We start from the raw sequence: 57,671 nt of genomic DNA on the forward strand, positions 1-57,671 counted from the left end.
TCGACTTGCATCTCCACGTATCAAACTACCATCGTGTGCAGGCCCCCAGTAGGTTGGAATCTGACCAGCAATGAGCCATTGATTCCAAAGTTTACCCGCAAGATATGAGCCTTCTAGGTTAACGTCTTGCCCATTGTCTATCTGAGGGTCTTTTTCACCTCTAACTTTGAGCTTCGCATCCCAATTTTGCCCCCCAAGATTTAACTCTGCACCAAGCGCATATTGTGCTTTTTGATGATCGGCAAAAGATTGTGGGATTTTCTTTTGATCACTCTCCGCGAAAGCATCAACTTTTAATGTTTCATTTTGCTGCTTAATCGCTCTTTCGACTTCCTGAATAACCTTTTGTTGTTCGATGGAGTTAATTTTAGCGTTGGTGAGGGCACGTTGGACCTCATCACCACTTAGCGGCCATGTCGAGGTGCTTATTTGAATCACACCTTGTTGATTCAGCCAATTTAAATCATCTCTCAGGTTTTCATCGTTGAGGAGAATACCATTGGCAAACACCAGTGGACTAGAAAATAGTAAGCTCGATGATAGGATTTTTATAAGTCTATTCGGGTTCATCACAAATCAATTTAGGATTATATCTTATTGATTATTTGAATTTTTAATTTATAAATCCATTAACTTTACATTAAGTATTTAATTAGATACATTTAATAACATTGTATAAATATTTTGATAAACATACAGCTGGTTAAACAGATTAGCCTTAATGATAATTTTCTATATTTTTTTATCACCTTAATTAAATATTTTGTGATTAAAACCTCAAAATACACTCACACTAAAAAACATTTAAATTTAATTTTATGTTAAGAAAAATTAAAAAAGCCCTTCAAAGAAGGGCTTTTTTAATTTCACTATTACGCATTTTTGTGACGCATATGTGGGAATAAGATCACATCGCGAATACTTGGCGCATTGGCAAATAGCATTACCAGACGATCAATACCAATCCCTTCACCTGCTGTAGGAGGTAATCCATATTCAAGCGCCTCAACGAAGTCGGCATCATAGTGCATTGCTTCATCATCACCCGCATCTTTTTCAGCTACCTGTGCTTGGAAACGCTCAGCCTGGTCAATTGGGTCATTTAACTCTGAGAAGCCATTTGCAAGCTCACGACCACCAATGAAGAATTCAAAACGGTCAGTAATGTGCGGGTTGTCATCGTTACGACGTGCCAATGGAGAGGTTTCCGCAGGATATTCAGTAATGAAGGTCGGTTGACGAAGTTTCGTTTCAACAGTTTCCTCAAATACAATCGTTTGAAGCTTACCTAGACCAAAACCTGGCTTCACTTGCTCTTTAAGTTCATTCTTAACAAACTCAGCTAAGAACTCGCGATCATTTACATTTTCAGGTGTAAATTGTGGGTTATGTTCAAGAATTGCATCAAACATTGAGATTTTCTTGAATGGACCTTTGAAGCTATACACTTCTTCGCCATAAGGTACATCTGTCGAACCTAAGATATCAATTGCTAGTTTTTCTAGCATTTGCTCTGTCAGTTCCATCAAGTCTTTGTAGTCTGCATAAGCTTGGTAGAATTCGATCATGGTGAATTCTGGGTTGTGACGTGTAGACACACCTTCATTACGGAAGTTACGGTTAATCTCAAACACACGTTCAAAACCACCTACAACCAAACGCTTTAAGTAAAGTTCTGGTGCAATACGTAAGAATAATGGCATGTCTAAGGCATTGTGATGCGTTTCAAATGGACGCGCAGAAGCACCACCTGGAATCACATGCATCATTGGTGTTTCAACTTCCATATAACGTTTTTCAGTCAAGAAGTTACGAATACCAGCAACTACTTTTGCTCGAATTTCAAAAGTCTTACGCGTTTCTTCGTTCACGATCAAATCAAGATAACGTTTACGATATTTTACTTCTGTATCTGTTAAACCGTGGAACTTGTCTGGAAGAGGACGGAGTGATTTAGTGAGGAGTTCAAAATGTTCAATATGCACATAAAGATCACCTTTGCCTGAACGTCCAATGTAACCTTCAACGGCAATAATATCACCTAGGTCTAAACCTTTAATGGTGTCAAGTGTTTCAGCAGAAAGTTCTTTACGCGCCACATAAAGCTGAATACGGCCGGTCATGTCTTGGATCACCATGAACGAACCGCGGTTCAACATCACCCGACCCGCAACTTTGACATAAACTTTTTCACTGCCTTCAATTTCTTCTTTTGATTTATCAGCAAACTGATCCTGAAGGTCTTGTGCATAATGTTCACGCTTAAACGTGTTTGGCCAAGGGCTCGTACCCTGCTCTTGAGCCTTATCTTGAATCTGTTTTAACTTGGCATGACGCTGTGCGATTAAATCGTTTTCGGAAATGGTTTGTTCAGAAGTCGATTGAGCGTTTTGTTGCGTCATCTCTGCCTCGTAATTTTATTTAAAAAAGAAGTTGCATAGCATAGCAGAATTCAAAGTACTTGAGCATTAGAAAAAATAATCAGCCATTTGAAAAACGCTTAATTTCATCCACTAAAGTCTAGGTCTGAACATTTCTTAGACCAAAAGCTAAGTTGTACTTTGAATACAGCACTCTACAATCATCCTATAAATTGTGGAAAAGTATACTTTCAACAATCATAAAAAATAGAACGGATTTAATGATGACTTATGAACACTCAAGAGCCTAAAGTATTGTTTATGCATGGATTAGATTCTTCAAGAGAATCTACCAAGTTTCAGGCAATTCTTTCTAAAAATAAATATTGCATTAATGTTGATTATCGAAATTTAAAATACGCTGCTGTTGAACGTTTTTATATCGATATGATCGAGAAAATTAAACCAGACATTTTAGTAGGACATAGTCTAGGTGGTTACTGGGCATTAAAGATGTCAAATCGATTTCAACTTCCTGCTGTGATTGCAAATCCGAGCCTAATGCCATCTTTTGATCCTGATTATCCAGCGATTACAATTGAGGAGCTTCAATCCAAAACCTCATCTCAAATCGCTTATATCGAACTTGGTGATGAACTGATTGATATGCATAGTACCTCTGACTTATTAGAGCCATACATGTACGTTGAAAGTATTATTGGTGGTCGTCATCAACTAGAAAACCCTGATCGCCTGAATTACCTGATCGGATTAGTCAGTCACTCAAATCATCAATCACATTAAAAAAGCCTTGTGAATCACAAGGCTTTTCGACTTAAATTTGAGGTTTTGATTTATCGTCCAAAACAGACCAAATATTCATTCCTAAATCCGCGTGTAAATCTGGTAAATCAAGGAAAATACTCGCCCCTAAAACAGTGTGCTGACATTTATCCATCAATTGCTTAACTGCTTTTAATGTACCACCTGTGGCCAATACATCATCAACAATAATCACTTTTTGAGCCTGTACATCCGCAGACATTTCTAAACGGTCCATGCCATACTCAAGGCTATAACCCACACCAATCACTGGTGGTGGTAATTTTCCAGCTTTACGAACCAACAACAAACCCTTGCCAGTACGTTGCGCCAACAAACTCGCCAAAACAAACCCACGTGCTTCAACAGCAACGAAACTCTCTACTTCTGCCAATTGTTCCGCAGGAATACTTTCGATTAAGGCATCAGTTAAAGGTGCAATGCTCTGCATGAACAAAGGAGTTAAATCAAAGAAACAAATTCCTGGTTTGGGAAAATCTTGGACCGTACGAATGTGTGACCACAATGATGTAGACAAAGAATTAGACATAGGAGATAAAAATTAGACAAAAGAATGCGTAAATTTTAACGAATTATTGACAAAAAATATAGCAAACATGAGCTAAGAAAAAATACCAACCAATATAACTTATTGATTTTTAATAAACCATTTTTTAATTAAATGACAAGTATAAAACACAAACAGTATAAATTTTATATGAATAGCTGGTAAATCAATACGCGACAAAAGTCTGACAATTTTTTTTAAATCATAATACATATAATTTTGTCAAATATTTCAAAGATTTAATGCTCAGTCCTATCATGCATTAGCATAATTAGCATGCGTTTTGTCCTAATCTGCCATTCAGCTTCGCTTTTAGTCAGCTAAACTCCGTTATTTACTTTACTTTCCACCTCGAACTGCGTAAAAATTTGCTTGAATATGAACGATAAAAATTCATATCACTTGAGTCTAGGTGTGAGAAAGATTTTGGCTGACACCAATAAATGGAATTGTCAGTATTTTTGGAGAATCAAATGAAAAAATATCAATGCATCGTTTGTGGATGGATTTATGACGAAGCAGAAGGCTGGCCACAAGATGGCATTGCTGCAGGCACTAAATGGGAAGATATTCCAGATGATTGGACTTGCCCAGATTGCGGCGTATCAAAAGCAGATTTTGAAATGATTGAAATCTAATTCAGATTTCCTTTAAAGACCATTTTGATATGGTCTTTTTTCTTATTACTAAAAAAATTATCAGTATTGGAGAGTACTATGCAACCGATCATCATTGTTGGCTCTGGCATGGCAGGTTACACATTAGCGCGAGAGTTTCGCAAACTGAATGCTGAACAAGCACTTGTTATGATTTGCTCAGATGATGCGGTGAACTATGCAAAACCAACTTTATCTAATGCACTTGTCGGTAAAAAAGCGCCAGAGCAAATTGCCTTAGGTGACGCTGAGAAAATGTCTGCGCAATTGAATATGCAAATTATTCACCATGCGACTGTAACTTCAATTTCTGCAGATCATCATCAATTGACCTACACAAAAAATGGACAAGTTGAAAACCTTATATACAGCAAATTAATATTAGCTGTAGGTGCTAACCCTATTCGATTAGCCATTTCAGGTGATGGCGCTGATGATATTCATGTAGTTAACTCACTGATTGATTATCGTGAATTTCGCTCTAAGCTCGACCTTAAACAAGACAAGCGTGTTGTCATTTTAGGTGCAGGCCTCATTGGGTGTGAGTTTGCCAACGATTTACAGAACACTGGTCATCAAGCGACTGTGATTGATCTTGCCCCACAACCTTTGGGTCGCCTTCTACCAGAACACGTTGCACATGATTTCCAGCAAAATCTTGAAGAAACAGGTATTCAGTTTGCATTAAGCACCACTGTAGATCGTGTAAGTAAAAATTCAGACGAAAGCTATATCGTAACGCTTGCAAATGGACAGAGCTTTACAGCTGACGTTGTTCTTTCCGCTGTTGGCCTGCAACCCAATACATCAGTTGCACAAGAAGCAGGAATCCATACCAGCCGTGGAATTGTGACTAACACTTTAATGGAAACCAATAAGACCGATATTTATGCATTAGGTGATTGTGCAGAAGTAAATGGTTTACTGCTTCCGTATGTCATGCCAATTATGCAACAAGCACGTGCTTTAGCTAAAACATTGTCTGGTGAGAATACACAAGTTCATTATCCAGCGATGCCAGTCGCAGTGAAAACCCCTGCTGCACCACTGACTGTATTACCTGTACCTCAAGGTGTAGAGGCAACTTGGGAAACTGAAGAACTCGATGACGGAATGATTGCTAAAGCACTTGACCAAGAATCAACGCTTCGTGGATTTGTGCTACTTGGACCAACAGCAGCGAAGCAACGTTTAACATTGACCAAACTGGTTCCAGATTTAATTCCAGCTGCCGTTTAATTATTCGAAGATTTAGGGTATTTTCAAATGAAAGTACCCTTTTAGTTTGGACACAATAACAATGAATAACGCACTAGAATATCAAGTTTCACCTTATGCTCCATTCATGCAAGAAAGTAAAGTGAGTCTAGGCAATGGGATCGACCTTCATATTGAAGTTGGGGGCAAGGCTGAACATCCTACGATTATTCTCATCATGGGACTGGGTGCGCAGATGCTTTTTTGGCCAGATTTTTTTTGCAAATCTTTAATAGACCAAGGTTTCAGAGTCATTCGTTTCGATAACCGAGATATTGGCCTCTCAACAAAAATTAAGCACAAGGGACCTCGCCTCAATACATTTAAACTTATGGGTAGATTTGCTTTTGGTCTAGGAAATCAAGGCTCTCCTTACAATTTATATGATATGGCTGAAGATGTAGCATTACTCATTGAGCGATTAGGTCTTGAAAAAGCGCATATTATTGGTGCATCAATGGGGGGAATGATCGCTCAGATATTGGCAGCAAAATATCCAGAAAAAGTAGATAAACTAGGATTATTATTTACCAGTAATAATCAGCCATTTCTTCCGCCACCATTTCCAAAACAATTATTTAGTCTTATTGGTCGCCCTGCATCGAATGATGAAGATGGCATTGTGAATCATAGTATTAAAGTCATTCAGACGATTGGTTCACCTGGTTACGTCAATCAATTGGAAGTTATTCAAAACGCGCGTAAATTATATAAGCGTAGTTATCATCCAGCGGGTGTACTTCAACAGTTTTTAGCAATATTATGTACAGGCTCATTAGTTTCTATCGATAAGCAAATTCAAAAGCCAACACTGGTTGTACATGGCTCAAAGGATCGTCTACTCCCTTTTAGCCACGGCAAGGCAGTATCAAAAGCAATATCAGGTGCAAAGTTTGAATTAATCGAAGGAATGGGGCATGATATTCCTGCGCATTTCATCCCACAACTGAGTGGTTTGTTTGCAAAACATTTTAAATGATAAACACTAGGACACTATGGCTGCATTACCATCCCTAAGACAGCTGTCATATCTCGTGACTCTGTCTGAGACGTTGCATTTTACAGAAGCAGCACGTCGCTCATTCGTTACTCAGTCTACGCTTTCTGGCGGGATTATGGAGCTCGAGCGTTTATTGGGTGGCGTTCTCGTTGAACGTGATCGCCAAAATGTACGTTTAACCCCTCTCGGTGAGCAAGTGGTTGCACGAGCACGTGTCCTTCTTGCTGATGCTCAAGATCTCATGCGACTGAGCCGTGAGATGAGCGAACCACTTACTGGTGATCTTCATTTAGGAATTATTCCAACGATTGCACCATTTATTTTGTCGCAATTGTTAGAAGAAGTTCATAAAGAGCTGCCTAAAATTCAACTACATCTTCATGAAGCACAGAGTGAGCATTTGGTTGAAAAGCTAGAACATGGCAATTTAGACATGATCATGTTAGCGCTCCCATTCGACACACGTGGCTTAAAAGTCGCTGAAGTTGCGAAAGAGAGTTTGTACTTAGTTGCAAATAAAGCTGACCACAAAACGTCGCAAGCTAAATCTCTAGAAGATCTTGATTTGACACACCTCATGTTACTTGAAGAAGGTCATTGCTTAAGAGACCATACTTTAAGTGTATGCCCTATCGGTGAACGCAAAAATGATCATCGTCTTAAAGCGAGCTCATTACCAACCTTGGTTGAAATGGTGAGTTCTAATCTGGGCTTTACATTACTACCTCAGATTGCGGTAAATACACATATGCTGAAAAATAATGATCAATTGGTGATCCGACCAATTGAGAATGCCCCTTCACGCATTCTGTCATTAGTGACACGTAAAAGTACGCCATTGCAAAGCGAATTTGATGTCCTTTTACAAATTCTACAGCGCATTACTGCTGATATTTGCTAATAAGTCATCTCAAAAAAGGAGCCATTTGGCTCCTTTTTTTATAAAAATCATTTAAGATTTAAAGAGTTCAAGCAATTTATGTTGCGCATTATGAGGAGTCTCACCTTCATCGCATTGCGCACGTGACCAAGTTCCATCACCATTTAACAACCAAGCTTGTTGATTATCTTTCATATAATTCAATAAACCATGTTGATAAATGTGCTTTCTCAAAGTTGGATCCTCAACAGGGAAACAAACTTCAACACGATTAAATAAATTACGATCCATCCAGTCTGCGCTTGAACAATACAGTCGTGGTTGCCCTGCATTTCCAAAATAATACACACGTGTGTGCTCTAAGAATCGTCCAACAATAGAGCGCACACGGATATTCTCAGAAAGACCTGGTAAACCCGGTCTTAAGCAACAAATTGAACGTATGATTAAATCAATCTGCACACCAGCTTGTGATGCTTCATAAAGTTTATTAATCAGTTGCACTTCAGTCAGCGCATTCACTTTCACAATAATCTGAGCTGGCTTACCCGCTTTGGCGTGAGCAATCTCTTCATCAATATAACTAATTAACTGTGTATGCAACGTAAATGGCGCATGAAGTAATTTCTTCAATTTTGCCATTTTGCCCATTCCAGTCAACTCTTGGAATATACGATGCACATCTTCACAAAGCTCTTTGTCCGTTGTCATCAATCCGTAATCGGTATAGATCCGGGCATTGGTTGCATGATAATTCCCTGTACCTAAGTGCACATAACGAACCAATTTATTATTTTCACGGCGCACAACGAGAATCATTTTTGCATGTGTTTTATAGCCTACGATGCCATAAACCACCACAGCACCAGCCTCTTGCAAAACATTTGCTACCGCAATATTTGACTCTTCATCGAATCGCGCTCGAAGCTCAATGACAGCTGTGACTTCTTTACCATTGCGTGCAGCTTCAGCCAAAACTTGAACAATCTCAGAATCAGGCCCACTTCGATATAATGTTTGCTTAATCGCTAAAACTTGTGGATCTCGTGCTGCCTCACGTAATAAATTAATAACTGGGGCAAATGATTCGAATGGATGATGTAAAAGGATGTCTTGTTTCTTCATTGCAGAAAAAACATTTTCAGACTTCTTTAATACTTTAGGAATGACCGGCGTATGGGAGTCATATCTCAAATGCGGACGTTTAAAATTAGACACTAAACGTGCCAAGTTCACAGGTCCATCGACTTTATATAATTGTTCTTCATGTAAGTCGAATTCGTTGAGAAGATAATCATAAATATGTTTTGGACAATTTTCTGTCACTTCTAAACGGACAGCACGTCCGAATCGACGAGAGTTTAACTCCCCTTTTAATGCTTTTGCCAAATCTTCGACATCTTCATTAAGGGCTAAATCCGCATTTCGCGTCACACGGAATTGATAACATCCTGTCGCAGTCATTCCTGGGAATAAATCAGAGACATGCTCATGAATAATCGCTGACAGCATCACGTGGTGTTCTTTACCATCGGTTAACTCGTCAGGTAAACGAACCACACGTGGTAAAGAACGTGGCGCAGGGACAACGGCTAAATCAATCTGTCGTCCAAAAGCATCTTTACCTTCTAGCGTGACGATAAAGTTGAGTGATTTGTTGACTAAACGCGGGAATGGATGTGCTGGATCTAAACTAATTGGAGTAAGTACTGGCGCAACTTGTTCCTGAAAATATTTTTTAATCCATTGGGATTGAGCAGGTGTCAACTCTCCACGACGTAAGAAGCAGATATCTTCTTCACGTAATTTTGGAAAAATTTCATCATTCAAAATACGATATTGACGCTCTATTGCAGCATGCGCAGTCTGAGAAATTTTCTCAAGAACTTGCTTTGGTGTTAACCCATCTGGACTACGGCTTTCATTACCGAGCTCCAATTGCTCCATGACACCCGCAACACGAATTTCAAAGAATTCGTCCATATTTCTTGAAAAAATCAATAAGAAATTCATTCGCTCAAGCAATGGATGCAATGGATCAACCGCTTGTTCTAAAACACGAAGATGAAAATCTAAAATCGAAAGTTCACGATTGATATATCGTTCATTATAAGTATATTCAGTTGGAGTATTTGTCATCGCGGTATTCATACCACAAAACCTGCATGCTAAAGATCTGTCTTAAGTATGCTTCAAATTTATGACATTTTCATAAAAAATGCACATGATCACTGTGCATTTTTGATCTCACGAAAGTTTTTTAGACAATTACATCTCACGGAATTCTTGAAGCATTCATGTAACGCAAAATAATTCGCTGTTTATTTTTGAGTTTACGATCTTGACGGTGGTGTTGATAATAACGCGGATTCGGCAAGATCGCTGCCAAAAATGCGGCTTGCTCACGTGTTAGACTGCTTGCCGATTTTCCAAAATAATGACGTGCTGCAGCTTCCACACCAAAAATATGATCTCCAAATTCAATGGAGTTCATGTATATCTCAAGAATGCGTTGTTTTGACCACATACGCTCCATCATGACAGTAGCGACAGCCTCTTGTCCTTTACGTAAAAAAGAACGCTTATTAAATAAAAATAGATTTTTGGATAATTGTTGGGAAATGGTAGATCCACCCGCAACCACTTGTTCTTTTTCTTTATTTCTTTCCAAAGCATGTTTTATGCCGTCAAAATCAAAACCATGATGTTGCATAAATTTAGCATCTTCAGCTGCAATAATCGCACGTTTCAGATGATCACTGATATTCTCATAATCACGCCATTGATGCTGAATAGGCTTCGAACTGTCGGTCCAATATGTCCAACGCATGAGCATCGTTGTATCAACAGCATTGGTTCTCCACCATGCAAGACTTGAAAAAATCCATAGTTGAATTACAAGGATGATACTGACAATGACCAATAAAGTTCGAACAATAAATGCTTTCATGTCAGTGTGTTGCTCCTTTTGTTAGCTTAGTGCATGCTTGACCTTAATCCATATCATTATCACAGAATACAATGACATGACTGAAATGCAACCACCCCAATTTCAAAGCCAATCACGTCTACCCTTAAGTCAGATTACGTTTTTACTCATTACACTGAATGTTGGACTTTTTATCTGGCAAATCTTTAGCGGAGTGGATGTATCAAACCCAGCAACAATAGATGCTTTACGCTGGGGTGCTGATTATGCACCGCTGACTTATTTAGAGGAACCCCTTCGGATCTTCAGCAGTACATTTTTTCATTTTGGTCTTATTCATTTAATGCTCAATATGTGGGCATTGTATATCTTTGGCAATGTCGCTGAGAAAACATTTGGGCATGTTTATTTTCTAGGTTTGTATCTATTAGCAGGCATTATGGGAAGCTTGGTCAGTGGACTGATTGATATTCGGAATAGTTACGAGCTATTGGAGCATGTCAACCATGATTTATTTCCACGTGTATCCGCAGGTGCATCAGGTGCCGTTATGGGTTTAGGTGGTGCTTTAACGCTCTTATCTCTTTTTCCCCCTTTACCACAACAACAATTTCTCTTTGATCGTAAATCGCTGCTGATCATCTTGGCATTAAATATTGGTATGGGATTCATGATCCCTGGAATAAATAATGCAGCGCATATTGGTGGAATGTTGATGGGTGCAGTCATGGCTTTATGTTGGTACATCGGTCAACGATTTAGACTAGGCTTCACCACCACCATCGTGGTACTTCCTCTAGGCATCTTCTTATGTTGGCTCATGTATCAATATAACTTAGGCTTAGTGAGCGGAATACAACCCATTTGGGCTAAAATGTTGCAGCAAATGAAAATGCAATTGGCATATTAATTCCAATTGCATTTTTTAGACCTCATAAATTTTATGATTGATTGAGTTCGCGCAAGCTTTTTAATGGAGGAATCTCAGTTAAGTAGCTTAAACGATAACGACCAATCAGCGCACATAAGATCATCATGCTCATAGGTAGAATCACCCAGATTTCCCAATGCGGTTGTATTGCGAGATCCATTTTATAACTGGCGATCGCACTGATGACCTCAGCAAAAAAACACGATACTAAGCCAGCCATAAAGCCGATAAATCCAATTTCTAAACTCAGCATATTTTTCAAATTGGATTTTGAGCTGCCAAATGATCTTAAAATCGCGACTTCTCGCTTTCGCTCATCCATCAATAAATTAATGCAAGCAATCAACACCAAAAAACCTGAAACACTGACGAGAAGCGCAAGAATGGTAATAATCTGAACCAGAACAGATACTAAGTTTTTAATTTCCTCTAAAATTAAGGAAACATCGATAAATACAGTATTTGAGAACTGCTGAATCAGATTGACCAACTTGGATTTTTCATCTTGAGGTACAAAAAAACTTCCTAAATAACTTCCAGCATTTTCATCCATCGTATTCGGTGCAAAAATGAAGAAAAAATTTGGACTGAAGCTTTCCCACTCGACTGTTCTTAAATTTACAACATTGGCTTGAAGTTCGCCTTCTGGCAAGCTAAAACTGAGTTGATCACCCACTTTTATTCCTAACTCTTCAGCAAGATTTGCCTCAACAGAAACATCTCCCACCTGCTGCAATTGCGGCTGTCCACTGACAATGACATTATCTTCTGGATAGCCTTGAACTTGAGTCAAATTCAACTCTCGTCTGAGTGAGTTATTTTGCGCTCTTAATGATTCCGAAAATGGCTGACCATTATGTTTAATTAGGCGTCCGCGGATATTCGGATACAAGGGTGTACTTGGCCAACCTTCTTTTTCGATCTGAGCTTTAAATTGCTCAACTTCAAATGGAGGAAGACCATAAATAAATTGATTTGGCGTACCTTCAGGTAACTGTTGCTGCCAACGCTCTAATAGATCCGTCCTTAATACTACAAGAACTGTAATCAGGCTCAGACCTAATGCAAGTGCAGTAATTTGAAGTGCTGTTTGATTAGGTACACGTACATAGGCTGACCAACTATTTTTCAAAGATTTGATCATCTTTAATAGCAACCAAACTATGCTGAACATACTTGCACACAATGCGAGGATCGTACCGATAACGAGCAATGAGAGCTGTATATTTTGAGTGAGCAAAATACAAAATAAAATAAGACTTACAGCTCCCGCTCCCAATAAGGTCAAGAGAGAACGCGTAGATTTAACATCCTCACGGATAACACGAATTGGAGGCGTATTTAAGAGCTGCATCAAACTTGGGACAATAAATCCAAACATCACAATGACACTGGTGAATATTGCAATCGGCAAAGGACCCAAAACCAAATCAAACAAGCTAAATTGGATGTCTAAATGCGGAATTAGTTGCAACATAAACTGCAATAAAATATAGCCTAGACCAATCCCCAATCCAGTACCGATGAACATCGAAATTGCGACGACAATCATAAGCAATGCAATATAGTTCTTAAGAATTTGGAACTTTGCAGCCCCCATACATCTCATTAAAGCAACATGATCTTGATTTTGTTGAACGTACCGTTGACTGGTCAATGCAATTGCAATACCGCACAGTAAAATTGTAAGAATGTTTGCAAGCTGTAAAAAAGTATCTAGATTTTCAATTGGACGCATCAACCGGGTATTCGCCTCATCCGCAGTTCTCAAGCGAATTGAGCTTTGGGTTTCCATTGCTTGCTGATCATCTGCATTTGGTTCAATCATTTTTTTAGGATAGAGCTGATCAAAATAAGCCGTAAACTCATTAAGTCTATTCGGCTCACCAGACATAAGCAGACGATATTCGATACGACTTCCAGGCTGAATCGCATTGGTTGCCGCAACATCAGATTGTGAAATGATCACTGTAGGTGAAAAGGCTGAAAATCCGAGTTCTTGGTTAGAATCCTTTTCAGTGACTCCTGTGACTGTAAAACTCGCATCTGCGATTTGAACCCTCTCCCCTATTTTGACATTTAATAAATCTAAAGCACGTTGACTCAGCCATACCTCTTCTGACCGAATAGCAGTTTGATCAGGTTGAATAATGAGTTCACCACGTAGCGGAAAATTGGACTCAATCGCTTTGACATTCACCATGACAAATTGTTCATCAGTATGTGCCATTGAACCAAAAACCGTCACTTGGGACTGTTGTAGATTGAGTTGGTTCGCCTTCTGTTTAAATTTTTCATTGAGCGGATATTGATCACTCAACACTAGATCTGCAGCTTGAAGCTTAGCAGCCTGCAATGAAACAGCTTGTTGAATCTGATCATTACTGAACTTTAAAGCGGTTGTCGCACTAATCGCGAGACTCAATGCAAAAATGAGCAAATAAATCCCTGTGCTAGCAAAACTTTGCTTCAACAAAGGTTTGAATAGCGCACTCATACACGCTCTCCAGAAGCTGAAGCGCCTTGCACTTTTTCTAATTGACCATCGATCAATTCATAATGCGTCTCACATTTTTGTGCTAGCTTTTGATCATGGGTGACTAAAACCAATGTAGTGCCCAGCTCCCGATTCAAATCAAATAAAAGCTGTTCAATCTCCTGGGCTGTCGTCCCATCTAAATTTCCCGTTGGTTCATCCGCAAATACAATTTTGGGCTCAGCAATTAAAGCGCGTGCAATTGCTACGCGTTGTTGTTCTCCCCCAGACAGTACTTTAGGTGTTTGAGTACTTTGACGATCTAAACCCACTTTGTTCAACCAATAAAGGGCTTGTTGTTCTGCTTTGGCATAATCAAAATTCTTTTGAATTCTCAGCGGTAACATGACATTTTCAAGCGCAGATAAAGAAGGTAAAAGCTGAAAGGATTGAAATACAAAACCAATATTTTCAAGTCTAATTTGAGCGCGTTGCTCTTCGCTTAATTGCTCAACTGCTATACCATTAATCGACAATGTTCCTGAACTTGGCTGATCTAATGTCGCCAGAATTCCCAAGAGTGTAGATTTTCCAGAACCCGATCTGCCTGTGATTGCGACTTGCTCGCCAGGATAAATTTGTAGATTTAGATTCTCAAAAATCGTCAACTTTTTTTGTTGGATCTGTATCGTTTGTGTCAATTGCTGTGCAGAAATTAACGCTTGTGGCATGATTGAAGAAGTTGAGTCATTACGAACCATAGAAAGCCTTTATGCAAATCAGTCAAAGTTTAAATATTGTTACGTTGAGAAAAACTGCCTTTTTATTTATCTGCAGTTGTCTGTTTCTTTTACCGATCAATAGCTTTGCAAAAACTATCCTTATTCTTGGTGATAGTTTAAGTGCTGGTTACGGCGTACCCACCGAGAAAGGTTGGGTCAATCTTTTGCAAAAACGTCTTGATCAACAGTATCCGAAACAACATCGAGTGGTCAATGCAAGTGTCAGTGGTGAAACAAGCAGTGGTGCATTAGCACGTTTGCCTAAATTGCTACAAACACACAAACCAGATATTGTCGTAATTGAATTGGGAGGTAATGACGGTTTACGAGGTCAACCTCCAAAAATGATTCAACAAAACCTAACTCGATTAGTTCAATTGAGCCAAAAATCTAATGCCAAAGTACTCATATTTGGCATGAAGATTCCTCCAAACTATGGCTCAGCGTATAGCAAAGCCTTTGAAAATAATTATAAAGTTGTGAGCCAGCAATTTAATGTGAAGTTGCTCCCTTTTTTTCTAGAAGGTGTTGCTGGAAATAATAAACTCATGCAAAAAGATCTGATTCATCCTAATGAACAAGCTCAACCTAAACTCTTAAATAATGCATATCCTTATATTAAAGGCGCTCTATAAAGTTATAGACATATAGATCCATAAATCCCAATCAATAAAAAAGCCAGCTTAAGCTGGCTTTTTTAAAATGCTGATATTAGAAGTCAAAGAATGTCACTTCACCTGTTTCAAGTGAGTATTCTGCACCTACAACTTTTAATTTACCTTGTGCAATCAAGTTTTCCAACACCGCAGAACCATGGCGCAACTGGTTAACTGAAGCAAAAACATTTGAGCGAACCGCGTGTACTGAAAGCTTTTTCAAATCATCTTTTAACTCAGTTTGCATTAAAATTTCGACTGATGGACGTACGCGATTGACAATAGACATCAAATTAACAGATGGCGGTTGTTGAGGATTACGTAATGCTTCAATCGTTGAGTCGATTGCGCCGCAATGTGTATGACCTAATACAATCACTAAAGGACAATTAAAACTTTCGGCTGCAAACTCCACACTTCCAACTTGAGATGGAGCTACGATATTGCCTGCTACACGAATAACAAATAAATCACCTAAGCCCTGATCAAAAACCATTTCAGCTGGAACACGTGAATCAGAACATCCTAATACAATCGCAAATGGCTCTTGAGTTTCAGCCATCTGAGCACGCTCATGATGCGTCAATAATCGTTGATGCTTGGTTTGACCTTCAACAAAACGTTGATTACCAATTTTTAAACGTTCTAAAGCTTCTTGTGCAGTTAGCATCTTGTATCCATGGTTTATCAAGGTTTGAGGTAATTTTAATACTGTGCTTTTTGATTGTCACTGACAAAATTTAAACTCTGTTACAATTTTTGTTAATTGCTAAAAATATCTTCAATTTCTTCAAATCTGATGATTATGATCATTCCTTACTGAAACACTTATGCACCTAACTCAATGCTCAAATTTATGTTTATGAAGCAAAACTTATTTAAATCGAGAACCAATTATCACAAAAATAGGATTTATTTTTTTACTTTTAACTACTACTTTATAAAAGTCACTTGATTATAATGTCGCCCTGTTTTAAGGGATTTCACCTGCATGTTTGTTCATTTTCCTTTACCCATATTAAAGCATCAACATTTATTTTGCATTTTACTCGCGTTAATGCTCAGCCTCGGTATCTCATCTACCCAAGCAAATACTGTTGAATTTATCGACTATCAAAAAGTTTTAAATGAAGAACGTGCTTGGGCAGGACTATCCAATAAAACGATTCGCGTCGGAGATGTTGTGTGGTCTTATAGCGAAGGTGGTCCTGCTGATCGACCTGCCTTGTTGCTCATTCATGGTATAGGCATGAATCGAGACAGTTGGAATCATGTCGCTCGGAATCTCACACAGCAATATCGTGTCATTATTGTTGACTTGCCTGGAAGTGGACAAACGCTAACACCAAAAGGATTTGACTTATCACTTCCTCATCTGACTGAACAGTTACGTCGTTTTGCAGAAGCATTACGCATTGAAAACCAGCTTAATCTCGCGGGTCACTCTGTCGGTGGATCAATCGGACTGATGTATGCTGCTAAATATCCTCAAGAAATGAAAAGTTTATTTCTGATCAGTGCCGGTGGATTATTCAGAAGCAACAAAACATTCTTCCTCAATAACCCAATTTATTTAAAGCAGCTTTTAATCTCACAACCTGGTGACTTGAATTATGTTTCTAGGAGAGTCATGCATAAAGCTCCCTTCGTACCCAGTTTAATCAAGAAACAACAAGAGCAAGCACTTATTCAACGCGCGGCGGATACATCTGAGTTGATTCATCAGCTTGTTAAACTCAATCAACAGTACACCGTTGAATCATTTGCTCAATTGTTAAAAAATATTGAGGTTGAAACATTGATTTTGTGGGGAAAACAAGATCAGATAGTAAATGTTGAAGTTGCACATGAATTAGGGACCGCCTTAAAAAAAGCACATCCCCCTATTCTATTAGATCAAATTGGTCATACACCTATCGTAGAAAGACCTGATCTTGTGGCGCAACATTACTTAAGTTTTTTAAATAAGATGAATACCGTTAAAACGTCATCATCAAATTAAGGATATTGAGAATTTTCATGGAAAAAAATCCTAAAATCGAACAGTTGATTGAGGCACATTTGGCATTTCTTGATCATGAATTTTCTCAAGATGACACCATTGAAAATGAATTTTTATATTTTTATCAATGGTTTAGAAAACAACCTTTAAAGCAAATTTGGTCTTTCGAGGCAATTAATGCACTGCTTCAAAAACAAATTCTAAATACACCTGCAACTGATTCTCTCATTCAACAGATTGCGGAGCATATTCGATTTGCGTTGGTTCACCCGCTTAATGAAACGACTCAAATCGAAGATATTATCTCGGTTCACACCATTGATCGAATTGCACTTTATATTTCATCTAAAAGTGCTCACCGCCAAGCTCTAATTAAACGTATTGTGAACAATCCCGCATTTTCGAGTATGCTCACCGAGTTAATCCATCATTCTATTCAGGATTATATTGATAATTCAGTGATGAATAAAAAAGTACCTGGTGTCGGTCGCTTTATGAAAATGGGGAAATCAGTTCTTGAAAGTGTCACTGATTCAAATCTTGATGATACGGTCAAACATTATCTTCAAAAAAATATTATCAAGATCAGTCAAATTAGCGAACAAGTGATTAACCAACACTTTGATGATAATAAGCTATACCACTTTCAAGCCAATCTTTGGCACAAAATAAAGCAAGTCCCACTCTCTGCTGTTAAAAACTATGTTGAGATCAATGATCTACCAAATACTGTGGCAATGGGACATGATATTTGGGACAACCTCCGTCAAACTGAATATCTAAAGCAACAAGTACACGATGGTATTTACACGTGGTATTGCCATAATCAAGACCGCTCTTTTGATCTGATCATGCAAGATATCAATATCAACGAAAGCCTTGTTCAAAATGAATTAAGTGCTCTACTCTGCCCCGTAATTAAGCATATGATTTCTAGTGAACACCTTAAACAACGTGCACGTGTATATCTTGAAAAATTCTACTATTCTGAATCTGCACTAAGTATTCTCACATCTTAATTATAAAACCGCTCCTTAGAGCGGTTTATTAGAAATATGTCGTCGGTATTTGAATCTGAATTTGATGCTCACTCAGCCATGAATTGAGACGTTCTATTTTACGTAGGTCCTTTGATTTTCTATGCTCGCTTATAGGGTAGATATAATGGCAATTCATCAATAAAAATATACTCTCAACAAGTAGTTTTAAATTTTGCTGAAAACAAGGAAGGTGATGTAACTGTTGAAAAGTTTTAGAACCTGTTCTTAAACTTTCAATAATTGCACTGATCACCTCCTTCGGAGCTTGAATTGGGCCAATTGATGTTTTTAAATTAATATTATCCAATCGCTCATTGTTAAGAATAAGATCTAATCTAATCTTATGTAAAATTCCTAAATGGTCTTCAAAACGGTAATTCACTGATTTTTTTTGAAACAAATCCATACGCTGCTTTGAATCCCGAGCAATATCTTTTAGATACTCTTTTGTATTCGAAATATTCACATCTGATATCAACTGTTGCAAGTCGACTGGAATGCTAAGAGAATCTAAGTTTTCAGTTGGAACTGCACTCCCAATATATGATAGATCAGCTTCGATCTTTAAAATCTCATGTACATCTACACTATAAAGGGGTTGCCAATAATTAGTTAAAAGTTCGTGAGCGAGATAATTGGTATCATTTTTTAATGTATTCACAATTCCTTGTATTTTGTCATATCCAATAAAAGCGCCTCTCCGATTTAATTCACTCACTAGTGCTGTAGACAATTCAATACTTTGAGCAGATTGCTGAGACGTATTTTTATCAACCAAGTTAAAGATTTTTTGAATAGGCTGTAAAGTAGCGGATCCAGGAAAGCACATATAGTGTAAATAGAATAGCCCTTGGTCCTTTAAAGATTTATCTAGAATCTGCCTAATAAAATATTGATTGTGTTCAGAAACCCAAGAATACACTCCATGACAGACAATGAAATCAAACACTTCATTATTATTTTTGTTAAATTTTTCAAAGTCTATATTTAAGAATCTTATATTGCTTAACTGTAAGGATTGAGCAAGCTCTGTAGCTCGTTGTATGTGTTTGTCATTAAAATCCACTCCGACAAACTCAGCGTGCGGATTTGCAATTGCTGCCACAATCAAGTTAAGACCACAACCACAACCTAACTCTAAATATCGAAAATTTTGAGATATATCTGGCGCTATATAACCTTGAAATTGGCTGATTGTACTCAGCCAAATTGGCTGCATCTCTGGATAAAAAAACATAGGATAGATGGTGTCAACCACATAGCCATCGACGCGCTTCATTATTTTCCTTCTAAACTCGACTATTCAAAGCTTGGAGTGAGATTCTCTCTCACTCCAAGCACAAGACATTAAAACTTATAATTCAAGGCAAAGCTGTAACGTCGACCATCAAGCACCCAATCATTTCCATCTTTCAGTACATTTTTGTTTGCAACATTATATACACCAGTAGATAGCTGGAATTGGTCACTATACTTATATACAGCTCCAACATCTACAAATGTATAAGCTGGTGTTTTATCTCCATCGGTATCACCCACTGTTTTGCCACGATAATTCAATTGAGTCCATAAATACAATTGATCATTAAAGTCCCAATCCAAGCCTGCATTAAACATATGTTTAGGCAAATTATTCAATGGTTTACCTTCATACTGTCCAGATTTTTGCTCACTATCTGTGAATGTATAAGAGTGTCTATATTTTAAGTAATCTGTGATGTTGTAATCTGTGGTCAGTTCAAGCCCTCTAATTTCGGCCTTATCAATGTTATAGTTGAGTGTATAACCATTTGCGTTATATGGCAGATTAGGGTTGGACTGATAAAAAGCACTACTATCAACGAAATCATTAATTTCAGATTGAGTGTAAGGCGGCTCACCGTCATTTTTTGGGGGAAGTCGACTACCATCTAAACGACCAGATCGAGTAATTTTATCGTTAAAGTCAGTTTGATAGACCATAAGACTTGCAGATAAACCCAATTCAGGATGAGTGAATGCAAAACCTGTTTCATACGTTAAACTGGTTTCTGGCTTTAAATTTGGGTTTGGCATAATTGCCCCGCCCATTGAGTTCAGCATGTAATCTGGAGAAGAATTACGTAAGCTCGGCGCTTTATAACCTGAGATTACCCCTCCTTTTAAAGTCACGTTGTCTGTAGCTTTATAAACTGCATATGCCTTTGGACTGAAATTATCACCAAAAAACTCATTTTCATCGAAACGACCGCTTAAGGTTAGTGCTAACTTATCACTGACATTCCAAGTATCTTCTGCAAAAATAGACCATTGATATCGATCCATTTTAGTGACTTTACCAGCCATCGCTGCATTTTGGTTACTTGTACCATCTTCAAGATTTTCTTTTAAATATCGCCCGCCAATGGTCAGGCTATGATCTTCGAAAAAGTACGTTCCTTGTGTATTGGCTGTGATAGTCTCAAATAAAATCCCCCCTGGATTTTGAACTTTACCCACAGTACGCCCTGTAATTGCATTATTTTTATCTTTATCATATTGCAAGTAAGAAGTAAGTTTTAGATTGTCGTAATCACCATCATGAGTAAGACTAAAATTATTTTTTTCTAATTCGGAGTAAGTCCCTGTATTCGGTACGACATCTGAACGATAGATTAGCTCACCATCATCATTACGATTATTCGTATTATATGCTGGATAATAATTTCCATTAGATAGAACGAAATCTTTACCATCAATATCAACTTTAGGACCCGTTACTGAAACATACTGGGTATAACTTTTACCTGGATTGTGTGTACGCTCTTGTTGAGTTCTTACATATTCAGCAGTGAGTGTGTTTTTTTCATCTGGTGTAAAAACAAACTTTGTACCTAGATTTGTTTTTTGAAAATCTGGTTCACTCTCACCTGTTTCGGCTGTATTTTTTTGTAATGAGCTTTCTTCAATTGTTTGAAGACCAGCCGTAACTTGGACTGAAAGAAGCTTATCAATTAATGGCGCATTTACATACAAGCTGGTATTGGTTGCGTCGTTGTTAACGTCATTCGATTTACCAGCTTTGATATATTCTGTTCGAATACTTGCAGTCAAACGATCTTGATGCTTTTTAGTAATGATATTAATTACACCACCCATTGCATCAGAACCATATAGAGAGGATGACGGGCCTCGAATCACTTCAATACGTTCAATCGATTCTATTGGCGGTAAGAAGTTTACTGATGCTCCTTGAACCCCCCCATTTGTTGTTAAAAGACTACCATCATTCATTGGACGTCCATCTACTAAAAATAGGGTATAAGCTGATCCCATACCCCGAATGGAGATCGTCTGGTTCGTTCCACCGCCTTGTACAAATACACCTGGAACATTTTTCAATGCATCAGTTACATCACTATAAGATTTTTTTTCTAATTCTTCGGCAGTAATCACTGAAATCGTAGCAGCAGCATCCGCTATATTTTGCTCATAACCACTCGCTGAAGTTACAACAATTGTTTTTAACTTAGTTGTATCTTGTTTTGCATTAGTATCTTGACCAATTTGCTCTTGTGCAAAACTTGAAACCGACATGGTGGTTAAGACAGCAAACGCTAACTTAGATTTTAAAAATGTCTTTTGCATTGTGTAATTACCAAAGAATGTGTGGAGAGATCTTGTTCGAATTGTGTCGCATTGTAACAAATGATAATCACTTTGCAATAGATTATGATAACTATTCTCATTTATAGTTTTGTTTTTACATTTCAATTTTATTGATATTACTCATTTTATTCAGTTTTCAAAAAAAAAAGCCCCCTTTTAATGGGAGCTTTTCAAATCTGCTTTTGTAAATTTAAAGGCGACTTATTTCATATAAGCGCCTTCAGATTGACTGTGGTCTGTTTGATCCACGACACGTTGTAACTCTGGAATATGCTGTTTTAGCGTAACTTCAACACCTTGTTTAAGTGTCACATCAATCGCTGAACACCCTTGACAGCCACCACCAAATTTCAAGACCGCTGTTAAACCATGCTCAGCATCTTCAACCACTTCAACCAATGCACAGTTTCCACCATGCCCTGCTAAACCAGGGTTAATTTCTGACTGTAATACATAGGTTATACGTTCTTCAATGGATGCATCTGGACCTACACGTGGCACTTTCGAGTTAGGTGCACGGAAAGTCAACTGACCACCAAAGCGATCTTTGTTGTAATCAATCACTGCATCCAATAAGTATGGGATTGATGGTGTATCAATATATGCAGCAAATTTTGGATATTCTTGTTTATAGTCGGTTGGAACGACTTCATCTGGTGCACTATATGCCATGCAGCATTCAGCACGTGGTGTACCCGGATGTTCTACGAAAACACGTACCGCGATACCAGGAGTATTTTGCTTCTCTAAAAGTTCAAACAAATACTCTTGCGCAGTTGGTGTAATTAATAAATTTGGAATTTCTTCAGCAACTGCAGTGCTGGTGTTCTCAGTCGACATAACAATTTTTCCTCAAGCTGAAGACTCTATTTTAACTGAAGATCGGGGGTAATATTTAAAATTCAACTAAATTTGTCAGAATTATTATATTAATAACAATTAAATTTAAAAAAATGGCATGATGAACAGAATTAAAGCAATTTATTCAATCTTATCCATATGCTTGATTTACCTTTTAATCATACTGTCACCATCGTTTTAATTACGGTTGCCGTTTCACTGGTTGCATTTTCCAATCAAAATATTATGAATCGTTTGATTTTTTGGCCTCCAGCCATGCAGAAAGGTCAATACGATCGATTTATCACGCATGGTTTTATACATGCAGATGGAACACATCTACTGTTCAATATGATCACACTCTTTTTCTTTGGAAGTGTACTTGAGAGTTTTTATCGACAATACTTATATGAACTCGGATTTGTTCTGTTCTATTTAGGCGGTTTAATCGCGGCAATTATTCCAAGCTATTTAAAACATAAAAATGATCACCGCTGGGCAAGTCTAGGGGCTTCTGGAGCAGTGTCAGCAGTCTTGTTTGCTTATATTTTATTTCAGCCATGGAAACTGATATTTGTCTTCTTTATTCCAGTTCCAGCCATTATTTTTGCCGTGCTTTATGTTGCTTATAGTATTTGGTCAGGTAAACGTGGAAACAGTAACATCAACCACAGCGCACATTTATGGGGTGCAGCCTACGGTGTCGTGGTTACAATATTGATTGAACCTCAAATTATTCCACATTTCTTCAGCAAGTTGCTTCAACTACCTTTTTAATTCTTAATCCTTGCGGAGGATTAAAACACTCCGCATAAATACCCTTCAATTCAAAGTAGATACTAGTAAGAAGATAAAAACACAAATTCAACAATGATAATGATTATCATTTATATATTCATGGTAAGCTTTTATCAAACCTCGAGGTATTGATATGACTTACATTAAACTTCCATTGGCACTCATTCTTTCATTCAGTGCCGTTGTTTCATATGCTCAACCTGTTCAATTCACTTATCAAGATCAAACTATTCAGCTGCAAAATACACCACAGAAGCTGGCTGTGTACGAATTATCCGCGTTGGATACACTGAATGCTTTAGGTATTCAGGCGTCGATCGTACCTGAAACTACTTTTGCTGGTGCTTTGAAAAAATTTAATGACAAACAATATTTAAAAGCTGGATCTTTATTTGAACCCAACCAAACCTTATTAAGAGAACAAAAGCCAGATCTCATCATTGTCGGCGGGCGTTCTGCCGCGAAATTAGATGAGGTCAAAAAAATTGCACCTGCAATCAACCTCTGGCCTGATACTCAAAACTTCAATCAAGACCTGAAAAATCGCACACTTTTTTTAGCAAAAATGTTTAATAAGGAACAACTCGCACAATCTAAATTAGATCATGTCTATGCCCTTCAAGCACAACTTAAACAACTCACTAAAGGCAAATCCGGCCTGATGCTTTTTGCCATGGGTGATAATTTTATACCGCATGCAAAGAATGAAAGATTTGGATTTACCTATGATATTTCTGGCTTAAAGTCAGTGGTGCCGACTGCAGCACCTCAAGCCTCAAGTGCTCGACCTGCTCCAAACTCACCAGAAGCTCTTGCTGCCGCGCAACGCAATTTAGAGCGTCTAGTACAAGCAATAAAACAAAATCCTGATTTCATCATTGTGTTAGACCGTGGTGCTGTAAACACGCAAAACTATGCTGCGAAACAACATATTCAATCACATCCATTACTCAAGAATAGTCAAGCAGTCAAAGAGAATCGTGTCATCTTTGTTGATGCCGATGCCTGGTATTTAACGGGCGCTGGCTTAGATAACACTGCATTTATGTTAGAAGAATTGATCAATGGTATAAAAAATACTAAATAATTGATTTTGTTTATAAAGGAAGTCTTCGGCTTCCTTTTTTTAGAAATATCTCGTAATAATTCAATCAATATCTGGTAATTAATGCCACCTAAATCATTAATTTTGTCAGGATAATGTAGGCATCCGCGAATTTATTCATTTTTTTTTGAGATTTTTTGCATGTCTAATCAACCTGATGGTTTACAATTTTCCTCTAACACGTCCTCTAAACCCAGCAGTTCAAAATCAGGCCAACGCATCATCAGTGCGGCATTACAACAGATTCAGCCAGAATACGCTGATGCAGTTATCAATGAAAAGAATTGGCGAAAATCCTATCCGATTCATTTTAAACGGTTGGTAGAATGTGGGCTCTCATCACCTGAAGCTGCGCTGCGCATCGCTCAAGATGGACTTCAACAAGCTTATGAAGAGTTTAGTTTTCAACGTGATCAACATACACAAGCATTGAATGAAGTGATGAAACTTAAATCAAAAGATTTAAATACCTACACACTTCAAGGAAACTCTACTGCTGAGCCGCAATGGTTTGTACCTTATCAGGGTAAAAATTTAGAAGGTCAAGCCCTACTCGACCAAATTCAACTTTGGTTAGACCGAGGTATTATAGAAGCATCACATGCTCAGGCACTACAAGCATGTGTGCAGCATCCAGAGTGGTTTGACCTTTCGGATCGAACAATGGTGCTGTTTGGTGCAGCTTCTGAAGCAGGGCCTTTACCTTGGCTGGCGAAATGGAAAGCCAATATCGTGGCGCTTGATTTAAATCATGAGCGAGTATGGACAAAGATTTTGAATACTGTTCTGCAAGGCAATGCGACCTTATACGCTCCAAGTGTCGAATCAATAGATTCATCTGCATCTATACGTGAAGCTGCAGAGCGTTTAGGCGTTAACTTATTAACAGATACCCCTGAGATTGCACATTGGCTCACCCAGTTTGATCAAGACTTAGATCTTGCCGCGATTGCGTATTTAGATGGCGAAAAGCACGTTCGTGTTTCTATGGCGATGGACGCCATTATGCAACATGTCAGCCAACAAAAATCCAATACCAGTTTGATGTATATGTGTACGCCCACTGACGTCTACGCTGTACCACAGGAAGTTATTCAAGGTGGATTAGATAAGTTTAAATCACGCTCTAAACTTGAAAATATTCTGTCCAAGAGTATTTCGACTGTCTCTCGTGATTATTTTTTCAAACAAAACGAAGAACGCTTATTCCAATGTCATGATAAACAGTATGGGATATGCGACTGTCTTGTGGTTGAACAAGGTCCAAATTATGCGTTGGCGAAAAGGATTCAACAATGGCGCGCTACGTTAGCACGGTCACAAGGTCAACGTGTCAGTATTAATATTGCTCCATCGACCACTACACATTCGGTAACCAAAAACCCATTATTAAAAGCTGCTTTCAATGGTGCCAATTTGTTTGATGTTGAAGCATTTGAACCCGCGACGACCAATGCGATTATGGCTGCGTTGTGGATTCATGATTTGAGAAACCCACAGTCGGTTGCCAATCCTGACATCGCCCTCAATCATCCATTAGACTTAATCATGCATGGTGCTAATCATGGTGGATTATGGCGTGTAGCATATCTCGCACGCACCGCCCTACCATTTGCCGCATTATATGGTTTTGCTGAAGAAAAACTCCCCTTCAAAAAACTTTTGTCTAAATTCCAAAAATAAGCGACATAAACAATTGATCATAAAAAAAGCGCTGATTGTTCAGCGCTTTTTTAGTCTTTAAGTATTGATTTCAATCAGGTGAACTGAAGGAACAACCAGAATAAACCACCTGACAAACAGATTGTTGCTGGCAGTGTGAAAATCCACGCTGATAAAATTGTGCGAACCATTTGGAAGTTTAAGCCCGACTTATTCGCAACCATCGTACCTGCTACAGCAGAGTTTAAAACGTGTGTTGTTGACACTGGCATACCAAAGCCATCAGCAGCAGCAATCGTTGACATTGCAACTAACTCTGCAGACATCCCCTGACCATAAGTCATGTGTTGTTTACCAATACGCTCACCAACGGTAACAACAATACGTTTCCAGCCTACCATCGTCCCTAGACCTAATGCCAATGCAGTCGCAACTTTCACCCATGTTGGAATGTATTGAAGGAATGAATCTAAGTTATCACGGTAGTTGTCCACTGTTTTTTCTTGCGCTTCAGTCATGGCAGGTAAAGCTTCTGCTTTATCTAAACGCTTGAATGCAGTCGTGCTGAGGTACATATCATTACGGAATTCAGCCACTTGATCTTCAGGAACATCTTTAATGGATGTGTAGCTTCCTACTTTTTCACCTAAATGATCCGTCAAGCTTGCCAAAGCTGGCACAACTTCAGGTGTGATTTCTTTGGTTTGGATATATGACGTGATAATTTGACGCGCTTTTTCATCTGGAATATCTTGGTGATTTGGATAAATCAAATCAGCAGTTTGAGCAGATAACTGACCAAACGTTTGGATATGTTGTTGATCTAGACTCTTGTTTAAAGAGTATGCCAATGGCACGATCCCGATCAGAATCAACATAATCAGCCCCATACCTTTTTGACCATCATTTGAGCCGTGTGCAAAACTTACACCGGTACACGTGAAAATCAAAATGGCACGAATAAGTGGCGGCGGCGGTTTATTCCCTTCTGGTGGTTGGAATAATTCCACTTGTTTCTTAAAGATTTTTTTAACCAATAAGAACAATACAGCCGCAAATGCAAAACCGATTAATGGTGAGAATAAAAGTGCTTTACCCACTTTCATCACCTGTTCCATGTCTACACCTGACGCACCATTACCTGCGTTTAAGATGTAGTTCATGATGCCCACACCTAAAATCGAACCGATCAGTGTATGAGAGCTAGAAGCAGGGATACCGAGGAACCAAGTTCCTAAGTTCCATACGATTGCGGCAATCAACATGGCAAAGACCATGGCAAAACCAGCACCTGAACCGACGTTCATAATCAATTCAACAGGCAATAGCGCGATAATACCGTAGGCAACTGCACCACTTGCGACCATTACGCCAAGGAAGTTACAGAAGCCTGCCCACATTACAGCGACAGGTGCAGATAAAGCATTGGTATAAATAACTGTTGCCACAGCATTGGCCGTGTCATGGAAACCGTTAACGAACTCGAAACCCAATGCGATAAACAATGCCGTGGCCAACATGATCACAGCATAAAGATTTAAAGCAGGCACATGAGATAAATCAGCAGCCAACTGAAAACCAATGTAAATCAAGGTTGAAACAATCAGTGTAAGGAACACTGGCATAAAGAATTTCGGCGTTGGCACGTGAACATTCGTCGACTGCATAGGCGTTGACGATTGTGCTGAATCTGAAACTGGAGTTTGATTAGAATTCATGCAAGCAGAGAAAGAGGATAAATATCCCCTCTATTGTTCAATTTAATTATTACAATTATATGACAAAGAGCTGTCATATAAGTCATCCAAATGACACTTATTTAAGAAAATTAAACTTTAAAAACTAATAATATTCAAAATTTAACAATAATAATCAGATAGTTAATACAAAACCCTCGTCTTTAATCTTTATTTCAATCGGTAATTAAATAGATGAAATAAAGATGACATCACTGTCACATTTGTTACAACGGCAATTATTATTACATTAGATTATGACAACATGATGAAATATAGACAGTTTCAGTTTTGATAGGTTGATCATCGTAGTCGATGGATGAAATTCATCCTTAATTTTTTGGGAATAGGTTCATAAATTTTTATTTATCAGAAAAGTGGACGTAACTCTGCTAAAATATTGCACCATTATTTGTGCAGATTTTTGTGAGAGTCATTTGATGTCTACCCTCGCCACCTTAAAAGCGCTTCTTGCCAAACGTATCCTGATTATTGATGGTGCAATGGGTACCATGATCCAACGCCACAAATTGGAAGAAGCTGATTACCGTGGTGAACGTTTTGAGGATTGGGCCTACGACCTTAAGGGTAATAACGACTTATTGGTTCTAACTCAGCCACAGATTATTCAAGGCATTCATGAAGCTTATCTTGAAGCTGGTGCAGATATTATTGAAACCAACTCGTTCAATGGAACGCGTGTTTCAATGTCTGACTACCATATGGAAGATTTGGTTCCTGAGATTAACCGTGAAGCAGCTCGAATTGCCAAAGAAGCATGTAAAAAATACTCAACACCTGAAAAGCCACGTTTTGTCGCAGGCGTATTAGGACCAACGTCACGTACCACTTCAATTTCACCAAATGTAAATGATCCGGCATTCCGTAACATCACCTTTGATGAGTTAAAAGTTAACTACATTGAAGCGACTAAGGCATTGATTGAAGGTGGTGCAGACATCATCTTGATTGAAACGGTCTTCGATACCCTAAATGCCAAAGCTGCGATCTTTGCAGTGAAAGAAGTGTTTAAAGAAATTGGTTACGAACTGCCAATTATGATTTCGGGCACCATTACCGATGCATCTGGCCGTACACTCACAGGTCAAACCGCAGAAGCATTCTGGAACTCAATGCGCCATGCAGAGCCTTTATCGATTGGCTTTAACTGTGCACTTGGTGCAGATGCGATGCGTCCACACGTCAAAACCGTGTCTGACGTTGCGGATACTTTTGTTTCAGCGCATCCTAACGCAGGCTTACCAAATGCCTTCGGTGGTTATGATGAAACTCCTGAAGAAACTGCAGCATTTATTAAAGAATTTGCTGAAAGTGGCTTAATTAACATTACGGGTGGTTGTTGTGGTACGACGCCGGATCATATTCGTGCGATTGCGCAAGCGGTTGAAGGTATTGCACCGCGTCAAATCCCTGAAATTGAACCTGCATGTCGTTTAAGTGGTTTAGAGCCATTCAACATCACCAAAGATTCATTATTCGTCAACGTCGGTGAACGTACCAACGTGACAGGTTCTAAAAAATTCCTTCGTTTAATTAAAGAAGGTAACTTCACCGAAGCTTTAGATGTGGCACGTCAACAAGTTGAAGCCGGTGCGCAAATCATCGACATCAACATGGATGAAGGGATGCTGGATTCGCAAGAAGCGATGGTGCATTTCCTGAATCTGATCGCGTCTGAGCCTGATATTTCACGTGTGCCAATCATGCTTGACTCTTCTAAATGGGAGATCATTGAAGCAGGTTTGAAATGCGTCCAAGGTAAAGCAGTTGTCAACTCAATCTCCTTAAAAGAAGGTTATGACGAGTTTGTCGAACGTGCTCGCCTCTGCCGTCAGTACGGTGCGGCAGTCATTGTCATGGCGTTTGATGAAAATGGTCAGGCGGATACTGCTGAACGTAAAAAAGAAATCTGTAAGCGTTCTTATGATGTCTTAGTCAACGAAGTGGGCTTCCCATCTGAAGATATTATTTTTGACCCGAACGTGTTTGCGGTCGCAACAGGTATTGAAGAACACAACAATTATGGTGTGGACTTCATTGAAGCAACCGGTTGGATTAAACAAAACCTTCCAAATGCGATGGTGTCAGGCGGGATCTCAAACGTATCGTTCTCATTCCGTGGTAATGAGCCTGTTCGTGAAGCGATCCATGCGGTGTTCTTGTATCACGGCATTCAACAAGGCTTAACCATGGGGATCGTCAACGCAGGTCAGCTTGCAATTTATGATGATATCGATGCTGAGCTAAAAAAAGCTGTTGAAGATGTGGTACTGAACCGTAACCAAGGCGTAAGCGGTCAAGAAGCGACTGAAAAATTGCTAGCTGTTGCGGAAAAATATCGTGGTCAAGCGGGTGCGCAAAAGGCTGAAGAAAACCTTGAATGGCGCAATGAACCTGTAGAAAAACGTCTTGAATACGCGTTAGTTAAAGGTATTACGACTTATATCGATGAAGATACTGAAGAAGCACGTTTAAAATCAGCTCGTCCACTTGATGTGATCGAAGGTCCACTCATGGCAGGGATGAACGTGGTGGGTGACCTGTTCGGTGCCGGCAAAATGTTCTTACCACAAGTGGTGAAATCTGCACGTGTGATGAAACAAGCCGTGGCTTGGTTGAACCCATTTATTGAAGCAGAAAAAACCCAAGGCGAAGCCAAAGGTAAAATCTTGCTTGCTACTGTTAAAGGCGACGTACACGACATCGGTAAAAACATCGTGGGTGTGGTACTTGGCTGTAACGGTTATGACATCGTTGACCTTGGCGTGATGGTACCGTGTGAGAAAATCTTACAAACAGCGATTGATGAAAAAGTTGACATCATCGGTTTATCAGGGTTGATTACACCGTCATTGGATGAAATGGTTTTTGTTGCCAAAGAAATGCAACGTAAAGGCTTTAACATTCCACTCATGATTGGTGGTGCGACCACGTCTAAAGCACATACCGCTGTGAAGATTGCACCGCAATATCACAATGATGGTGTGTACTACACTGCCGATGCATCTCGTGCAGTCGGTGTTGCAACCCAATTGCTTTCACCTGAAATGAAGCCTCAATTGGCAGCTGACTATGCTGCGGATTATGAAAAAATCCGTACGCGTCTTGCCAACAAACAACCGAAAGCAGCAAAACTTTCTTATGCTGAATCGGTTGAAAATGGTTTCAAGATTGACTTTGAAAAGCATGCACCTGTAAAACCAAACTTCATTGGTTCGCAAACATTCACCAACTATCCACTCGAAACTTTAGTTGAATACTTCGACTGGACACCGTTCTTTATTTCTTGGAGCTTGGCGGGTAAATACCCGAAAATCCTTGAAGATGAAGTCGTTGGCGAAGCTGCACGTGATTTGTTTGAACAAGCACAAGCGATGCTCAAAGACATCATCGAAAATAAACGTTTCGATGCGCGCGCTACTTTTAGTCTTTACCCTGCCAATCGTGTTGCAGCGGATACTGTTGCGGTAACGGATGAAAATGGCAATGTGACGCATACCTTTGAGCATATTCGTCAGCAGTCTGACAAAGTGACAGGCAAAGCGAATTTCTCACTAGCTGACTTTGTTGCACCGAAAGACGTGGCGCAAGATTATTTGGGTGGTTTCACTGTATCGATCTTTGGTGCGGAAGAACTTTCACAGGAATACAAAACTAAAGGTGATGACTATAACGCGATTATGGTTCAAGCCTTGGGTGACCGTTTTGCAGAAGCATTTGCAGAACACTTGCACCAACGTATTCGTAAAGAGTTCTGGGGCTACCAAGCGGATGAACAGTTAACGAATGAAGAGTTGATCAAAGAGAAGTATGTGGGTATTCGTCCTGCACCGGGCTACCCTGCTTGTCCTGAACATTCTGAAAAAGCGCCTTTGTTTGATTGGTTAGGTACGACTGATAAGATCGGTACTTATCTAACTTCTAGCTTTGCAATGTGGCCACCTTCATCAGTCAGCGGTTTCTACTATGCAAACCCTGAAACCGAATACTTTAACGTGGGCAAAATCTCTGGCGATCAGTTGGAAGATTATGCGAAGCGTAAAGGTTGGACCTTGGATGAGGCGAAACGTTGGTTAGCACCGAATTTGGATGACTCGGTGATCTAAACATGTTAAAAAAGTCCTTCTCTTGAAGGACTTTTTATTCCTTAAATTAACCCGAGTTCTGCTCAAATAATAAGATTATTCATTATTTGAATCATATAAAGAATATACTGTGATCTGATTACTCTAAAAATTTATAATGAAATTATATTCATCTTATTATTTTAACGAAAAATTTTTATTCGCAATTCAGGTTAAATTAGGTCTAATTAGTTATTCTTAATTTACAAATTAATTTATATAAATTACTTATGAAAAGTTATATTGTAATAATTCGTTAAGCTAATTTTTTTAATTATATTTTCTCTGTAAAATTTCATGATATTTAAAATATTTCAATAAAATTAATAAAAGAGACAGGTCGTATGTTGCATTGTGGTGGTGAAGGTCATCCTATTCACTATATTTCTGATTATAAAATGACAGTTCTCGCTCGTTATGATCAAGATGAACTTGGACGTACCGTAATTGAGACCTTTTGGGCAGGAGATCCTAACTTTAACGCTGGTCCAGTCGCTTTCCCATCTGCTTTAGATGCTGAAATTATCCGTCAAATCGAAAATAAGAATTTGAAACCTCATCAGAATAAGTGGGAGCGTTGGAATCTCTCCGCAATTGATCTCCCCCAAATGATGTCTGCTTTAGGTGGGACAGTCACAATAAACGTATTTAATGCGTATATCGCCTCTCAAGAAAATACTTTGGTCACTTCTGATGTCAGTTGTCCTCGTATGAGTTTAATTCCTACAAGTTTTAGTAATGTTGATACTTCTGAACCCAACCAACATATAACGATTCAATTTGGTGATTATATTTTTAAGGCTTTAAGAGAATATTGGAATGAAATTACATCAGATGAGTTTCTACGTTCTATTGAAGTCATCAACAATAAATCGGATAAAGAACTAGCAACCTTAGCGAAGCAAGCAATTAAAGCTATTTCGGTTGTTCCAATAGATCAAATCAAGTTTGGCATAAATGATCAACTTGCTTTGTTTTCTCCACCAAGTCGAATGTGGAAGTTTGCTGAACAAGGTGATTTTAACCAAGAGAAATTAAACTGATTGAATAAAAATAAAGGAAAATAAATGAAAGGTTTTGCGATTCATAATGCACCAACTGACCATGGTGGTCGGATTCCATCAACGCAGATGAGAAGTTCTCAAGAAGGAAATCTTTTTGTTCGTGCTGATGATGGTCATTTCTGCCCTAAATGTAAAGTTTGGTCAACCGTACAACCAAGCCATAATCATATAATTTTTGATGGTAAGCCTGTCGCTTATGTAGATGATATTTTAAGTTGTGGAGCGAGAATTTTACCTCAACAGTCTCATGTTGTTGGGGAAAGCGGTGGAGCTAATTTACGTTCTTCTAACACAATTTTTCAGCTAATTAACTCTTAACAAAACTTAAATAATAACTTAGTTCAAGAACAGAAAGAGAAAATAGAATGTTTCTGTAATAAAGATATAAGTATGGAGCTTTTTAAATTAATTTTACCATCAGATATTTTTAGTAAAGGACTTTTTTATAGATCTACATATCCCAAAATTAAAAATTTAGACATTCAAAAATTCTTAGACTTATTGAATGAAGCCATGAAAAAATTTGAAATTAATACCTGTTTGAGAAAGGCTCATTTCTTAGCTCAAATCTCATGTGAAGGAGATTTTTTTAGAACAACAGAAGAATATAAAAATAAAAATGGCTCTGTTCCATCACATTGGAATAACTATGAAGGTGGACATGAATATCATGGTCGTGGACTTATACAACTAACTCATAAAGCCAATTACATAAAGTATGGTAAAACAGTTGGAGTAACCTTTAATTTAAATAACATTCATTTAGTTGCTTCTGAGCCAGAACACGTAGTTAATTCTGCAGTTTGGTATTGGCTAAAAGGTTCTGCTTGGGGGAATGGAAATACGTATGCAGATAAAGATGACGTTCATTATGTTACTATGCTCGTTAATGGCGGTTTTAACCATTACTGTGATAGAAAGCGTAACCTGCTAAATTTAATAGAAAAAATACAGATAAAAGAACTCTGTGAGAAATCTAAACAGAGCGGTAAAACTATTGGTAATTATAGCTTTTCAACCAGTGCTTTAAGTAAAAGTAAAATTGGTCCTAAAATGTGGTCTAACTATCAAAAAAACCCAAGCTTAAAAAAATATATATCTTGTGAGTTATAAGGAAGTTCAAATGAAAAAAAACATTATAATTTCAACTATCTCTATACTTGCTTCTTGCGTCAGTCACGCAGATACAGCAATATCTTTACAAAGATTATCTAACTCAAATGAATGTCAAATTATAGATAAACTCGTAGTTTCTGATAACTTTGAAAAATTTGAAAGCTTTAGTATTCCAAATGAAGATTATTTAACAATTAAATTATCTGATAGCAGGAAGAATGCTTGTTATTCTTTTAAATATTTTCCTAATATCTCTCCACACTTAAATCTATCAGTTAAAAATAAGAAATTATTCGTTAATGAAATTGCTGGATCTACACTAAACGGAAATCAGGTTAAGACTACATATTCTATAAATTTTAAACAGAAAAAGTTAATTAAGCTTAAGTCTGAAATGATCACTTTTGACGTAGATGAAAAAGGAAATGTAATAAAGAGTATAAGTAGCTTACTAGAATAGAATTACTCACTTCTTGGAAAGAAGAATGAAATTTAAAACATTAATCCCAATATTTATTAGTTGTTCCGTTATAACTATAGGGTATGCTAAAACAAATAATTATTTGATTAGCAAAGACATTAAACCAAAATATAATCTTCAATTAAGTGGTTCATACCCACTAATAGCAGGAAACCAATTTAAAGAAGTTAATAGTTCTATTGTAAAATTTATTACAACTAATTTTGATAACGAAGATGATAACTATCCTACTGAAGTTAGTTTTGAAAAATTATATCAAAATAAAGATATATTGAGCTTGAACCGTACCGGGTTTATCGGAGAGATTTTTATTTAAGTTAGGCCACCTGACCTAACGGATTAACCTTATCATAGTACATTGCTTCAAACTCAAATGGCGATACATAACCTAGAGCACTATGTACACGCTTTTTATTGAACCAATCCACCCAGTTTAATGTCGCAAGTTGTACATCTACTAAACCTTGCCAATCTGCTTTTAGATATTCAATCACTTCTGTTTTGTATAAGCCATTCACCGTTTCAGCCAAAGCATTATCGTATGAATCACCAGTCGTACCAACTGATGCTCGTAAATTTGCTGCTTCTAAACGATTGGTATAGCGAATGGAAAGATATTGCACACCTCTATCGGAATGATGAATCACGTGCTTTGGCATGCCTCGATCATGTAATGCTTGCTCCAATGCATCGAGCACCATATCTGTATTCATTCGTGTAGATACTTTCCATCCAACAATGGCTCGTGAGAACACATCAATAATAAAGGCGGTATACACCCAGCCTGAATTGGTTCGAACATACGTGAAGTCAGCGACCCACAGTTGGTCAGGATGATCAGCAGTAAAATTGCGTTTCACCAAGTCAGGTGCACGCTTTTGATCATCTCGGCTACGAGTAGTTTGTTTATTCTTACCGCGCCAAACACCTTGTATGCCTAGATTTTGCATCAATCGAGCAACCGTACAGCGTGCAACAATATAGCCTTCACGTTTTAATTGTTGCCAGACTTTACGTACACCATATCGACCCGAACTTTCTTTCCAAATTCGTTTCACTTGTTCAGCATGATGCACGTCATGTAAATCGCGTTTTGAGCGCTTTTCTGGGTTCTCGGTCAGATCCAACTGTCGGTAATAGGTCGATGGTGAAATCGGTAAAATTTTACAGATTGCCTCAACACCATATAGGTCTTTATTGTTATGGATGAAATCCACCATTATTTGTGTGGGCGGTCGAGCTCCGCCTGGGCGAAAAAAGCAGCTGCTTTACGTAGAATTTCGTTAGCGCGTTGCAGTTCTTTATTTTCACGTTCCAGTTGTTTTATGCGTTCTTGATCTGAAAGATGCTGTACTTTAACTGGATTTTGTTGATCCAAATATTTTTGATGCCAAACACGCAGTGTTTCAGGGGTACAACCTATCTTGGGAGCAATAGCAGTGATTGCAGCCCAATTTGATGGTTAATCTTTTTCGGATTCAATAACAAGTTGAACCGCTCTTTCCTTGATTTCAGGGGTATAGTTTAATTTTTTCATCGGAGTAGTTTCTCAGAATGTTGAGTCTCCGACAAACCCGGTACGGTTCAGCTTTTCAATTAACTATAACATCAGTAATTCAACAGAAAGATACTTTAATAAATACTATGCGCTGAGTCTATCCAGTAACAAAGAATTAAATCTTTCTCAGTATCTTAAAGATAAAAAAATATCTAAATACAATATATTGAAAAATATAAATAGCTTTATTGCTCCATGTCTTACAACACAGAAATCTCTCCCTGATTACTGTTCAGATATGGCATTACAAAATTTAATTGAGAACAATAAAAAGGTGAACTTTTCAGATATCTCTAGTTTTTTTATTAAAAGTAATGATGATATAGGAATAGGTATTGATTCCAATAAGTTCACGACTACTTTTATCTACAATACAAAAACTAAAAAAGTTAATTTAAATTAGTAATTTACACCCCAAAATCCATACCCCAATCTTGCTTAGGTTGGGGCTTCTCTATTTCCTTCTTCCGTTCCATCATCTTGACGATATTCGCTTCAATATCTCGGAAGTTTCGAGCAAGTTCTGCTGTGACCGTAGCACTTCTTGAGAGATTTCTTTTTGCGTCTCTGAAAGATGTTGTAGGTAATACTCGTTCGTTGGAAGTCATGATTTACTCCATTTTCTGCACTTTGCTCCCGATCTGTTCGGTATATTGTGCTGTACCTTGCTGTCGTTGTTGAAATAGTCTCTGCATTGCTACTAATGACTTTTGTGTTTGCTGTAAGTTATAAAGTTTCGTAAGGTTCATTAGGATTAGCCAATTTAAACGATAAAGGTTTAGCCGATGGGGTAGATAATTCTCTAAAAATATTGTCGTCCACATGATCCCATTTCTATAATAATAGATACTTTCAAATTCTCCCCGATAAATACACAGGCTTTATTAAATGAAAAAACTCATCAACAACCCAGAACAACTGGTTGTCGAAATGTGCAAAGGCTTTGTCCTTGCACACCCAGAACTCGCATTTACTGAGTCTCACAAAATTATTTCAAGAAAAGAAAAACATAATAATGTTGCACTGATCAGTGGTGGTGGTAGCGGCCACGAACCTGCCCATGCGGGCTTTGTCGGTAAAGGTATGTTAGACGCAGCCGTATGCGGGGACGTATTTGCATCTCCATCGCAAATTCAGGTCTATAAAGCATTACAACATGTCGCAACCGACAAGGGCGTGTTAATGATCATCAAAAACTATTCTGGCGATATGATGAATTTCCAGAATGGTGCAGCCTTAGCCGCTGAAGACGGAATTCAAGTCGACTTTGTGAAAGTTGCAGATGACATTGCGGTTAAAGATAGTTTATATACAGTCGGTCGTCGTGGTGTCGCAGGCACAATCTTTGTTCATAAGATTGCAGGCGCAGCAGCATCTAAAGGCTTAGAATTAGGTGAAGTTAAAACAGTCGCTCAAAAAGCGGCTGACAATGTCATCAGTTTAGGTTTTGCCTATAGCTCATGTACTGTTCCTGCTAAAGGCACACCAACCTTCACCCTTGCCGATGATGAAATGGAATACGGCGTGGGTATTCATGGTGAACCGGGCATCCGTCGTGAAAAAATCTTGCCAGCAAAAGAACTGGCACAACGTATGGTCGATGACCTGTTTTTAGATCGTCCAGACATGAAAGAAGTTGCAGTATTGATCAATGGCTTTGGTTCTACCCCAATGCAAGAACTGTATCTGTTTAACCATGATGTATGCGCACACCTTGCACATAAGGGCATCAAAATTTACCGTACCTTTGTCGGCAACTACATGACCAGTATCGACATGAATGGCGCATCCATTTCATTACTTGAATTGGATGATGAACTCAAAACATACTTAGATACCGAAGCCAACACCCCTGCCTTTAAACTTGATGGTTCACCTGCTTTAGCCATTGAGTTTGCGATAAAAGATACGGCTACCCAACATCAAGGCAATAGCGAAGTTGAAACTGCAGCAGAACATGCTGAAATTCAAAATGAGCAATTCAGCATTGAAAACATGCGCTATGTGGTCGATGTCATGGCTGCCTGTATTATTAAAAATGAAGTGCCATTTTGTGAGTTAGACGCACACGCAGGCGATGGTGACTTCGGCATGAGTGTGGCTAAAGGCTTTAAACAACTCAAGAAAGAATGGCAAAGCTTGATCCAAGCACAGCAGATGGATGAATTCTTGCTCAATAGCTCCATGATCATTATGGAACATTGTGGCGGTGCTTCGGGTCCCATCTGGGGTTCAGCATTCCGTGCCGCAAGTAAAGCCATTCAAGGTAAAACCACGTTAAGCGTGGCAGATTTTGCCGATATGCTGCAAGCCGCAGTAAAAGGTATTCAAACCACAGGCGAACGTTCATTTGGACGTGGCGCGGTAGTGGGAGATAAAACGTTGATCGATGCTTTAGTGCCATGTGCTGACTCTTGGTCAAACAACACCGACAAAAGCTTTAAGGAAAACTTTATCTTAGGTGCTCAAGCTGCTGTTCAAGGCGCAGAATCGACCAAAGAGATTGTTGCACGTATGGGTCGTGCAGGTACTGTCGGTGATCGTAGCTTAGGCTATCCTGATGCTGGTGCATATGGTTTAGGTGTGATTTTTACCGATATTGCCGATCATCTAAAATAACATTTTAAACATGATATAAATGATTGATCAGTTATATAAAAAAAGCCCTGATGATTCAGGGCTTTTCTACATTTTATTTTTTAAAACTTGACAATAATGCGCTGGTAATCGACTGATTATGTGATGCCACACGAGACTTCTTCGCTTTCGCTGACTGGTCAGCTACACGTTGAATTTTGACTGCTTTTAACTTACCTTGATTTTCAACTACCTGAAATTTGACTCGGTCATTGCGTTTTGGCTCACCTTCATCTGCAGGAAAGTCAGAAATGTGGAAAAAAATATCCTCACCTGCACCACCAATAAAACCAAAACCTTTATCGGCATGATAAATTTTAATTTTGCCTTGCTGGACTTCAGACTTCATAACATTCCCAAAAAACGGTATACAATTTTCAATATTATACACGCATCTTAAAGCGCATCATCTTTGCTGATTACTTTAAATAATCATGCAAGTGCTGTTGGACAATGACGCGTTTGTGTCCTTTACTTTGTTGTTCCGATAACAATGATTCCGCATCTAAGACCACCACTCTGTGACCATCATCCTGTAGACGTTTCACACCTTCAAATAACATTCGAGCACCGACATCATGGATTAAAGTCAGATGTGTAAGATCAAGCACTACTTTATTTTTACCTACAGGCTCATTCTGTAACTCACGCAAGAACATTTCAGTCTCTGTAAATTGTAAGACACCACGTAGCTCATATACCACCATGCCATCATCATACTCACGGCGACTTTGGATAATGGTTTGTGCTGAAGGGGTTCCCTCCATCAAATGTAATCCCATATCACTTGATAGACGTTCAAAGATTTCCACACCTCGAACACTGTTGCCATGGCTGTCTAATTTAGGCGAAAAAACCGCAATTCCAACCTGACCTGGTAAGACACCAATGATCCCCCCTGCCACACCACTTTTGGCAGGAATACCAACGGTGGTCAACCAATCTCCAGCTGCATCGTACATACCACACGTCATCATGACGCTAAGTACCTGACGACATACCTGACGATCTAAAATACATTTTCCCGTAACAGGGTCTTTTCCGCCATTCGCCAACACACTGCCCATTCGCGCTAAATCTTTCACGGAGACTTTAATCGCACACTGTTGAATATAACCATGAACAATCTGTTCTGGGTCTTCTTCTAGCACGCCGACGGTACGCAACATATATCCAATCGAAAGATTACGAAATGCTGTTTTGAGTTCAGATTGATAGACTTGCTCATCAAAGGTTAACTCACGCCCACACAGTTCACTCAAGAAACGTCGTAAATGTTCTGCACGAGAAACAGTCTTTTTATGAGGTAATAAAGAATGTGTCGTAATCGCACCCGAGTTAATCATTGGGTTCTTAGGAATCGATCGTTCTTTTTCTAATGAGATTTGATTAAATGCTTCCCCCGAAGGTTCAACACCAACTTTTTCTAATACCTGAGCCAAACCATGTTCTTGAATCGCTAATGCATAAGCAAATGGTTTAGACATTGATTGAATCGTGAACTCAACCTCATCATCCCCTGAAGAATAAATCGTACCATCAATGGTTGAAAGTGCTAAAGCGATACGATTTGGATTGGCAGCTGCCAGTTCTGGAATATAGTCAGCCAATGCTCCTTCGGTATTCGCATGACATTGGTCCAATACATGGGCAAGATAATCAGGTACAGGTGTCTTCATTTTTATTCTCTTGGTGATCAATGGAGACCCAAAATAAGATCTCAAATGTTAAATTCAGTTGTCGATATCGTGTCACATCTGACTTGATTACGGCCATTCTGCTTTGCAAGATATAGTGCTCTATCCGCCGCACTATAAATCCTTTGCTTTACTTCGTCTGTGTGTAGATGTGGTAAATTTTGTGACATCGCCACGCCAAAGCTTGCGGTCACTTGAATAAAAGTCGCTGGGCTAATCTCAATTTTTTCACTTTCGATCGTTCGACGGCAGCGTTCTGCGATGATTAATGCTTCGTCGATATCACCATCTGTCAGTACTAGAACAAACTCTTCACCACCGAGCCGTCCTACTATATCCTCTTCTCGTGTTTGCTGTTTTAAAATGAGAGCAATACGTTTAAGTACAAGATCACCAACATCATGACCATAATTGTCATTAATCTGCTTGAAGAAATCGAGATCTAAGATGATGAAAGCATAGCTGCGTTTTTGTTGAATTAACTTACTAATAAACTGATTGATGTAACGACGGTTATAGAGGTTGGTTAACGCATCTTTCTGACTTAGTACTTCAATCTTACGCTCACGTCGTCTCCACTGCGACAAGATCAACTCAAAAAATACTGCTGAGCACAACAGTATGGGTAAATATAGTACCGCCATACTTTTCAGCCAAAAAGGATTGGCATACAAATTAGATTGATTCAGTGCATCACTAAATAATGGTGCATAAGTCAGTTGACCATTGGCCGTCAGTACTGCCAACCACACGATAATACAAGCAATAATAAAAGAGACGCTATAGATGATGCGCTGTTCATATAACACAAAACCAATTAATACAATATTGACCGTTCCCGCCATCACCGCAGGACTATAAATCCCAACCGTGTATCCTGAAAAAATGACAATCAATCCATAAAATAAGGGGATTAAATAGCCCAAGATTCGGCGAGCAGTAGCATTTTTTCGAAGCACTAAAGCGATCGTCAGAAAACACGTAGTCAAAATCACTTGTAAACATGTGGTCAATGTCCGATGAGGATAATATTCTGGATCTAACCAAATTTGATATTCTGAATGGAAAGTTAGGTAGTACCACAACCAATGACCGATGAGCATCAACAGCCCAAATATGAGTAACAGAATCCCTTTATTAAAGTTGGACCAGTTAATAATAGAACGTTCAGATTCTAACAAGACATATTTGATAGCTTGCAATAAACTACGCTGTTGTTGTACTTCATTCTCTCGAGTCATCATCTAATTGTATTATCGAATATTCATATTTATTTTTATTAAAATTTGGATGTATTCAGCGATCATGTCAATGCGCTTTAAGCATTAAAAAGACTGCTTTATCGTTCAGATCAATTTATGGTATGAATTTGATGATCACTGACCAAAACAAAAGCATTGCTATAAAAAAACCTAAGCGTATATTTCTCTATAGTTAGTAGTGCCAAAACCGAAATTTAATCATTGAATTAAGCTGACTGATATAACTGTACCTGATTTCGTCCGCTTTCTTTGGCAATATATAAAGCGTGATCTGCACAATGCGTAATGACGTCTTGATCAGATAACTCATGGGATAATGCAATACCAAAGCTTGCCGTCACATTTAACGAAGTTCCATCATCCAGCACAATTGGCTGCTGTGCAATTGCGTTACGGCAACGTTCTGCAATATCAACCGCTTGATCACGACTGAGATTGTCCAAAATCAAAATAAATTCTTCACCGCCATATCGCCCAACCGTATCACCAATACGAACATGATATTCCAAACGCGTCGCCACCTGTTTCAGGACTTCATCTCCTGCTGCATGACCATATTGATCATTAATTTGTTTGAAATGATCCAAATCCAATAAGATCACAGCATAATCAGCACGATCCTGCTGAAAATGTGATAACACTTCATTGATTTGACGACGGTTATAAACGTTCGTCAGGGCATCAAATTTACTGCTGGTTTCGAATTGTTTTTCACGACTGCGCCATTGGGTGAGTAAAATCTCAAAGAATAAAACACTCATAAGTAAAATGGGCACGTAGAGCTGTACCATGCTCATGACCCAAAAATCATTTTGGTAAACGATACTTTTATTCAACTCATCACTAAACATGGGCGCATAACGAATTCGATCGATATGCGTCAAGTAACACGTTAATAACGTGTATATCGTAATTGGAATTGCAATCCCATAAATAATTTTACGGCTATAAAATACCAACCCGACCAATACAATACTGATGAACCCTGCCATCGTTGCAGGGCTATAAATTCCAATCGAATACCCTGAATAAATCATGGTCATTCCAAAGAAACTAGGAGCAAAGTAAGCAATGAAGGTTTGAAACTTAGCGATATGCTGAAACTTAAAACAACTCCAAAACAGGACAAGATAAATCACGGAGGTCACCAACAATTGGGTAACACGTAATTCAAAATAGTCGGGATTTAACCACTGTGCTTTTTCAGGGGTATAAAAAGCCACAATTAACCAGCGAGCGACTTCAAGTTGGCTTAGAATTCCAAAAAAAGGATAAGCCGTCCCTTTTTAAAATCACTCCAATTGATCAGCATATTTTGAGGATCAAGGATGTACGTATTGGCCATACGATACAATCGCTTAATCATATGTTGAATCTTCCTGATTAACTTCATTCTGTCCTTTTATCTTTTATATTGTCTTTTTAAGCAGCGTGAACTCGCTCTACAAACAAGATCCCATCAAGATGGTCAATTTCGTGTTGAAAGATTCGTGCAGGGAATCCTGAAAAAGTCTCAGTAATTTCCTGTCCTTGCATATTACGATAACGGACACGGATTGATGAAGCTCGAGCCACCTCCGCACGTCGATTCTCTACACTTAAACATCCCTCTTCTCCTAAAACAACATGATCAGAACGCTCCAATATTTCAGGATTAATCATGTAAATAGGCTCCATCTCAGGCGCATCGGGATACCGTATATTGGGCTTTGAAGCGACGATAATAATCCTTTTAGAGACATAAACTTGTGGCGCAGCAATACCGACACCATTGCGCTGTTGCATCGTAAAATGCATTGCTTCAACCAGATGCGTTAACCAGGTACTACTAAACTCAAGCTCACTTACCGGCGATGCAACCAACTCAAGGATCACTTCACCTTTTTGAGCAACGGGTAGTATCGTCATAATACGTTCATCTCAATTATGATAAGAATTTGATCTTCATAATTTTTTTAAATTTTAAATCAAATATTTGATTAATAGTCAAACAATCTTAAAGCATTTCAAGATGAAGTAAAACTGATTTAAATGACGAATTTGTGACCTGATAATTTTACGGCTCAAGTTTCACTTTTTTGTATGACATCAGCATCCTGAAGTTCGTAGTAGTGTCTAACCTGATTACGACCACGTTTTTTTGCCAGATATAATGCTTGATCTGCATGACGAATCACTGCTTCTTTATTTAAATTAAATTCAGAAATGGCTATACCAAAGCTTGCTGTCACTCTGATCGTCGTACGTTCATCGATATAAAAGAGTTCATTTTCAATTTCTTTGCGACACCGCTCTGCGACCTCCATCGCAGCTCTGAGGTTTTTATTCTGCAACAGCATCACAAACTCTTCACCACCAAATCGCCCGACAATATCTGTATCACGTATATTTTGACGTAGTACATTGGCAACACGCTTTAAGACGTTATCTCCGATATCATGACCATAGTTATCATTAATACTCTTAAAATGATCAAGATCTAACAGAATGAGAGCAAATTTTCGTTCTTGTAATTGAATTTCATTGAGTTCTAAACCTATTTTTCGACGGTTATAAATCCCCGTAAGCGGGTCCATTTGACTCATTAAATTAATTTGTTTTTCTCGATTTCTCCATTGCGTCAACAAAATTTCAAACAATACAAAAGTCGCAAAAAAAATAGGCACGTAAAAATAAAGTTGTGAATAAACCCAGAATTCATTAAATACCATGACTGAATAATTGAGCTGATCACTAAAGACCGGTGCGTAGGTCATATAACCCAATGCACTACTGACAATTGCAATGAGCATATATACAGTGACTGGTAAAAAAAGCAGATACACAATCTTGCGTTCAAATAAAACCAGACCAACTGTTAAAATACTGATAAATCCCGCAACGGTAGCAGGGCTACTGATACCAACTGAATAGCCACCATAAATAAAGCTCACGGAAAATACTAAAATAATAAAGTAAGGTAAATATTGTCTCACCCACTCTTTATGACGCCATATGACACAAGGAATAATCAGTAAGAACTGTAATACACAGCACAGCAGCATCCGTGATAAGTGAAAATAATAATAATCAGGATTGAGCCAATGATGTAATGCAGGATGATGAAATGAAAATAAATACCATGCAATCCAGGTGATATGTGCAAGTCCGCCCAATACCATAACCAGAATACATTTATTTAAGTTACTCCAATTCATCAACACACTTTGATTCATAAATGAATGAAGTGTATAGGGGCGAAAAATCCGATTGAATAGTCTTAACATAATGAACTAACTCAATAGAAACAGCTCATCAAAATAAACTATATTTTCATTTAACTCTGTAATCATTAAATCTATTTCACCCCTACAAAATATAGTGAATAAAATCACATATTTTTTATTATAATTGCACTTATTATCACAATCTAACCTTAAGATTAGGATTTATCAAGGTTTTTTTACCATTTATTCTATTTTTTTTTAAAGCTTTTTTTGCTTAAATCCAGCTAGCGATACGCTCAAGCATTTTGATTTGACTCAGCTAAAAATTGCTAAGTACACTCCTAACTCTTAGAACTCTTAGAGATCGAGTTCTCGATAAATAACTTTAATTTCTTGTGCAATGTGAATACTGACTCGATGATGCAAATATTGAATCAAAATATCAAACTGCTCTGCACCATCGTCTAATCCAGTACAAAAATATTCAGTATGTGGAGGAAGCGTTTTTAACCACTGACATTGATAAAAATCGGCAACGGATTCAAAATTAAGATAACGGTGAGGATGCTGTTGTAATGATTTTACAAATTGCAGAAATCGAGCTTCCCAAAAGTGGATAATCATACATTTAAAGTCTACTGGTTAAATTCAATTTTATTGTTACGTCGATCTTCTTTATTTTGCAGATCGAATCATTCAAATCAATGTCCATGGATGCAAATGCTTTAGATTGAGTAGACGGTTTGCTGTTGAACTTGATATTTTTTCTTCCACTGAAGATAACCTAAGAATGCTAAAACAGTAAATGCGCCATAAAGACCAGCCGTCAAATATAGATCTTTATACATAAACATCATGACATAGATGATATCCACCGCGATCCAAGCAGGCCAAATTTCCAAATATCGTTTTGACGTCCAATATGTAATGAGCAGACTTAAACTTGCCAATTGAGCATCTAAATAAGGAATGGAAGCATCCGTAAAATAATCCAGACCTAAACCAAAAATAAATCCTGCCAACATTGTAAAAAACACATGTTTGATAATTCTCAACCCTTGAATACGATTGATGGCAAGTTGCTCTTGTTGTTTAAACTGAGCTTTCCATATCCACCACCCATACACACCTAAACCGATAAACACGCATTGCAATATCGTTTCACCATAGAGTTGATAATCATAAAATAACTTTGCATATAAGCCATAAGCCACGAGATTCACAGGCCAACACCAAATATTACGGCGAATAGTGAGGGTTACACCCAATACACTCATCAATACTGAAATAATTTCTAAAAGGCTCATACACTACTTAAAATGATCGTGGTTTATTTGATGCGCCTATCCTAACGCATATTGAATGGCACCATACATGATTCTTAACGAACACGACTTAGCGCTGTTCAATTTGAACTGCACAGTTTTGACCTAACCATTAAACTCCTCTAAAAATAGAATATCCTCAATGGAAAATAATAATGATGAATACAACTCAAACGACCAGAATAACCATTGAAATTCGCAATCATCTGATGTTGATTGGTTTAAACCGTGCTGCGAAGCGCAATGCATTCGACAGTCATATGATTGATGAACTTTCACAAGCACTTACCACCTATGAAGACCAGTCTGATTTACGCTGTGCTGTGATTTATGCACATGGAGAGCACTTTACGGCAGGATTAGATCTGGTTGAGCTTCAGCCGCGTATGTCAGATGGTATATTTTCGGAAGATATGAACTTGATTAACCCATGGGGCACGACTGGTCGTAAACGAAAAAAACCAGTCGTTGTCGCTGTGAAGGGGTATTGTTTTACTGCTGGAATAGAATTGATGTTGAATGCCGATATCTGTATTGCCCATCAAAATACCCAATTTACTCAACTTGAAGTGCAACGTGGCATCCTTCCCTTTGGCGGAGCAACTTCACGCTTCGTTAAAACTGCAGGTTGGTCTAATGCAATGCGCTACTTATTGACGGGGGATTTTTTTGATGCTGCAACTGCATTTCGACTTCATTTGATTACTGAAGTAACAGAACAAGATCCGCTTGACCGTGCCATTGAACTTGCCGAATCCATCGCTTCAGCTGCTCCACTCGCTGTTCAAGCCACCTTGACGGCTGCTCACGAAGCGATTTCACATGATGAGCAGTACGCTTTTAATCAGTTAAAGACTCATCTTCTTCCACTAATACAATCTGAAGATGCAGTCGAAGGTATGCGAGCAATGAGCGAAAAACGTCAACCTCGCTTTAAAGGTCAATAGTTCAATATCGGGAAATATAGACATGCAAGCTATTCCAAATGTGAACCAGATGCCAAGAAGCATCAATAAAACTCAAGTTCAGTTTCCTGCCTTAGATAACTATATGCTCACCGGCACTCGCTACCTATCATCTGGTGTGAAGACTGTTGCACGTATTATTGTGGCTTCAGCGACAGCGGTTCCCCAACCTTTTTATCGCAGATTTGCAGAGTATGCTGCAGAACGTGGTTTTGAAGTGCTAACCTTTGATTATCGTGGTGTGGGGGCATCATCTCCAGCACAACTCAAAGGTTTTAAAATGAGTTATTTGGATTGGGGGAAACTTGATCTCGCTGGTGCCATTGAATACTTTTCTAGCGATACTTTCCCCTTATTTGTGACTGCACACTCTTATGGTGGTCAAGCCTTGGGACTTACCCCTAATCATCATCAAGTCAGTGCCATGTGTTGCTACGGTACAGGTGCAGGTTGGGCAGGATATATGCCGTTCAAAGAAAGATTCAAAGTATCCGTGATGTGGAGTATTGTGTTTCCACCCATTGTCGCAGTCACAGGTTATTTACCTTGGAGTAAATTCAATATGGGCTCTGATCTGCCTTTAGGGGTATATCAACAGTGGCGTCGTTGGTGCAAAAATCCGTTATATTTTTTCGCTGACCCCGAGCAACAAGATTTAAAAGCACAATATGCAAGTGTTAAAACCAAAATTTATGCTGTTTCAGCATTAGATGATGATTGGGCTCTCCCAAATTCGAGGCAAGCCTTTATGCAACATTATCGTTCTGCTGATATGCGCTACATTGATATCACAGCCAAACAGTATCAAATGCCTGCAATTAGACACATGGGATATTTCAAAAAAGGCGCAGAAAAAATTTGGGATGACATGCTCCAAAATTATCTCAATTTAGTTGATGATTAAATTCTAAATTACTGAATAAAGTCAGATTGATGCTCTACTCCTTGTGCGTCAGTATGTCGATACATGATGCCATATTGACTCACATAGTATTCAAGGGATTGATTACGATATTCCCATAAAATCGACCACTCACCTAAATCAAATTGATTGATCTGACATAAAGTTCGTGATGGCATCTTGTTCAAAAACTCATATTGAATTTGCTGAGCAAACTTGATATCACGATGATTTACACGTTTCTCAAACAGTAATTTAGCAACCTCATCAAACATACGAATATCTTCGACAGAATCCGTATCATACACCAAGCGCGCCGGCTGGCTGAGATCAGTAGGCTTGAGGAGTTTTGTTAAATCAAAGTGCCTCTGCGTATTCCCCATAATCAATTTAGGTTGTAATAATAGTCGCCATACGGCATAGCAACTGACCAAAGCAAAACACACCACGATTAGCATCATATTTTTTACTCATTCCGATGATTATTCATTGAATCGTTCATTACAGAAATGATTATTTCTTTATTTTTATTGTTAATTTTCTTGGTGTTATTAAGTTTTAACTTTTAAAATATTAACTTAAAAACCAGTATAGGGATGGCACGAAACGTAACAACTCATTTCAAAATCTACATGTTATGTAAACCGTGTAAATCTAGGTAATTTTACTCAATCAATATCAATTAAAAGGATATTGAAAGGTCTCATTAAAATTGAGTTTAAAATCTTAGTGTTCTAAATCATTACGACATGTTTTGTCGTTTAAATTTATCCGCATCTACACTATTCATTTCTCAAATTTTATAATTTAACCATGAACTATTCCCATAAACGCAAACCCATTACCAGTACATGGCCAGTTGAGCATGACTGCTTCCTCATTGAAAACAGTCATCTTGAACTCGAAGCATTGCAACAGACGCTGCCATATTCTGCTCAAGAAATTCAAGATCGCCAAGAAATCTTGGGGCTCACGAGACGTCGTCGTCAAATGAAAAAATTAGATTAATGAAAAAGTCTATCACGCACGCTATGACTATGACTTTAAAGACACTTCATTGAAAGGTCTAAAGTTTATGACTCGCTATAGTAAAGGCGATGATATTGAAATTCGTAACACCGACAATCAAACGTTTGAACAAGATGCTCTAGATTTTGAACTCAGCTATCGTGTTCCAACGGGTAAACTCGAAGGTTTAAATATTCGTACACGTTATAGTCGCTACCGTAACGATATCCCACCAGTAGGTATGGCATTTAAGTCGGATGACGAAATGCGTGTCAACATTGATTACACTTGGAAATTTAAATAAAATAAAGTTAAAGGGAGTTCAACGGAACTCCCTTTAACACAAATATCTTTCATCGAACACAGCTCATATTTTAATTTCACATCCATTTCACAAGATTGCCAGTAGATTAAAAAATAAGAATAAATTAGTGGATTGAGATCATGAAACACGTCAAAAAAATTGTGGCTGCGACATTGAGCCTTCCTCTACTCTTTTTATCAGGCTGTGCAAGTATTCCAAGTTACTCTGATGATTATGCTCAAGCAAGATCGACAGTTCAAGGCATCACCATGACGCCTGCCAAAGCTCAAGATATAGGGGTTCGTTTTACCAGTGCATTCAATACTTTAGGTACACCTGAATTCACTAACCGAGCAAGCAATCTGTATGCTGACAGTTTATATATCAATGACACACTTTCACAATTTAGTAAGCGTGAAAATCTAGTCGAACATTTCAAAGGTATGAATAACCGTGTCAGTAATGTTTCAGTCAAATTGCTCAACACATCACATTTTGACGACTCAGCCTATGTGCATTGGCGTATGGCATATGATTTTAAAATCTTCGGCACGACTCGAAGCATGGAATCACATGGAATTAGTGAAATAAAACTCAATGAGCAAGACAAAATTGTGTTCCAGCAAGACTTTTGGGACCCAGCTGATGGCTTATTTCGCTCACTACCATATGCTGGAGGGTTATACGCATGGTTATTACCTTTCAAAAAATCGCAATAATCACCCTCTCTGCTTTGAGTCTATTCTTATTACCACTCGCGCATGCACAAAGTGTGCGTGAGTGTGGTCAAGGAGACCTCAAAGTCGGACAAAAAAATGTCGGTAAAGCAACTTATTTCGCTCAAAATTGTCAAAGCACTTGGAAGAATCAAGATATTCGCATGGACTTTGCTTATACTCAACATATTCCAGAATGGGCTTTTAAAAAGGCTGCAACGCACTTTCTCAAACGAAATGTCAAACAAGCCAATACGTTGAAACAGCTTGACCAGATCACACAATTGTATCAACCGGTTCGATCTGGTGATATTTACAGTCTAAGCTATACCCATACGACCCAGACTTTAACTTTGAGTCTAAATCAAAAAATTTTGGGTAAAATTCAATACATGAATGCCAATGATTATTTTAAAATTTGGCTGGGTTCGTCTCCATTTAGTGATACTTTAAAAAAGCAATTATTGGACTAATCGTGTCGACATGACTAAACATTTTATTTTAATGGTCGAAGATCATTACGAACTTGCTTCAACATTATGTGAATTTTTAGAAGAGCATAATTTTGTGGTTGATCATGCGCGTAATTTGGATGTGGCACGTCAACTGCTTAAACAACATCCTTATCATATTCTACTGTTAGATATTAATTTACCTGACGGTACAGGTTATGACCTGTGTGAATGGCTTCGCAACGAACAAGGACTCGACCTCCCGGTACTGATGCTGACTGCTCGTGATACTTTGGATGATAAATTAAAAGGTTTCCGAGCAGGTACAGATGATTATTTAGTCAAACCATTTGATTTTAATGAATTGGTTTATCGTGTTCGTGCACTGATCAAACGCTCATTAGGAGAAGTATCTAACAGCCAAATCAAAATTCACGATCTCACATTAGACCCTGCTTTACAGCAAATCACTCGTGCAGGTCAAATGATCGAACTGCCACCTATTCAATTCAAACTTTTAAAATTACTTATGCGAAACTCACCTAAAGTGCTCACTAAACAGGAGATCATGCTTGAGTTATGGGGGGATGAAGAACCAGAAAGCGATGCACTCAGAAGCCATATCTATAATTTAAGAAAAATGGTCGATAAGCCGTTTGAACAAAAATTAATACACACCGTTTCAGGGGTAGGTCTAAAGATCGCAGTTGAATAAAACTAGTTACTACTGAAAAAACTAGTTACTACTGAATTCGCACTTCAGATCAAATTCCTCCAAATACACTATTTTGGAGGCTGATCATTCAAGTAAACGACCACAATCAGTCCTGAACTGAGTGACAAGTCAACTTTTGGATGAGTCATCAAATAGTATTCACGATCAAATAACTCTACTCTCCAGCCAAGTTGTTTACATAATTTTTGAACCAGTTGTAGCCCGATACCATGACCTTTGATATCGAGTTGCAGCTGCTGATTCGTTAGTTCTTGCACCTTAGAGTTATTCGGTAAATCAATCCCGATACCATTATCTGCGACCAACACTTTGTTTTTTTCGAGAATGACATTAATGCTTGTACCTTGAGAGTAATTCAATGCATTTCTTAAAATATTGCTAAACACCATTTTTGTCATCGATGGATATAAATGACGTTTGACCTCATTAACTTCGATGTTTAAATCGATACTCATTCCTTTTGCCAAACTGACACTATTCAAGTCACTTACAACATCTTGAAGCAGTTCTGATAAGCGTGTTTTTTCACTTTGTAAATTGCTTGTGGTATTTCGAGCAATCGCCAAAAGTGTATCGACCAATAACTGCATATCTTCGATTGTGTTTTGCAATCGAGTAAAAGATTTGTTATCACCATAACGGGCCTGACAAAGTTGTACATTTCCCTTCAATATTGTGAGCGGTGTTCGAAGTTCATGACTAACATCGCCAGTAAACTCTCTTTCACGCTGAATGAATTCGCTTAAAACTTGATGATATTTTTCAAGTGCTTGCTTGAGATATTCAGCCTCCAAATTAGAATCTGTTTTAATTTCTTTAAATGGTGATGCTCGATTATTCTGATGTTCCCAATCGATATGTTCGAGTGCATTGGCTAAGCGTGTGATGGGCGAAAAATAGCGGCGTGCACGGCGATTCCACCACCACAGCACACTGTATAGCAAAAATAAGCTGACCATGAGTGGCGCTAAACCAAACAGCCAAATAAGCTTATTAACATTACTTTCACCAAACACTAAAAAAACGTGTTCACCATTGCGTGTCCCATAAACCGTCATCCGGTCTTTACCATCGATATAGTGTCGATGTACACCCGATTGGAGTTTTAAATTACGAAATTCAGAGGGGGCTAACTCGTCATCGGACCAACGATATCCATATAAATTTTTAGTGTCGGGTAAAGCAGCTTCTGGATTACGCTCCATACGCTGCCAGTAATGCTCCATCTCCTGTTCGAGCGCTGTGGTCAGCAATGTTCCTTTAATGACCCAAGCACTGCAACCAATCCCAATCACAATAGACAAGGCAATAAGACCAATTTGTAGCCAATAATAGCGGTTAAACACCTCACCCAAAGGATGATCGCGTTTATCCCTAAATAGCCTCATCATGGACATGTACCCTCTTCACCTTATCGCTAAGCTTAGTTTGAACTTCAAACAGCTCGCTTCTTAAACAAATAATGGCCAATCACCCACTCACGACCTTTGTCATAACCAAACAGTTCTGCACAAGCCATGAAAAAGATTCTCCAACGTTGCCACCAGATTTCCGCATCTTGACCATAAGTTTGCTTAAATAGTGGTTTAAGTAAGTCCTTTTTTTGGTCCATATTATTTAACCATGCATTGGCTGTATGTTCATACTGTTGTCCAGACCATTGCCATTGGTTTTCTAACTGTAAATGATCCTGAAAGTGCAGGAAAGTCGAAACAGCAGGCATTAACCCCCCTGTAAAAAAATATTTAGACATCCAGTCATAATCATTTTTAACTTCAAATGGATAGTGAATAAATCGATGGCAGAAAATATGACACCACAATAAACCATCTGCTTTGAGCCATTGGCTAATATTGGCAAATAATCGCTGATAGTTTCGAACATGCTCAAACATTTCAACGGATACAACACGATCAAAAGAGTTTTGCTCCAACTCGAGTTGATTTACATCACAGGTGATAACTGTCAAATTGTTAAATTGCTTTTCTTTGGCTTGTTGTTGAATGTGAAGACGTTGAGTATTGGAGTTTGATACTACCGTAATGTTGGCATTTGGATAATGCTCTGCCATATACAAACTGAGTGATCCCCAACCACAGCCTATTTCTAAGATGTCCTGACCATCTTGTAATTGCGCACGTTCACAGTAGACCTGCAGGGCATTTTCCTCAGCTTGATCTAAACTGGTTTTAGCATCATGGAATAAACTGGCACTGTATTTTAAACGCTTGCCCAACACGGCCTGAAAGAATGCTGTAGGCAATTCATAATGTTGTTCATTTGCCTTGTCTGTATCAATCGCGATTTCACTTTTTTTCAAGTCTCTTAATACATCCATATAACGCTGTGAAGCGAATACAGCGTCAAAACGACCTTCTTGCTCAAGACGTTTTTTGCAAAGTGCTTGGATACCAAGACGAATCACTTGATCTGGAACTTTGCCACTTTCAATGAGTTTTAACGATTGTTGAACGATTGAATCCATGTAATTACCTACTTTTTCGGTGACCAAGGAAGAAACATTGATGTTTTTTGTTGGTACATCTTGTAGTTTGCACCACGATTTTTGAGCGCTTGCTGTTCACTAAATGGAATACCCGTGATGTAGTACAAAAAGAGCCACATCAACACCGGATAGATCCACAACCAAGGCGTTCCCGCCGCTATACCTAAGATTGGATAAGCAAACCAATGTATCCATTCAAAAAAGTAATTCGGATGGCGTGAATATTTCCATAACCCTTGATCCATCGTTTTGCCACGATTATTCGGGTTCAATTTAAATTGATACAACTGATGATCTGCGAGTGCCTCACCAATAAATGCAACCAGCATGATTAATCCTGAAATCAGCAGCAGTTCTGTCGAGTTACTCCACTGCATCGCAGGTATACTGAACAATTTGATCATTGGATATGAGAATAAGGAGATCAACCCAGCCTGAAATAGAAAAAAGAGAAGAAAACCTAAATGTTGAAAGTCTCCCATCGCACGGCGCATATTGGCATAACGCGTGTCCTCAGAATCTTCTCGGATATATCTTCTGAATAAATGCCATGCTAAACGGAGAAACCAAAGACCACTCGCGATCGCTAGAAAAATGCGAACAGATGTAGGGGCTTCATTCATTACATTTGCTGCGATGAGGACATTTAAAGCTATTCCAAAGCTCCAAATGACATCGACCAAACCTGCACGATGATTAAATGTCACCCAAATCCATGCACAAAGCATCAGGAAAACATTCATCACAAATAAATTGAGCAACATCGAGATGTCCTCTCACTGATTTAGTATGGACTTGCTTCAAACAATAAATGCACATCACTAATGACGCCTTCGAGAAAACCTCCTTCGCAATAACATAAATAAAAATCCCACATGCGAATAAAGTTTTCATCAAAGCCCAGTGCTAAAACTTGCTCACGCTGTTGTAGAAAACGTTCACGCCAGCAGTGAATCGTTTGTGCATAACTTAAACCAATATCTTCAAGATGCTTTAGACGTAATTTTTGTTCTGATGCAACGTTGGTCATCACGCTGATACAAGGAATAAAACTACCTGGGAAAATGTATCTTTTGATGTAATCGACCGTACTCAATGCCTTTTCATATCGCGCATCTTCAATGGTGATGGCTTGAATAAGCGCCAAACCATTAGGTTTTAACAGCTGTCTACACTTTTCAAAATATGTCGATAGATATTGAGCACCAACGGCTTCAATCATTTCAATTGAAACCAATTTATCGAATTTACCTTCAAGTAAACGATAATCTTTTAATTTAACTTCAACACGATGAGACAGACCCGCAGCGTCAATTCTAGCTTTAGCTTCGTCATATTGAGCTTGAGAAATGGTAATAGTAGTCACTTTACAACCATAGTTTTGCGCAGCATAGATCGCAAAACCACCCCATCCACTGCCAATTTCAACCAAATGATCCATCGGTTGAAGTTTCAATTTTTGGCATATGATTTCTTTTTTATAATCGGATGCTTGTTCCAAAGTCATAGATTGATCTTTGAATACCGCGCTGGAGTACATCATGCTCGGATCAAGAAATAACTTAAAAAAGTCATTACTTAAATCATAATGCTCAGCAATATTTTTGCGACTACCTTCCAATGAGTTTTTACGCGATGCATACCAAGTTTTGAGCAAGAGTTGACTCGCCTTTGCTAAGGCACTTTGGTTCATACGATCTAAAATATCGCGATTTCTCGCAAGAATTCGCACAATCTTCACTAAATCTGGTGTCGTCCAATATCCTTGAATGAAACCTTCAGCTGCACCAAGAACCCCCTGACGAAAAAGTAGATCCATCAACTTTGCATCATGGACCTCAATCACTGCGTCTAGATCACTCACCTCACCGACTGAACCCTCCCAAATCCCTTTAAAATGAATTTGGCCGTGTTTTAATTTCAGTAAATGACGTAATACCAGCGGTAGTGAAGATTGCTCTCCCATTAACAATGATTTCATATCACAGCTTATCCTTCGTTTTATTGGGATGCCGATAAAATGGAACTCTATTTATCCAAAGCTTAAAGGCATGATAATAAATACCTGCAACCATCTTGATCGGCTCAAATAGTTTAAAAACAGCATAGCGATGAAGTTGTGAAGGAAGTGTGATGGGGGTTAACTCAAAACGCATTGATGCATCGAATTGTAATTTTTCCTCTTTAAACAATTGCATAAGCACATAATTTTGTTTTTCAGCCAAACTAAACGTCCATTGATACTTCAGATCCATTGGCATGAAGGGTGACACGTGAAAAGCTTTGTCAAACTGGAAGTGGAAGCTCGTATATTCGGAATGCTGCTCCCCCCCGGTGCGACAATCGTGAACATATACCTGTCTTTCTAACCAGGGTGTATTGGTGATTTCACTGAGAATGAACTGTAATTTTTGCTGGGCATTAAATAGAAAATAAAAAACCACCGAATTAAATCTGAAGCCAAGCGTGCGCGGCAAAGCCAACACCCGAATTTCAGCGAGCTCCGTCGGCTCTTCTAAAGTATGCTCTTCCAACACATGCAGAACCTTCTCTCGAATCGTGCCTTGATAGTTTGCCAAGAAGTCATCAGAATCTAGGCTCAGAAAGTTCCATTTTTTCGTTGACCAAAGTATCGAAGTTTGCGCGAAGTGTTCGAGCTGTTCTGGATCAAACCACAAATACGTCAGCTGACTCTGAAAAGCATAAGGCTTAGGCAAGTAACGGCGATGACGAATGTCAGCAACTGCAATTGCAAGTGGATACAGCTGCATAAGTACTCCTAAGCGGCTTGATTCGATGAATTTAATAAGGCTTCAACCACCCATGACGCACTTCTTGCACCATCTTCATGGAAGCCCCATCCCCAATAAGCACCACAAAAATAGGTCCGATTTAAACCGTTTATTTCAGACCATCTTGACTGAGCTGCAATAGCTTCCGCATTAAATACAGGATGACGATAGTGACGCTGAACCCAGACTTTGTTTGGATCTAAATCAAAATTAGGATTTAATGTCGCAAAAATCTGAGTTTCACATTTCAGATTTTGTAGCTGATTCATCCAATAACTAAATCCATAATGGACACTATTTTGCTGAAATGGAGTGACTTGACCCGCTCTATTCGGTGTGACATGCACATGCCAACTTGCCCACTGACGTCTTGATTTTGGCATAATGCTGGTATCTGAATGCAACACCATATGATTGTCTTGATACTGAAACTTTTCTAATATTTCTGATTCTTTAACCGTTGGTTCAGCGAGCAACTTCAATGTGTCATCTGCATGACTTGCAAATACCACCCAATCAAACCGTTCAATCCCCTGTCCCGTTTCAATACTCACGTCATTTGCTGAGCGCTTAACTGACTTCACCTCTACTTTTTTAAAATGAATGTGCTTTGCTTGAGTTTGAATTGCACGAATATATTTAGAAGACCCACCTCTTACAGTTAACCATTGTG

54 protein-coding genes, 2 pseudogenes and 1 other annotated feature (2 of these 57 only partly in view) are annotated in these 57,671 nt (G+C 38.5%); of the genes and pseudogenes, 26 read left to right on the top strand and 30 right to left on the bottom strand.

Features of this window, described 5'->3' with window-relative positions; all coding sequences use genetic code 11:
• Together AC1M84_RS03130 and lysS are read right to left on the bottom strand one after the other, a co-directional pair.
• On the bottom strand, positions 1-570 hold the beginning of the coding sequence (locus AC1M84_RS03130) for a capsule assembly Wzi family protein (RefSeq protein WP_481594405.1). Its footprint begins 879 nt before the window's first position; the window shows 570 of its 1,449 coding nt (coding positions 1-570); the start codon lies at positions 568-570; its stop codon lies off the left edge, out of view.
• A gap of 302 nt (positions 571-872) precedes the next feature.
• Positions 873-2,402, bottom strand: coding sequence for a lysine--tRNA ligase (lysS, locus tag AC1M84_RS03135; protein WP_481594406.1), 1,530 nt, complete (start codon positions 2,400-2,402; stop codon positions 873-875).
• Between the two features lie 249 nt (positions 2,403-2,651).
• Here lysS and AC1M84_RS03140 point away from each other — a divergent pair, with 249 nt between their 5' ends.
• Positions 2,652-3,164, top strand: coding sequence for a YqiA/YcfP family alpha/beta fold hydrolase (locus tag AC1M84_RS03140; RefSeq protein WP_179997703.1), 513 nt, complete (start codon positions 2,652-2,654; stop codon positions 3,162-3,164).
• A gap of 31 nt (positions 3,165-3,195) precedes the next feature.
• Here the strand turns inward: AC1M84_RS03140 and AC1M84_RS03145 are convergent, their stop codons facing one another.
• Positions 3,196-3,732: an adenine phosphoribosyltransferase gene (locus AC1M84_RS03145; protein ID WP_481594407.1), complete on the bottom strand. Its 537-nt coding sequence runs from the start codon at positions 3,730-3,732 to the stop codon at positions 3,196-3,198.
• Between the two features lie 491 nt (positions 3,733-4,223).
• Between AC1M84_RS03145 and rubA the strand changes: the two genes are divergently transcribed.
• The 4 genes from rubA (at position 4,224) to oxyR (ending at position 7,564) form a co-directional block, all read left to right on the top strand.
• On the top strand, positions 4,224-4,388 hold the full coding sequence (gene rubA, locus AC1M84_RS03150; protein WP_000760495.1) for a rubredoxin RubA: 165 nt from the start codon (positions 4,224-4,226) through the stop codon (positions 4,386-4,388).
• Positions 4,389-4,466: 78 nt separating this feature from the next.
• Positions 4,467-5,645: an NAD(P)/FAD-dependent oxidoreductase gene (locus AC1M84_RS03155; protein WP_481594408.1), complete on the top strand. Its 1,179-nt coding sequence runs from the start codon at positions 4,467-4,469 to the stop codon at positions 5,643-5,645.
• Positions 5,646-5,706: 61 nt separating this feature from the next.
• A complete protein-coding gene (locus tag AC1M84_RS03160; protein ID WP_092766881.1) occupies positions 5,707-6,642 on the top strand; it encodes an alpha/beta fold hydrolase in 936 nt (311 codons plus the stop codon).
• A 16-nt stretch (positions 6,643-6,658) separates the two neighbouring features.
• Positions 6,659-7,564 (top strand): LysR family transcriptional regulator OxyR, encoded by a 906-nt coding sequence (gene oxyR, locus AC1M84_RS03165; RefSeq protein ID WP_179997701.1) that lies wholly within the window; start codon positions 6,659-6,661, stop codon positions 7,562-7,564.
• A gap of 51 nt (positions 7,565-7,615) precedes the next feature.
• Here the strand turns inward: oxyR and ppk1 are convergent, their stop codons facing one another.
• The gene (gene ppk1 / locus AC1M84_RS03170; RefSeq protein WP_035266707.1) at positions 7,616-9,694 is read right to left on the bottom strand and encodes a polyphosphate kinase 1; all 2,079 of its coding nucleotides are present in this window, start codon (positions 9,692-9,694) and stop codon (positions 7,616-7,618) included.
• A 124-nt stretch (positions 9,695-9,818) separates the two neighbouring features.
• Complete coding sequence (gene mtgA / locus AC1M84_RS03175) at positions 9,819-10,493, bottom strand: monofunctional biosynthetic peptidoglycan transglycosylase (RefSeq protein ID WP_481594409.1); 675 nt, start codon at positions 10,491-10,493, stop codon at positions 9,819-9,821.
• 76 nt (positions 10,494-10,569) lie between these two features.
• Here mtgA and AC1M84_RS03180 point away from each other — a divergent pair, with 76 nt between their 5' ends.
• Positions 10,570-11,382, top strand: coding sequence for a rhomboid family intramembrane serine protease (locus tag AC1M84_RS03180; RefSeq protein ID WP_481594410.1), 813 nt, complete (start codon positions 10,570-10,572; stop codon positions 11,380-11,382).
• 31 nt (positions 11,383-11,413) lie between these two features.
• Here the strand turns inward: AC1M84_RS03180 and AC1M84_RS03185 are convergent, their stop codons facing one another.
• Positions 11,414-13,900, bottom strand: coding sequence for an ABC transporter permease (locus AC1M84_RS03185; RefSeq protein WP_481594411.1), 2,487 nt, complete (start codon positions 13,898-13,900; stop codon positions 11,414-11,416).
• Complete coding sequence (locus AC1M84_RS03190; RefSeq protein WP_373683294.1) at positions 13,897-14,610, bottom strand: ABC transporter ATP-binding protein; 714 nt, start codon at positions 14,608-14,610, stop codon at positions 13,897-13,899. Before AC1M84_RS03190 ends, AC1M84_RS03185 begins: the two co-directional genes overlap by 4 nt.
• Before the next feature lie 41 nt (positions 14,611-14,651).
• Here AC1M84_RS03190 and AC1M84_RS03195 point away from each other — a divergent pair, with 41 nt between their 5' ends.
• On the top strand, positions 14,652-15,296 hold the full coding sequence (locus AC1M84_RS03195) for an arylesterase (protein WP_481586523.1): 645 nt from the start codon (positions 14,652-14,654) through the stop codon (positions 15,294-15,296).
• A 76-nt stretch (positions 15,297-15,372) separates the two neighbouring features.
• Here the strand turns inward: AC1M84_RS03195 and AC1M84_RS03200 are convergent, their stop codons facing one another.
• Positions 15,373-15,987 carry a carbonic anhydrase gene (locus AC1M84_RS03200; RefSeq protein WP_035266649.1) on the bottom strand — a complete coding sequence of 205 codons (615 nt, stop codon included), beginning with the start codon at positions 15,985-15,987 and terminating at the stop codon, positions 15,373-15,375.
• A 321-nt stretch (positions 15,988-16,308) separates the two neighbouring features.
• On the opposite strand from AC1M84_RS03200, the gene AC1M84_RS03205 reads away from it, so the two are divergent.
• Together AC1M84_RS03205 and AC1M84_RS03210 are read left to right on the top strand one after the other, a co-directional pair.
• Positions 16,309-17,319, top strand: a complete 1,011-nt coding sequence (locus AC1M84_RS03205) for an alpha/beta fold hydrolase (protein ID WP_481594412.1) — start codon at positions 16,309-16,311, stop codon at positions 17,317-17,319.
• Between the two features lie 17 nt (positions 17,320-17,336).
• The gene (locus tag AC1M84_RS03210; RefSeq protein ID WP_481594413.1) at positions 17,337-18,338 is read left to right on the top strand and encodes a hypothetical protein; all 1,002 of its coding nucleotides are present in this window, start codon (positions 17,337-17,339) and stop codon (positions 18,336-18,338) included.
• A 28-nt stretch (positions 18,339-18,366) separates the two neighbouring features.
• On the opposite strand, the gene AC1M84_RS03215 is transcribed toward AC1M84_RS03210, so the two are convergent.
• The 3 genes from AC1M84_RS03215 to nfuA all read right to left on the bottom strand — a co-directional run bounded on the left by AC1M84_RS03215 (position 18,367) and on the right by nfuA (position 22,826).
• Complete coding sequence (locus AC1M84_RS03215; protein ID WP_481594414.1) at positions 18,367-19,638, bottom strand: class I SAM-dependent methyltransferase; 1,272 nt, start codon at positions 19,636-19,638, stop codon at positions 18,367-18,369.
• A 68-nt stretch (positions 19,639-19,706) separates the two neighbouring features.
• Entirely contained in the window at positions 19,707-21,965 is a 2,259-nt protein-coding gene (locus AC1M84_RS03220) for a TonB-dependent receptor domain-containing protein (protein ID WP_481593914.1), read from the bottom strand.
• 222 nt (positions 21,966-22,187) lie between these two features.
• Positions 22,188-22,826 (bottom strand): Fe-S biogenesis protein NfuA, encoded by a 639-nt coding sequence (nfuA, locus tag AC1M84_RS03225; protein WP_035269609.1) that lies wholly within the window; start codon positions 22,824-22,826, stop codon positions 22,188-22,190.
• A gap of 159 nt (positions 22,827-22,985) precedes the next feature.
• On the opposite strand from nfuA, the gene AC1M84_RS03230 reads away from it, so the two are divergent.
• From AC1M84_RS03230 to AC1M84_RS03240, 3 genes are all read left to right on the top strand, one after another.
• Positions 22,986-23,603 carry a rhomboid family intramembrane serine protease gene (locus tag AC1M84_RS03230; RefSeq protein ID WP_481594415.1) on the top strand — a complete coding sequence of 206 codons (618 nt, stop codon included), beginning with the start codon at positions 22,986-22,988 and terminating at the stop codon, positions 23,601-23,603.
• Positions 23,604-23,757: 154 nt separating this feature from the next.
• Complete coding sequence (locus AC1M84_RS03235) at positions 23,758-24,711, top strand: ABC transporter substrate-binding protein (protein WP_481594416.1); 954 nt, start codon at positions 23,758-23,760, stop codon at positions 24,709-24,711.
• A 159-nt stretch (positions 24,712-24,870) separates the two neighbouring features.
• Positions 24,871-26,412: a hypothetical protein gene (locus tag AC1M84_RS03240; RefSeq protein WP_481594417.1), complete on the top strand. Its 1,542-nt coding sequence runs from the start codon at positions 24,871-24,873 to the stop codon at positions 26,410-26,412.
• Positions 26,413-26,486: 74 nt separating this feature from the next.
• Here AC1M84_RS03240 and AC1M84_RS03245 read toward each other — a convergent pair whose 3' ends face one another.
• Positions 26,487-28,109, bottom strand: a complete 1,623-nt coding sequence (locus tag AC1M84_RS03245; protein WP_180027990.1) for an inorganic phosphate transporter — start codon at positions 28,107-28,109, stop codon at positions 26,487-26,489.
• Positions 28,110-28,567: 458 nt separating this feature from the next.
• On the opposite strand from AC1M84_RS03245, the gene metH reads away from it, so the two are divergent.
• From metH to AC1M84_RS03275, 6 genes and pseudogenes are all read left to right on the top strand, one after another.
• Entirely contained in the window at positions 28,568-32,254 is a 3,687-nt protein-coding gene (metH, locus tag AC1M84_RS03250) for a methionine synthase (protein WP_481594418.1), read from the top strand.
• A 362-nt stretch (positions 32,255-32,616) separates the two neighbouring features.
• The gene (locus tag AC1M84_RS03255) at positions 32,617-33,315 is read left to right on the top strand and encodes a hypothetical protein (protein WP_481594419.1); all 699 of its coding nucleotides are present in this window, start codon (positions 32,617-32,619) and stop codon (positions 33,313-33,315) included.
• A gap of 24 nt (positions 33,316-33,339) precedes the next feature.
• Positions 33,340-33,627, top strand: a pseudogene (locus AC1M84_RS03260) (PAAR domain-containing protein); the annotation flags it as partial.
• Positions 33,628-33,726: 99 nt separating this feature from the next.
• Complete coding sequence (locus tag AC1M84_RS03265) at positions 33,727-34,449, top strand: glycoside hydrolase family 19 protein (protein WP_481594420.1); 723 nt, start codon at positions 33,727-33,729, stop codon at positions 34,447-34,449.
• A 10-nt stretch (positions 34,450-34,459) separates the two neighbouring features.
• Positions 34,460-34,912: a hypothetical protein gene (locus AC1M84_RS03270; protein WP_481594421.1), complete on the top strand. Its 453-nt coding sequence runs from the start codon at positions 34,460-34,462 to the stop codon at positions 34,910-34,912.
• A gap of 25 nt (positions 34,913-34,937) precedes the next feature.
• Positions 34,938-35,249 (top strand): hypothetical protein, encoded by a 312-nt coding sequence (locus AC1M84_RS03275; RefSeq protein ID WP_481594422.1) that lies wholly within the window; start codon positions 34,938-34,940, stop codon positions 35,247-35,249.
• 1 nt (position 35,250) lies between these two features.
• Here AC1M84_RS03275 and AC1M84_RS03280 read toward each other — a convergent pair.
• The 3 genes and pseudogenes from AC1M84_RS03280 to AC1M84_RS03290 form a co-directional block, all read right to left on the bottom strand.
• A pseudogene (locus AC1M84_RS03280) lies at positions 35,251-36,470 on the bottom strand (IS3 family transposase).
• Positions 36,079-36,195: a sequence feature (AL1L pseudoknot), on the bottom strand. (Overlaps the previous pseudogene by 117 nt.)
• A gap of 428 nt (positions 36,471-36,898) precedes the next feature.
• Positions 36,899-37,099: a hypothetical protein gene (locus AC1M84_RS03285; protein WP_481594423.1), complete on the bottom strand. Its 201-nt coding sequence runs from the start codon at positions 37,097-37,099 to the stop codon at positions 36,899-36,901.
• Positions 37,100-37,102: 3 nt separating this feature from the next.
• Entirely contained in the window at positions 37,103-37,240 is a 138-nt protein-coding gene (locus AC1M84_RS03290; protein ID WP_481594424.1) for a hypothetical protein, read from the bottom strand.
• 139 nt (positions 37,241-37,379) lie between these two features.
• Here AC1M84_RS03290 and dhaK point away from each other — a divergent pair, with 139 nt between their 5' ends.
• Entirely contained in the window at positions 37,380-39,110 is a 1,731-nt protein-coding gene (gene dhaK, locus AC1M84_RS03295) for a dihydroxyacetone kinase subunit DhaK (protein WP_481594425.1), read from the top strand.
• A 73-nt stretch (positions 39,111-39,183) separates the two neighbouring features.
• On the opposite strand, the gene AC1M84_RS03300 is transcribed toward dhaK, so the two are convergent.
• The 8 genes from AC1M84_RS03300 to pnuC form a co-directional block, all read right to left on the bottom strand.
• Entirely contained in the window at positions 39,184-39,477 is a 294-nt protein-coding gene (locus tag AC1M84_RS03300; protein WP_481594426.1) for a cold shock domain-containing protein, read from the bottom strand.
• Between the two features lie 70 nt (positions 39,478-39,547).
• Positions 39,548-40,807 (bottom strand): glutaminase, encoded by a 1,260-nt coding sequence (locus AC1M84_RS03305; RefSeq protein ID WP_481588873.1) that lies wholly within the window; start codon positions 40,805-40,807, stop codon positions 39,548-39,550.
• A 41-nt stretch (positions 40,808-40,848) separates the two neighbouring features.
• The gene (locus tag AC1M84_RS03310) at positions 40,849-42,069 is read right to left on the bottom strand and encodes a GGDEF domain-containing protein (RefSeq protein ID WP_481594427.1); all 1,221 of its coding nucleotides are present in this window, start codon (positions 42,067-42,069) and stop codon (positions 40,849-40,851) included.
• A 224-nt stretch (positions 42,070-42,293) separates the two neighbouring features.
• Positions 42,294-43,310 (bottom strand): GGDEF domain-containing protein, encoded by a 1,017-nt coding sequence (locus AC1M84_RS03315; RefSeq protein WP_481594428.1) that lies wholly within the window; start codon positions 43,308-43,310, stop codon positions 42,294-42,296.
• A gap of 199 nt (positions 43,311-43,509) precedes the next feature.
• A complete protein-coding gene (def, locus tag AC1M84_RS03320) occupies positions 43,510-43,998 on the bottom strand; it encodes a peptide deformylase (RefSeq protein WP_481594467.1) in 489 nt (162 codons plus the stop codon).
• Between the two features lie 152 nt (positions 43,999-44,150).
• Positions 44,151-45,284, bottom strand: coding sequence for a GGDEF domain-containing protein (locus AC1M84_RS03325; protein ID WP_481594429.1), 1,134 nt, complete (start codon positions 45,282-45,284; stop codon positions 44,151-44,153).
• Between the two features lie 366 nt (positions 45,285-45,650).
• Entirely contained in the window at positions 45,651-45,917 is a 267-nt protein-coding gene (locus AC1M84_RS03330; protein ID WP_481594430.1) for a hypothetical protein, read from the bottom strand.
• Positions 45,918-46,018: 101 nt separating this feature from the next.
• Positions 46,019-46,600, bottom strand: a complete 582-nt coding sequence (gene pnuC / locus AC1M84_RS03335) for a nicotinamide riboside transporter PnuC (protein ID WP_481594431.1) — start codon at positions 46,598-46,600, stop codon at positions 46,019-46,021.
• Between the two features lie 173 nt (positions 46,601-46,773).
• Between pnuC and AC1M84_RS03340 the strand changes: the two genes are divergently transcribed.
• Together AC1M84_RS03340 and AC1M84_RS03345 are read left to right on the top strand one after the other, a co-directional pair.
• Entirely contained in the window at positions 46,774-47,565 is a 792-nt protein-coding gene (locus AC1M84_RS03340) for a crotonase/enoyl-CoA hydratase family protein (RefSeq protein WP_481593925.1), read from the top strand.
• Positions 47,566-47,587: 22 nt separating this feature from the next.
• Positions 47,588-48,487, top strand: coding sequence for an alpha/beta hydrolase family protein (locus AC1M84_RS03345; RefSeq protein ID WP_481594432.1), 900 nt, complete (start codon positions 47,588-47,590; stop codon positions 48,485-48,487).
• An 8-nt stretch (positions 48,488-48,495) separates the two neighbouring features.
• Here the strand turns inward: AC1M84_RS03345 and AC1M84_RS03350 are convergent, their stop codons facing one another.
• On the bottom strand, positions 48,496-48,945 hold the full coding sequence (locus AC1M84_RS03350; RefSeq protein ID WP_051586611.1) for a hypothetical protein: 450 nt from the start codon (positions 48,943-48,945) through the stop codon (positions 48,496-48,498).
• A gap of 352 nt (positions 48,946-49,297) precedes the next feature.
• Between AC1M84_RS03350 and AC1M84_RS03355 the strand changes: the two genes are divergently transcribed.
• From AC1M84_RS03355 to AC1M84_RS03375, 5 genes are all read left to right on the top strand, one after another.
• The gene (locus tag AC1M84_RS03355; RefSeq protein ID WP_481594433.1) at positions 49,298-49,492 is read left to right on the top strand and encodes an acyl-CoA thioesterase; all 195 of its coding nucleotides are present in this window, start codon (positions 49,298-49,300) and stop codon (positions 49,490-49,492) included.
• The gene (locus AC1M84_RS03360; RefSeq protein WP_481594468.1) at positions 49,488-49,796 is read left to right on the top strand and encodes an OprD family outer membrane porin; all 309 of its coding nucleotides are present in this window, start codon (positions 49,488-49,490) and stop codon (positions 49,794-49,796) included. Before AC1M84_RS03355 ends, AC1M84_RS03360 begins: the two co-directional genes overlap by 5 nt.
• Before the next feature lie 140 nt (positions 49,797-49,936).
• A complete protein-coding gene (locus AC1M84_RS03365) occupies positions 49,937-50,515 on the top strand; it encodes a nuclear transport factor 2 family protein (RefSeq protein WP_171260728.1) in 579 nt (192 codons plus the stop codon).
• Positions 50,485-50,985, top strand: a complete 501-nt coding sequence (locus tag AC1M84_RS03370) for a chalcone isomerase family protein (RefSeq protein ID WP_481594069.1) — start codon at positions 50,485-50,487, stop codon at positions 50,983-50,985. The genes AC1M84_RS03365 and AC1M84_RS03370 overlap by 31 nt, the downstream gene beginning before the upstream one ends.
• A gap of 10 nt (positions 50,986-50,995) precedes the next feature.
• Complete coding sequence (locus AC1M84_RS03375) at positions 50,996-51,679, top strand: response regulator transcription factor (RefSeq protein WP_092768268.1); 684 nt, start codon at positions 50,996-50,998, stop codon at positions 51,677-51,679.
• 68 nt (positions 51,680-51,747) lie between these two features.
• On the opposite strand, the gene AC1M84_RS03380 is transcribed toward AC1M84_RS03375, so the two are convergent.
• The 6 genes in view from AC1M84_RS03380 to AC1M84_RS03405 are tightly spaced (at most 44 nt apart) and all read right to left on the bottom strand, a layout consistent with a single transcriptional unit that may run on beyond the window.
• Complete coding sequence (locus AC1M84_RS03380) at positions 51,748-53,091, bottom strand: sensor histidine kinase (protein WP_035269429.1); 1,344 nt, start codon at positions 53,089-53,091, stop codon at positions 51,748-51,750.
• 44 nt (positions 53,092-53,135) lie between these two features.
• Positions 53,136-54,185: an SAM-dependent methyltransferase gene (locus tag AC1M84_RS03385; protein WP_035269406.1), complete on the bottom strand. Its 1,050-nt coding sequence runs from the start codon at positions 54,183-54,185 to the stop codon at positions 53,136-53,138.
• 8 nt (positions 54,186-54,193) lie between these two features.
• Positions 54,194-54,970 carry a DUF1295 domain-containing protein gene (locus tag AC1M84_RS03390; protein ID WP_481594070.1) on the bottom strand — a complete coding sequence of 259 codons (777 nt, stop codon included), beginning with the start codon at positions 54,968-54,970 and terminating at the stop codon, positions 54,194-54,196.
• Positions 54,971-54,990: 20 nt separating this feature from the next.
• Complete coding sequence (locus AC1M84_RS03395) at positions 54,991-56,187, bottom strand: SAM-dependent methyltransferase (RefSeq protein ID WP_035269391.1); 1,197 nt, start codon at positions 56,185-56,187, stop codon at positions 54,991-54,993.
• A gap of 1 nt (position 56,188) precedes the next feature.
• Positions 56,189-56,977, bottom strand: coding sequence for a DUF1365 domain-containing protein (locus AC1M84_RS03400; protein ID WP_035269389.1), 789 nt, complete (start codon positions 56,975-56,977; stop codon positions 56,189-56,191).
• 8 nt (positions 56,978-56,985) lie between these two features.
• Positions 56,986-57,671, bottom strand: the 3' portion of a protein-coding gene (locus AC1M84_RS03405; RefSeq protein ID WP_481589474.1) for an NAD(P)/FAD-dependent oxidoreductase. 601 nt of this gene lie beyond the right edge of the window; 686 of the gene's 1,287 nt are visible here — the last part of the coding sequence; its start codon lies off the right edge, out of view — the gene reads right to left on this strand; it ends in the stop codon at positions 56,986-56,988.

The sequence above is a fragment of the Acinetobacter sp. 24-47-66 genome, assembly GCF_056779755.1.

Bases quoted from the DNA above. Each gene is read 5' to 3' on its own strand.
- AC1M84_RS03220 (WP_481593914.1), bottom strand. From the start codon at position 21,965: ATGCAAAAGACATTTTTAAAATCTAAGTTAGCGTTTGCTGTCTTAACC.
- AC1M84_RS03200 (WP_035266649.1), bottom strand. From the start codon at position 15,987: ATGCTAACTGCACAAGAAGCTTTAGAACGTTTAAAAATTGGTAATCAA.
- AC1M84_RS03340 (WP_481593925.1), top strand. From the start codon at position 46,774: ATGATGAATACAACTCAAACGACCAGAATAACCATTGAAATTCGCAAT.
- oxyR (WP_179997701.1), top strand. From the start codon at position 6,659: ATGGCTGCATTACCATCCCTAAGACAGCTGTCATATCTCGTGACTCTG.
- AC1M84_RS03155 (WP_481594408.1), top strand. From the start codon at position 4,467: ATGCAACCGATCATCATTGTTGGCTCTGGCATGGCAGGTTACACATTA.
- AC1M84_RS03275 (WP_481594422.1), top strand. From the start codon at position 34,938: ATGAAATTTAAAACATTAATCCCAATATTTATTAGTTGTTCCGTTATA.
- AC1M84_RS03395 (WP_035269391.1), bottom strand. From the start codon at position 56,187: ATGAAATCATTGTTAATGGGAGAGCAATCTTCACTACCGCTGGTATTA.
- AC1M84_RS03140 (WP_179997703.1), top strand. From the start codon at position 2,652: ATGAACACTCAAGAGCCTAAAGTATTGTTTATGCATGGATTAGATTCT.
- AC1M84_RS03305 (WP_481588873.1), bottom strand. From the start codon at position 40,807: ATGAAGACACCTGTACCTGATTATCTTGCCCATGTATTGGACCAATGT.
- AC1M84_RS03390 (WP_481594070.1), bottom strand. From the start codon at position 54,970: ATGTTGCTCAATTTATTTGTGATGAATGTTTTCCTGATGCTTTGTGCA.
- rubA (WP_000760495.1), top strand. From the start codon at position 4,224: ATGAAAAAATATCAATGCATCGTTTGTGGATGGATTTATGACGAAGCA.
- AC1M84_RS03310 (WP_481594427.1), bottom strand. From the start codon at position 42,069: ATGATGACTCGAGAGAATGAAGTACAACAACAGCGTAGTTTATTGCAA.
- AC1M84_RS03385 (WP_035269406.1), bottom strand. From the start codon at position 54,185: ATGGATTCAATCGTTCAACAATCGTTAAAACTCATTGAAAGTGGCAAA.
- AC1M84_RS03160 (WP_092766881.1), top strand. From the start codon at position 5,707: ATGAATAACGCACTAGAATATCAAGTTTCACCTTATGCTCCATTCATG.
- AC1M84_RS03230 (WP_481594415.1), top strand. From the start codon at position 22,986: ATGCTTGATTTACCTTTTAATCATACTGTCACCATCGTTTTAATTACG.
- AC1M84_RS03190 (WP_373683294.1), bottom strand. From the start codon at position 14,610: ATGCCACAAGCGTTAATTTCTGCACAGCAATTGACACAAACGATACAG.
- AC1M84_RS03325 (WP_481594429.1), bottom strand. From the start codon at position 45,284: ATGAATTGGAGTAACTTAAATAAATGTATTCTGGTTATGGTATTGGGC.
- AC1M84_RS03270 (WP_481594421.1), top strand. From the start codon at position 34,460: ATGAAAAAAAACATTATAATTTCAACTATCTCTATACTTGCTTCTTGC.
- ppk1 (WP_035266707.1), bottom strand. From the start codon at position 9,694: ATGAATACCGCGATGACAAATACTCCAACTGAATATACTTATAATGAA.
- mtgA (WP_481594409.1), bottom strand. From the start codon at position 10,493: ATGAAAGCATTTATTGTTCGAACTTTATTGGTCATTGTCAGTATCATC.
- AC1M84_RS03290 (WP_481594424.1), bottom strand. From the start codon at position 37,240: ATGAACCTTACGAAACTTTATAACTTACAGCAAACACAAAAGTCATTA.
- metH (WP_481594418.1), top strand. From the start codon at position 28,568: ATGTCTACCCTCGCCACCTTAAAAGCGCTTCTTGCCAAACGTATCCTG.
- AC1M84_RS03235 (WP_481594416.1), top strand. From the start codon at position 23,758: ATGACTTACATTAAACTTCCATTGGCACTCATTCTTTCATTCAGTGCC.
- AC1M84_RS03265 (WP_481594420.1), top strand. From the start codon at position 33,727: ATGGAGCTTTTTAAATTAATTTTACCATCAGATATTTTTAGTAAAGGA.
- AC1M84_RS03365 (WP_171260728.1), top strand. From the start codon at position 49,937: ATGAAACACGTCAAAAAAATTGTGGCTGCGACATTGAGCCTTCCTCTA.
- AC1M84_RS03215 (WP_481594414.1), bottom strand. From the start codon at position 19,638: ATGAAGCGCGTCGATGGCTATGTGGTTGACACCATCTATCCTATGTTT.
- AC1M84_RS03145 (WP_481594407.1), bottom strand. From the start codon at position 3,732: ATGTCTAATTCTTTGTCTACATCATTGTGGTCACACATTCGTACGGTC.
- AC1M84_RS03400 (WP_035269389.1), bottom strand. From the start codon at position 56,977: ATGCAGCTGTATCCACTTGCAATTGCAGTTGCTGACATTCGTCATCGC.
- AC1M84_RS03240 (WP_481594417.1), top strand. From the start codon at position 24,871: ATGTCTAATCAACCTGATGGTTTACAATTTTCCTCTAACACGTCCTCT.
- AC1M84_RS03245 (WP_180027990.1), bottom strand. From the start codon at position 28,109: ATGAATTCTAATCAAACTCCAGTTTCAGATTCAGCACAATCGTCAACG.
- AC1M84_RS03355 (WP_481594433.1), top strand. From the start codon at position 49,298: ATGAACTATTCCCATAAACGCAAACCCATTACCAGTACATGGCCAGTT.
- pnuC (WP_481594431.1), bottom strand. From the start codon at position 46,600: ATGAGCCTTTTAGAAATTATTTCAGTATTGATGAGTGTATTGGGTGTA.
- AC1M84_RS03185 (WP_481594411.1), bottom strand. From the start codon at position 13,900: ATGAGTGCGCTATTCAAACCTTTGTTGAAGCAAAGTTTTGCTAGCACA.
- AC1M84_RS03205 (WP_481594412.1), top strand. From the start codon at position 16,309: ATGTTTGTTCATTTTCCTTTACCCATATTAAAGCATCAACATTTATTT.
- dhaK (WP_481594425.1), top strand. From the start codon at position 37,380: ATGAAAAAACTCATCAACAACCCAGAACAACTGGTTGTCGAAATGTGC.
- AC1M84_RS03330 (WP_481594430.1), bottom strand. From the start codon at position 45,917: ATGATTATCCACTTTTGGGAAGCTCGATTTCTGCAATTTGTAAAATCA.
- AC1M84_RS03375 (WP_092768268.1), top strand. From the start codon at position 50,996: ATGACTAAACATTTTATTTTAATGGTCGAAGATCATTACGAACTTGCT.
- AC1M84_RS03380 (WP_035269429.1), bottom strand. From the start codon at position 53,091: ATGATGAGGCTATTTAGGGATAAACGCGATCATCCTTTGGGTGAGGTG.
- nfuA (WP_035269609.1), bottom strand. From the start codon at position 22,826: ATGTCGACTGAGAACACCAGCACTGCAGTTGCTGAAGAAATTCCAAAT.
- AC1M84_RS03350 (WP_051586611.1), bottom strand. From the start codon at position 48,945: ATGATGCTAATCGTGGTGTGTTTTGCTTTGGTCAGTTGCTATGCCGTA.
- AC1M84_RS03195 (WP_481586523.1), top strand. From the start codon at position 14,652: ATGCAAATCAGTCAAAGTTTAAATATTGTTACGTTGAGAAAAACTGCC.
- AC1M84_RS03370 (WP_481594069.1), top strand. From the start codon at position 50,485: ATGGTTATTACCTTTCAAAAAATCGCAATAATCACCCTCTCTGCTTTG.
- AC1M84_RS03210 (WP_481594413.1), top strand. From the start codon at position 17,337: ATGGAAAAAAATCCTAAAATCGAACAGTTGATTGAGGCACATTTGGCA.
- lysS (WP_481594406.1), bottom strand. From the start codon at position 2,402: ATGACGCAACAAAACGCTCAATCGACTTCTGAACAAACCATTTCCGAA.
- AC1M84_RS03300 (WP_481594426.1), bottom strand. From the start codon at position 39,477: ATGAAGTCTGAAGTCCAGCAAGGCAAAATTAAAATTTATCATGCCGAT.
- AC1M84_RS03180 (WP_481594410.1), top strand. From the start codon at position 10,570: ATGACTGAAATGCAACCACCCCAATTTCAAAGCCAATCACGTCTACCC.
- AC1M84_RS03285 (WP_481594423.1), bottom strand. From the start codon at position 37,099: ATGACTTCCAACGAACGAGTATTACCTACAACATCTTTCAGAGACGCA.
- AC1M84_RS03345 (WP_481594432.1), top strand. From the start codon at position 47,588: ATGCAAGCTATTCCAAATGTGAACCAGATGCCAAGAAGCATCAATAAA.
- AC1M84_RS03255 (WP_481594419.1), top strand. From the start codon at position 32,617: ATGTTGCATTGTGGTGGTGAAGGTCATCCTATTCACTATATTTCTGAT.